General features: G+C 59.7%; 66 protein-coding genes and 2 pseudogenes (2 of these 68 cut by a window edge). 64 read left to right on the forward strand and 4 right to left on the reverse strand.

All coding sequences use genetic code 11. The features are described 5' to 3' along the window. From SB822_RS01290 to SB822_RS01595, 62 genes and pseudogenes are all read left to right on the forward strand, one after another. On the forward strand, positions 1-179 hold the 3' portion of the coding sequence (locus SB822_RS01290) for a hypothetical protein (RefSeq protein ID WP_410853807.1). It extends 424 nt beyond the left edge of the window; the window shows 179 of its 603 coding nt (coding positions 425-603); the start codon falls outside the window, past its left edge; its stop codon occupies positions 177-179. Positions 180-575: 396 nt separating this feature from the next. Next, complete coding sequence (locus tag SB822_RS01295; protein WP_410853808.1) at positions 576-869, forward strand: hypothetical protein; 294 nt, start codon at positions 576-578, stop codon at positions 867-869. Between the two features lie 182 nt (positions 870-1051). Beyond that, complete coding sequence (locus SB822_RS01300; RefSeq protein ID WP_410853809.1) at positions 1052-3343, forward strand: LPD1 domain-containing protein; 2292 nt, start codon at positions 1052-1054, stop codon at positions 3341-3343. Positions 3344-3683: 340 nt separating this feature from the next. Beyond that, positions 3684-4700, forward strand: a complete 1017-nt coding sequence (locus tag SB822_RS01305; RefSeq protein ID WP_410853810.1) for a hypothetical protein — start codon at positions 3684-3686, stop codon at positions 4698-4700. A gap of 162 nt (positions 4701-4862) precedes the next feature. Beyond that, positions 4863-5387 carry a hypothetical protein gene (locus SB822_RS01310; protein WP_410853811.1) on the forward strand — a complete coding sequence of 175 codons (525 nt, stop codon included), beginning with the start codon at positions 4863-4865 and terminating at the stop codon, positions 5385-5387. Positions 5388-5654: 267 nt separating this feature from the next. Next, the gene (locus SB822_RS01315) at positions 5655-6092 is read left to right on the forward strand and encodes a hypothetical protein (protein ID WP_410853812.1); all 438 of its coding nucleotides are present in this window, start codon (positions 5655-5657) and stop codon (positions 6090-6092) included. Positions 6093-6266: 174 nt separating this feature from the next. Continuing rightward, the gene (locus SB822_RS01320; RefSeq protein WP_410853813.1) at positions 6267-6635 is read left to right on the forward strand and encodes a hypothetical protein; all 369 of its coding nucleotides are present in this window, start codon (positions 6267-6269) and stop codon (positions 6633-6635) included. 247 nt (positions 6636-6882) lie between these two features. Beyond that, positions 6883-7425, forward strand: coding sequence for a hypothetical protein (locus SB822_RS01325; RefSeq protein WP_410853814.1), 543 nt, complete (start codon positions 6883-6885; stop codon positions 7423-7425). 410 nt (positions 7426-7835) lie between these two features. Next, positions 7836-8252: a hypothetical protein gene (locus SB822_RS01330; RefSeq protein WP_410853815.1), complete on the forward strand. Its 417-nt coding sequence runs from the start codon at positions 7836-7838 to the stop codon at positions 8250-8252. A gap of 202 nt (positions 8253-8454) precedes the next feature. Next, positions 8455-8757, forward strand: coding sequence for a hypothetical protein (locus tag SB822_RS01335; protein ID WP_410853816.1), 303 nt, complete (start codon positions 8455-8457; stop codon positions 8755-8757). Positions 8758-8770: 13 nt separating this feature from the next. Beyond that, a complete protein-coding gene (locus SB822_RS01340; protein WP_410853817.1) occupies positions 8771-8980 on the forward strand; it encodes a hypothetical protein in 210 nt (69 codons plus the stop codon). Positions 8981-9178: 198 nt separating this feature from the next. Next, positions 9179-9673 carry a hypothetical protein gene (locus SB822_RS01345; RefSeq protein ID WP_410853818.1) on the forward strand — a complete coding sequence of 165 codons (495 nt, stop codon included), beginning with the start codon at positions 9179-9181 and terminating at the stop codon, positions 9671-9673. Then, positions 9670-9978: a hypothetical protein gene (locus tag SB822_RS01350; protein ID WP_410853819.1), complete on the forward strand. Its 309-nt coding sequence runs from the start codon at positions 9670-9672 to the stop codon at positions 9976-9978. Before SB822_RS01345 ends, SB822_RS01350 begins: the two co-directional genes overlap by 4 nt. Positions 9979-10203: 225 nt before the next feature. Then, positions 10204-10887, forward strand: coding sequence for a hypothetical protein (locus tag SB822_RS01355; protein ID WP_410853820.1), 684 nt, complete (start codon positions 10204-10206; stop codon positions 10885-10887). A gap of 205 nt (positions 10888-11092) precedes the next feature. After that, complete coding sequence (locus SB822_RS01360; RefSeq protein ID WP_410853821.1) at positions 11093-11659, forward strand: hypothetical protein; 567 nt, start codon at positions 11093-11095, stop codon at positions 11657-11659. 172 nt (positions 11660-11831) lie between these two features. After that, positions 11832-12659 carry a hypothetical protein gene (locus SB822_RS01365; RefSeq protein ID WP_410853822.1) on the forward strand — a complete coding sequence of 276 codons (828 nt, stop codon included), beginning with the start codon at positions 11832-11834 and terminating at the stop codon, positions 12657-12659. A gap of 403 nt (positions 12660-13062) precedes the next feature. Beyond that, positions 13063-13311: a hypothetical protein gene (locus SB822_RS01370; RefSeq protein ID WP_410853823.1), complete on the forward strand. Its 249-nt coding sequence runs from the start codon at positions 13063-13065 to the stop codon at positions 13309-13311. Positions 13312-13472: 161 nt separating this feature from the next. After that, a complete protein-coding gene (locus SB822_RS01375) occupies positions 13473-14231 on the forward strand; it encodes a hypothetical protein (RefSeq protein WP_410853824.1) in 759 nt (252 codons plus the stop codon). 325 nt (positions 14232-14556) lie between these two features. After that, positions 14557-15162 carry a hypothetical protein gene (locus SB822_RS01380; RefSeq protein ID WP_410853825.1) on the forward strand — a complete coding sequence of 202 codons (606 nt, stop codon included), beginning with the start codon at positions 14557-14559 and terminating at the stop codon, positions 15160-15162. 98 nt (positions 15163-15260) lie between these two features. Beyond that, positions 15261-15788 carry a hypothetical protein gene (locus tag SB822_RS01385; protein WP_410853826.1) on the forward strand — a complete coding sequence of 176 codons (528 nt, stop codon included), beginning with the start codon at positions 15261-15263 and terminating at the stop codon, positions 15786-15788. Between the two features lie 84 nt (positions 15789-15872). Next, positions 15873-16160 carry a GntR family transcriptional regulator gene (locus SB822_RS01390; protein WP_410853827.1) on the forward strand — a complete coding sequence of 96 codons (288 nt, stop codon included), beginning with the start codon at positions 15873-15875 and terminating at the stop codon, positions 16158-16160. Between the two features lie 1234 nt (positions 16161-17394). Continuing rightward, positions 17395-18513: a hypothetical protein gene (locus tag SB822_RS01395; RefSeq protein ID WP_410853828.1), complete on the forward strand. Its 1119-nt coding sequence runs from the start codon at positions 17395-17397 to the stop codon at positions 18511-18513. Positions 18514-18590: 77 nt separating this feature from the next. Continuing rightward, the gene (locus SB822_RS01400; protein ID WP_410853829.1) at positions 18591-20207 is read left to right on the forward strand and encodes a VWA domain-containing protein; all 1617 of its coding nucleotides are present in this window, start codon (positions 18591-18593) and stop codon (positions 20205-20207) included. A 5-nt stretch (positions 20208-20212) separates the two neighbouring features. Further along, entirely contained in the window at positions 20213-20833 is a 621-nt protein-coding gene (locus SB822_RS01405) for a hypothetical protein (protein ID WP_410853830.1), read from the forward strand. A gap of 73 nt (positions 20834-20906) precedes the next feature. Further along, a complete protein-coding gene (locus SB822_RS01410; protein WP_410853831.1) occupies positions 20907-21368 on the forward strand; it encodes a hypothetical protein in 462 nt (153 codons plus the stop codon). Further along, positions 21365-21940: a rhomboid family intramembrane serine protease gene (locus SB822_RS01415; protein WP_410853832.1), complete on the forward strand. Its 576-nt coding sequence runs from the start codon at positions 21365-21367 to the stop codon at positions 21938-21940. The genes SB822_RS01410 and SB822_RS01415 overlap by 4 nt, the downstream gene beginning before the upstream one ends. A gap of 8 nt (positions 21941-21948) precedes the next feature. Beyond that, positions 21949-22548 carry a hypothetical protein gene (locus SB822_RS01420; protein WP_410853833.1) on the forward strand — a complete coding sequence of 200 codons (600 nt, stop codon included), beginning with the start codon at positions 21949-21951 and terminating at the stop codon, positions 22546-22548. A 371-nt stretch (positions 22549-22919) separates the two neighbouring features. After that, positions 22920-23077: pseudogene (locus tag SB822_RS01425) on the forward strand (DUF6726 family protein). 66 nt (positions 23078-23143) lie between these two features. After that, a complete protein-coding gene (locus tag SB822_RS01430) occupies positions 23144-23779 on the forward strand; it encodes a hypothetical protein (protein ID WP_410853834.1) in 636 nt (211 codons plus the stop codon). Between the two features lie 141 nt (positions 23780-23920). Continuing rightward, on the forward strand, positions 23921-24439 hold the full coding sequence (locus tag SB822_RS01435) for a hypothetical protein (RefSeq protein ID WP_410853835.1): 519 nt from the start codon (positions 23921-23923) through the stop codon (positions 24437-24439). A 527-nt stretch (positions 24440-24966) separates the two neighbouring features. Then, positions 24967-25707 carry a TerC family protein gene (locus SB822_RS01440; RefSeq protein WP_410853836.1) on the forward strand — a complete coding sequence of 247 codons (741 nt, stop codon included), beginning with the start codon at positions 24967-24969 and terminating at the stop codon, positions 25705-25707. Position 25708: 1 nt separating this feature from the next. Then, positions 25709-26497: a YjbE family putative metal transport protein gene (locus SB822_RS01445; protein WP_410853837.1), complete on the forward strand. Its 789-nt coding sequence runs from the start codon at positions 25709-25711 to the stop codon at positions 26495-26497. 9 nt (positions 26498-26506) lie between these two features. Next, a complete protein-coding gene (locus SB822_RS01450; RefSeq protein WP_410853838.1) occupies positions 26507-27730 on the forward strand; it encodes a hypothetical protein in 1224 nt (407 codons plus the stop codon). A gap of 11 nt (positions 27731-27741) precedes the next feature. Beyond that, complete coding sequence (locus SB822_RS01455; protein ID WP_410853839.1) at positions 27742-28389, forward strand: TerD family protein; 648 nt, start codon at positions 27742-27744, stop codon at positions 28387-28389. A gap of 24 nt (positions 28390-28413) precedes the next feature. Continuing rightward, on the forward strand, positions 28414-29436 hold the full coding sequence (locus SB822_RS01460) for a hypothetical protein (protein WP_410853840.1): 1023 nt from the start codon (positions 28414-28416) through the stop codon (positions 29434-29436). Next, positions 29433-30176 carry a VWA domain-containing protein gene (locus tag SB822_RS01465; protein WP_410853841.1) on the forward strand — a complete coding sequence of 248 codons (744 nt, stop codon included), beginning with the start codon at positions 29433-29435 and terminating at the stop codon, positions 30174-30176. The genes SB822_RS01460 and SB822_RS01465 overlap by 4 nt, the downstream gene beginning before the upstream one ends. 70 nt (positions 30177-30246) lie before the next feature. Next, entirely contained in the window at positions 30247-30471 is a 225-nt protein-coding gene (locus SB822_RS01470) for a hypothetical protein (RefSeq protein WP_410853842.1), read from the forward strand. Positions 30472-30491: 20 nt separating this feature from the next. Next, positions 30492-31178 (forward strand): hypothetical protein, encoded by a 687-nt coding sequence (locus SB822_RS01475; protein ID WP_410853843.1) that lies wholly within the window; start codon positions 30492-30494, stop codon positions 31176-31178. Positions 31179-31624: 446 nt separating this feature from the next. Further along, positions 31625-32812: an AAA family ATPase gene (locus SB822_RS01480; RefSeq protein WP_410853844.1), complete on the forward strand. Its 1188-nt coding sequence runs from the start codon at positions 31625-31627 to the stop codon at positions 32810-32812. A 220-nt stretch (positions 32813-33032) separates the two neighbouring features. Beyond that, positions 33033-33749 (forward strand): hypothetical protein, encoded by a 717-nt coding sequence (locus SB822_RS01485; RefSeq protein ID WP_410853845.1) that lies wholly within the window; start codon positions 33033-33035, stop codon positions 33747-33749. A gap of 48 nt (positions 33750-33797) precedes the next feature. Beyond that, positions 33798-34082, forward strand: a complete 285-nt coding sequence (locus tag SB822_RS01490; RefSeq protein WP_410853846.1) for a hypothetical protein — start codon at positions 33798-33800, stop codon at positions 34080-34082. Positions 34083-34184: 102 nt separating this feature from the next. Then, on the forward strand, positions 34185-34556 hold the full coding sequence (locus tag SB822_RS01495) for a hypothetical protein (RefSeq protein WP_410853847.1): 372 nt from the start codon (positions 34185-34187) through the stop codon (positions 34554-34556). A 771-nt stretch (positions 34557-35327) separates the two neighbouring features. After that, positions 35328-35777, forward strand: a complete 450-nt coding sequence (locus SB822_RS01500; protein WP_410853848.1) for a hypothetical protein — start codon at positions 35328-35330, stop codon at positions 35775-35777. Between the two features lie 78 nt (positions 35778-35855). Beyond that, positions 35856-36245 carry a hypothetical protein gene (locus tag SB822_RS01505; protein ID WP_410853849.1) on the forward strand — a complete coding sequence of 130 codons (390 nt, stop codon included), beginning with the start codon at positions 35856-35858 and terminating at the stop codon, positions 36243-36245. A 174-nt stretch (positions 36246-36419) separates the two neighbouring features. After that, complete coding sequence (locus tag SB822_RS01510) at positions 36420-36806, forward strand: hypothetical protein (RefSeq protein WP_410853850.1); 387 nt, start codon at positions 36420-36422, stop codon at positions 36804-36806. Positions 36807-36913: 107 nt separating this feature from the next. Beyond that, positions 36914-37372 carry a hypothetical protein gene (locus SB822_RS01515; RefSeq protein WP_410853851.1) on the forward strand — a complete coding sequence of 153 codons (459 nt, stop codon included), beginning with the start codon at positions 36914-36916 and terminating at the stop codon, positions 37370-37372. Between the two features lie 256 nt (positions 37373-37628). Then, the gene (locus tag SB822_RS01520; protein ID WP_410853852.1) at positions 37629-38042 is read left to right on the forward strand and encodes a hypothetical protein; all 414 of its coding nucleotides are present in this window, start codon (positions 37629-37631) and stop codon (positions 38040-38042) included. Positions 38043-38057: 15 nt separating this feature from the next. Continuing rightward, positions 38058-38408, forward strand: coding sequence for a hypothetical protein (locus SB822_RS01525; RefSeq protein WP_410853853.1), 351 nt, complete (start codon positions 38058-38060; stop codon positions 38406-38408). Further along, positions 38401-38844: an H-NS family nucleoid-associated regulatory protein gene (locus SB822_RS01530; RefSeq protein ID WP_410853854.1), complete on the forward strand. Its 444-nt coding sequence runs from the start codon at positions 38401-38403 to the stop codon at positions 38842-38844. The genes SB822_RS01525 and SB822_RS01530 overlap by 8 nt, the downstream gene beginning before the upstream one ends. A gap of 51 nt (positions 38845-38895) precedes the next feature. Continuing rightward, on the forward strand, positions 38896-39120 hold the full coding sequence (locus SB822_RS01535) for a hypothetical protein (RefSeq protein WP_410853855.1): 225 nt from the start codon (positions 38896-38898) through the stop codon (positions 39118-39120). A 111-nt stretch (positions 39121-39231) separates the two neighbouring features. After that, a complete protein-coding gene (locus SB822_RS01540; RefSeq protein WP_410853856.1) occupies positions 39232-39813 on the forward strand; it encodes a hypothetical protein in 582 nt (193 codons plus the stop codon). A gap of 396 nt (positions 39814-40209) precedes the next feature. After that, positions 40210-41457, forward strand: coding sequence for a DNA methyltransferase (locus tag SB822_RS01545; RefSeq protein WP_410853857.1), 1248 nt, complete (start codon positions 40210-40212; stop codon positions 41455-41457). 147 nt (positions 41458-41604) lie between these two features. Further along, positions 41605-41868: pseudogene (locus tag SB822_RS01550) on the forward strand (ATP-binding protein); the annotation flags it as partial. Positions 41869-41925: 57 nt separating this feature from the next. Next, positions 41926-43230, forward strand: a complete 1305-nt coding sequence (locus SB822_RS01555) for a hypothetical protein (protein WP_410854086.1) — start codon at positions 41926-41928, stop codon at positions 43228-43230. A gap of 384 nt (positions 43231-43614) precedes the next feature. Next, on the forward strand, positions 43615-44397 hold the full coding sequence (locus tag SB822_RS01560; protein WP_410853858.1) for a hypothetical protein: 783 nt from the start codon (positions 43615-43617) through the stop codon (positions 44395-44397). A 281-nt stretch (positions 44398-44678) separates the two neighbouring features. Further along, positions 44679-44960 (forward strand): hypothetical protein, encoded by a 282-nt coding sequence (locus tag SB822_RS01565; protein ID WP_410853859.1) that lies wholly within the window; start codon positions 44679-44681, stop codon positions 44958-44960. A 292-nt stretch (positions 44961-45252) separates the two neighbouring features. Continuing rightward, a complete protein-coding gene (locus SB822_RS01570; protein WP_410853860.1) occupies positions 45253-45735 on the forward strand; it encodes a hypothetical protein in 483 nt (160 codons plus the stop codon). A 141-nt stretch (positions 45736-45876) separates the two neighbouring features. Next, on the forward strand, positions 45877-46893 hold the full coding sequence (locus SB822_RS01575) for a hypothetical protein (RefSeq protein ID WP_410853861.1): 1017 nt from the start codon (positions 45877-45879) through the stop codon (positions 46891-46893). Between the two features lie 199 nt (positions 46894-47092). Further along, positions 47093-47848, forward strand: a complete 756-nt coding sequence (locus SB822_RS01580) for a hypothetical protein (protein ID WP_410853862.1) — start codon at positions 47093-47095, stop codon at positions 47846-47848. A gap of 507 nt (positions 47849-48355) precedes the next feature. After that, positions 48356-50173 carry a phosphoadenosine phosphosulfate reductase family protein gene (locus tag SB822_RS01585; protein ID WP_410853863.1) on the forward strand — a complete coding sequence of 606 codons (1818 nt, stop codon included), beginning with the start codon at positions 48356-48358 and terminating at the stop codon, positions 50171-50173. Between the two features lie 187 nt (positions 50174-50360). Beyond that, complete coding sequence (locus SB822_RS01590; protein WP_410853864.1) at positions 50361-51335, forward strand: hypothetical protein; 975 nt, start codon at positions 50361-50363, stop codon at positions 51333-51335. A gap of 330 nt (positions 51336-51665) precedes the next feature. Next, positions 51666-52847 carry a hypothetical protein gene (locus tag SB822_RS01595; protein ID WP_410853865.1) on the forward strand — a complete coding sequence of 394 codons (1182 nt, stop codon included), beginning with the start codon at positions 51666-51668 and terminating at the stop codon, positions 52845-52847. Between the two features lie 78 nt (positions 52848-52925). Here the strand turns inward: SB822_RS01595 and SB822_RS01600 are convergent, their stop codons facing one another. Then, positions 52926-53576, reverse strand: coding sequence for a DsbC family protein (locus tag SB822_RS01600; RefSeq protein ID WP_410853866.1), 651 nt, complete (start codon positions 53574-53576; stop codon positions 52926-52928). 152 nt (positions 53577-53728) lie between these two features. Beyond that, a complete protein-coding gene (locus SB822_RS01605; protein WP_410853867.1) occupies positions 53729-53863 on the reverse strand; it encodes a hypothetical protein in 135 nt (44 codons plus the stop codon). 33 nt (positions 53864-53896) lie between these two features. Between SB822_RS01605 and SB822_RS01610 the strand changes: the two genes are divergently transcribed. Further along, positions 53897-54604, forward strand: a complete 708-nt coding sequence (locus SB822_RS01610) for a hypothetical protein (RefSeq protein WP_410853868.1) — start codon at positions 53897-53899, stop codon at positions 54602-54604. 330 nt (positions 54605-54934) lie between these two features. Beyond that, complete coding sequence (locus SB822_RS01615) at positions 54935-55123, forward strand: hypothetical protein (RefSeq protein ID WP_410853869.1); 189 nt, start codon at positions 54935-54937, stop codon at positions 55121-55123. Between the two features lie 80 nt (positions 55124-55203). Here the strand turns inward: SB822_RS01615 and SB822_RS01620 are convergent, their stop codons facing one another. After that, positions 55204-55569, reverse strand: coding sequence for a hypothetical protein (locus SB822_RS01620; RefSeq protein WP_410853870.1), 366 nt, complete (start codon positions 55567-55569; stop codon positions 55204-55206). A gap of 474 nt (positions 55570-56043) precedes the next feature. Further along, positions 56044-56189 carry the final stretch of a hypothetical protein gene (locus SB822_RS01625; RefSeq protein WP_410853871.1) on the reverse strand. It continues 340 nt past the right edge of the window, so 146 of the gene's 486 nt are visible here — the last part of the coding sequence; the start codon falls outside the window, past its right edge; its stop codon occupies positions 56044-56046.

Raw genomic sequence — 56189 nt, forward strand, 5'->3', positions numbered from 1 at the left:
TGTTCGAGCGGATCGACGCAAATCCGACCTTTTCGCTGGCCGATGAGGTCAAGGGCGCTTGCCGGGCGCGAGGCTCCGACGAGCAGGCGCTTTTCGATATCGCCACTCGCTATCTGGCCGAGCGCAACGCAGAGAACGCGGGTGTGATCGGTGATGAGCCGTTGGGTTTCACGCAATGAGCCGCACCAGACCAGGCGCAGAGAGTTATCGGGAGCGTAAAGCTATCCGGACAGCGTATTTCTGGAGATGGGTGTATGGCTGGAAGCTGCGGTCATGCACAGCGTGTGCGGGATCCGGGCATTACGATCATTGCGGCAGCCCGCCGTGCGGATCGTGCAACGGGACCGCCAGAGAGCGTTATCAGGGGCCGAAAAGCGTCGAACGTCAGAAAGCGCACCCGGTCGAGTAGTCACCGCTGGCCTTCTCAAATCGTAACCCTCCGCCGCGTGTCCATCTCTGATGGACGCCGGCGGAAGTTTTTTCGCGCCTCCTTCAGGAAAGCCCACACGGTTTCCCTGAGCGTTGCACGCTCTCTCCTTTTCAACACGCGCATCTCGCGCACAAAGGAGAAATTCATGAACAGCAATAACGCCACGGAAGCCCATGTCGAGCAATCACCGTCGACGGACGGCACCTCGCCTTCACAAGCAGAGTCTGCCCTCGCCGAACTCGTGGGCGTCCTGCTGCGCGCGGACAAGCAAGGCGGCATCTGGCAGGCGCTCTACAACGAAGGCATCACTGACGCATATGACCAGGCGCTGGACACCGCGTTGCGCGTGCTCGGCCCGGTTGGCGTCGAACGTCTAGCCCAGAACTACGAGCTCGACACCGACGCAGTGATGGAGCGCCTCGCGAACGGGGCTGCATAAACCGCCATCTCTTCGAAATCGACGGCCGCCGCTCCACCCGGGGCGGCGGCTCGCTATCACCTCGCGGTAAGCCGTCGAGGGATGAACAGGTATCGCGTGTGTTTGGCTAAGCCGTCGTTTAGCCAAACCCATCCGGGTTGACCTCTTTGAAAACGCCCCAATCGGGCAACAAGGAGATCCCCATGAACCACGGAAAACTCAGCAGCAAGGCACCTGAGCAGTTCACGCTTCCGCTGTTTGATTTCGACGAAAAGACAGCGTGCCGTTTTGATTCATTGCCCCGCGCCTCGACGTCGGCGGTGGTCACGGTGCGCACAGTAGAGCAACAGCCACGCCCCGTCGTGGAACGCGCAAAGGACGCCCCCACACCGGTTGCTTCGGTTGTTGATACGCAGGACGTCAACGACCCGCGCAGTGCGGTGTATCGGTTTCGTGATACCGGATTTATTGAAGGAAGTCGCAAGGAGGCAGCCGCCTCCATGGTGATTCTGCGCGCCAAAAAAGACGGCTCACGGGTGTTCACTACCTCGATCGACTGGGGTGACCTGGAAAAAAATCCCCGTGAAGCAAGAAATCTAATAACGAAGTCGAACCTGTTCGGGGAAGTGGATTGGGCGGCCTTGCGTGAAGGTGGCATGCAATCTGGCGCAGGCTTTCTCATCGACCGGATCTATGCGGCCATCGGCCAGGAGCCGGCAGTAGATAGCCCGGCCGCGCGCAAGGACTATGCGACGGGCCTGCAGACCTTGCGTGACCGGCTGGAGGCATGCAAGACGCCTGCAGAAATTCTCACGGTGCTCAACGGACTGCAGGAAGAGTTCGATGGTGCAGTGTATCTGCCCGAAGAAACCCGTGAGTTCAAGGCGATCAGTGAGCGCGACGACGTATTGCTCAAAGAGTATCGCGCCCTTGAGGCCTCGACGAGCGCGGCCTACGACAAGGTCACGCACGCAAAATCCGACGTCGATTCGGTAGACTGGGAAATCAAGAAACGCGATCGCAGAGGCTGGGCAACCAAGCCTGAGTTGAGCCAGAAACTCGCGGAAGCAAACGCGATCCATTCTGGGCTTAACGAGGAATGGAGCCGCGCCGTCGCGCAGGCCACGCCGCGCAAGGCTGCCATCCGTAAGGAGCGGACGTCTTTGCACGACAAGGCGTACGACATGCGGCAGGCTGCCAGGCAACGCAACATCCTCGGCAATCCCCTTTGCCGCGCGTGGGCACTGATGGGCGAACGCTTCGTGAACGTTCTTCAGTACCGCAAGCACAAGGGTTCTGATGCGTTTGCAAAGCACGTGACGGCCGCGAAAACGGGGAAGATCGCGGACTGGTCGTGGTTGGGGAAAGAAGTCATGCGCGCACCACGCGTGACCTCCGAGGCCGCGCGCTTTCAGATCCGTGTAGCCGAGACATACGAGCGCGAAGGTGGTCGAGCAGTGGCGCCCCAGTCAACGGCAGAACTGAAGACCATGTTTAACCTTCGCGATCTGCAGTCTGGTAACTGGGTGCTGCGCGACATCGCAAGTGCGCAGTTTCACACTGAGCAATCGGGTGCCTCTTTTGCCGATCTGGCGGACCTTCTCGGCATTGCTGATCAGCAGATCTCGTTTCAGGGCAGGCTCGCACTCGCATTTGGTGCGCGCGGCCAAGGCGCGAAGGGCTGGAAGAGCGGTGCAGCGGCAGCGCACTATGAGACGGTGCACCGTGTGATCAACATCACGAAGATGAAAGGCGGCGGATCGTTGGGGCATGAGTGGTTTCACGCCTTCGACAATCTGATTGCTGAAGTCCTCACGGGCCAGCCAGCCGGCGTAGCTGACTTCGTCAGCGCGAATCCTTCGCTGCTTCCACAGGGGGAGATGCGCGACGCGATCGTGGCTTTGCGCAACGCAATGCTCGACGGGCCGCACCAGTTGTCCGAAACGCTGCATTACTCGGCGGAGGACTTCCGGCGCGCTGGTCTGAACATCAACGAGCACACGGAAAGAGGTATCGGCGCTTTGATCAAGGCTGCTGGAAACGTGCATGCTGCTGTTCAGGCGGTCGACGCGAAGCTTGGACCCAACGCAGGGGAAAAGCTCACGGGACGGTCAAAGCGCAACCACGAGACCTGGCGCGGCATCGCCATCGCGTACTACGGCGGCAATGCTGGGGGCGGCGAGATTGAGGTGCGCAGTGGTCCGACCATGTCGTCGTTCGCTCTTGAGGCTCACAAGCTCGATCAGGGTGGAAAGGTGTACTACCGTGCGACGTATGAAATGGCTGCGCGTGCGTTCCAGAGCTGGATCGAGGATCGCCTGTCTGGCCTCGGTCGAAGGAATGATTACTTAAGCGTTTTTGCGTCAAATGAGCACTATGTCGACGCGTTGCTTGGTATTCAGTGGAAACCATATCCGGAAGGTGACGAACGACAGCGGATCAACGCTGCGTTCGCTCGTCTCGCGGGTGCGATCCGCCACGCCTTGGCCGATTGATGTAGTCGACTGCCCGCACTCTTTCGAGAGTGCGGGTTTTTTTGCGCACCCGCAGCCGAACGATGCCTTGCCCGGTTGCTGCAGCATCGGTAGAATCCGGACACCGCCGTTCGATCGGCAATCAAACACCCGCACACGTCACATCGTTTCTTCGCGATAGGGACGCCAATGAATCTCCACTACGGATTCGCAAACTAGCGTTGGGAGAGTTCTCGCACTTCCATCGTTGTCCAGCACCCCCTACTTTCCGGCAAGAAACAGAACCCTGTTTCCTTGCCCGAGTGTAGCTCGCACCTCCTTTTTCTCAACGCCCTTTCGTGGGCATGACCAAGGAGTGGACATGAACAGCAATGCAATCAGCAACACCGAGCAGACGACTGATGCACAACGGCTCGCAGTCGCGTTTAGCATCGCGCTCGCAATCGGGAAATCGGCCACCGTCGGGCAACTCGAGCGTCTGTGGGGTGCTTCGGTTCTCGACAGGATCGCGCGTCACGACGTGGACAACCCGGCTCATCAGGGCGCATCCGGTTCGGATGAGCGGATTCTCGCTTCCGCGTTGAAGGACATCATCAACAGCGCCGAGAACGGGTCGGCTTACTCGACGCAGGAAATGCTCGGAGAGTGTTTCGGTATGTCGCGCGGTGTGGCGGCTCGCCTTCTGACGGAAAAACTGATGTCCTCAACGTCGCCCTCGGACTGGATGGACATGTTCGGCGGCCCGCTTGCAGCGCTCTTGCGTGAAAGTCTGAAGCGCGATCCGGATGTCGACAAGACACAATCGGGCATCGAAGCAACGCGCCGCCAGATCGCCGAAGAGGTCTACCTGGCGTTCGATTTCGGCGGGGAGGTAGAAACCGCGAACGGATGGGAGACCAGTGGTCCCGCGTATGAAGAATGGTCACGAGCCGTCTTCATCGCTGAAGACAATGACCGTTCGCCGTCGGCCCAGCTGCAACTGACGGTGCGCTTCAATGCGGATGGGACGGTCGTCGACGCCTATGCGCTGGACCGCAAGGGCCAGAAATGGGGAAACCCGGTCGGCCTCTTTCCATCGCCCGCCCATGCCAAAACCGAGGCGGCGCCGGCTGCGGCTGCCGACAGTCCGGAAGGAGATCCGGTGGCGATCGCCGTTACTGCTGGCCGTCCGTTGAAGCAGATCGTTGCGTTGATAACAGTCGACGACCCGACGGACCATATCTTGGGTCTTTCGGAAGCGATCGAATGGATGAACGACAAACTTGGACCGGCGGTCGTCGGAATCTCGGCGTACACCACCGCGGCCCACGCTGCTGAAGCGGAAACGGCCAGGAGCGGTGACTTCGCTCACGATATCGAGCGCTTGCTCGGCCATTAAAAAATCTGTATTGAGTCAGCCCCACCTCTTCGGAGGCGGGGCGCGCCTCCCGTATCAAACGCTCAGCCCTTTCTCCGGTCAGCAGCATCGTGCTTACCCGAGCATGGACTCATGCCTCCTTTTTAAAACCGCCGACTGTTCGGCAACACAAAGGAGCGTCTAATGAATAGCAATCTCGGTATGACTTCGCAAGCCTCGCGTCGGGTGAATGGATTTGGTATGCCCGCTCTCCCCATTGCGCCGCCGCACCCATTCACTCCGATCTGGCAGCTTTCGTTCGAGGACTTCTGCGCCTGCTCGATCGTGATCGATATCCATCGCAATGCCGACGGAATTTTCGTCGTTGGCAAGGCGATGGGCGAAGATATCGAAACGTCATCGCATCAGATGAAGCTGCTTGAGGCTGAGTACGAACGTCGCTCACCCGGAAATGGCGCGGACCTGCTGGTGCGGTTCAAGGCGCGGCTCGCAAACTCGGACTTCGCCGGCGACGTGATTGTTCTATCCGGCAGTGAAATTGGTGCGAAGCACCTGGTGCTCAACACGATGCTCGTGACCCCGCCGAACCTGCTCATTGCAGCCTATGAATCGACCGTCTCGGATGCCATTGCACGCGGCGAGTCGGTGCACGTTCCCGGTACCGACGAAGACCCGCGTGAGCGTCTCTTGAAAGCACGCTTGATGTAGCGTCAACGTTAATCGATCAGAGTCTGTGTGACGGCGCCCTCCCACCAGGAGAGCGCCGTCCAATACAGAAAATGGCGCATTCTTCGGTAAGCTCCCGCGACTTACCCGAGCGTTGCACCGCTCGCTCCTTTCAAACAGCCGTTGATACGGCATTCAAGGAGCAAACCCATGAAAAGCAATCAATCGAAGGCGTCAGCGCGCGGCACGCTTGTGTTCAGCTGCAATCCCAACTTCGGGCATTACGCACTGAACGCAGGCGGACATCTTGTGGCAGCCTTCGATCGCTCGGATGATGCCGGTGCATACGTCCAGCGAGATCAACGACTGCAGGTTGTGACCCGCGCCCAGGTCGCCGAACGTTTCCCGCAGTTGTTCAGCGGAACGATCACGGTCGACGCCGGTTGTCTTGACGTTGCAGCGGACAACGATTCGGAACCTGTTCTGTTGATTGGGTCGTCACAGGACCGGAACACAATCCTCGCAGCACTGCGCTTCTATCAATCGGCTGGCATGGGTGACCCGGTCAACCAGTCCGACGAGATTCACGATCTCGCAACCAATGGCAATGAGGATATCTCGATGGACAGCGATGGCATCGACGATCTCTGCGAGCGCGTGAACACGTCATCGCTGCGTACGTTCGCGGGAATGGAAAGCACCCCGGCGCCCGAGCAGGAAGCGGCGGTTTCGCGGTCGGCAATGTAAGACTCCGTATCCCTGCAAGTAGGGCCCACGTCTTCGGACGTTGGGCCCCCCTCTCTTTTTTAGGGCTGAGAGTTCCGCAAAGCCTCCGTGGTTTGACTTCGTTCTCTCCGCGCGGCTTTGCCGAGCTATCGCTTTCCTCTTTCTAGCGCCGATAACCGGCATCAGGAGGACTTCATGAATGGAAACGCAGCGTCATCTACCACTCACCGAAACGATAAGGCGATAGCTACCGGTTGTGCATCAGGCAGCCGGGAAATCGCAGAGCACGCGGCGGCATTTCTTGTATGGTCGGAAGCCATCAATCCCGCGTTCGCGCTTGGCGATGGAATGGCCGCACACGGCGCGCAGCTCATGGAAGCACTCAGGAAGTCGCTGAATGCGGCCAAGGCTGAAGGCACCGTGGCCCGGGCGGCTCGGGCGGCGTTGGACTGGCGCGATCGCATCAACCCTGCGTTCGCGGTCGGCGACGGGAATGCAGCACACGGCAAGATTCTTCTGGGTTCTCTTCGCAAGGCTCTGGAAGCGCACCCATCGGGGATTTAACCCTTCCCAGCACACGACAGCCCGGGCGCTTTATGCGCCCGGCGCGCCCGCCCCTTGCTGGTATTGGCAGAAGACCACTAAAATCCCATTGGCCACACACTGGCATCAGCACCTTACGTCCCCGCGCCCGCGGCTCCTGCCGAGCGCCCTCCTCTGCGCCCCTCCGGAAAGCCATCTGCTGGCTTCCCCGAGTGTTGCACCGCTCTGCGCTTTCAAACAGCCATTTACTGGCACAAGGAAGCGAATCATGAAAAACGCAAACTATGTAACGGTCGAAGCTGTCCGCATCGTGAAGCCGGGCGCTCAATCGCAGTTTGATTTGCGCAGGCCGTTCGTACTCAAGCATCACATTCCGTACGCCGCGGCTGTCCCAGGCACCGACATGGGTGAACAGATCGGTGGCGACTACTACTGGGGTCTGTCGAGCTGGACTTCGCGGCGGCAGGATGCACAGCGCTACACCGGGGATTCGGCACGGACCGAGCAGGCGCGCCTGGCCGAGCGTGGTACCGTCGGCGTCGAACTGGAAGACGCCAACGTCCTCGAGGCAAGACTACTGGTCATGACCGCAGTGAGTCGTGCGAACGACGAGGTGTTGCCGAGGGATGATTTTTTAGCCCTGCTCCGGAAGGTTGCTGCTATTCCGGACGAGCATTTCGCGAACGCTGTCGCGGATCTCGACTCACGGGGCGATCTGACCGAACCTACGATCCTCGCGATAAGCGGACTCGGCGGACATGTTCAGGCGGGGCCGACGGGTGCAAAACGCTCGCAACTGGAAATGGAGTAGTTCATGGCCGAAGGTGAAGTCGCAAAACTACCGGCCGTGACTGGATGGGCTTGACCGTGAAGCCAAACCGCGACATCGTCAACTCGGCGCTCGACGTGCCCGCTCACGGACAGTGCACTACGCCTCGTGCGGTCGCGAACGTCTGAACTCTCAACCGCAGCGAACCAGCCCATCAATGATGGGCTGGTCTCGCCGCGTGCACATCAAGTGCCTGGCCACCCTTTCGCCATACCGGGGTGCCAAAGCGCCAGCAGCAACGGTATAATTCGTTCAGCCGTTTCGATCGGCATTCAAATCCACTGTCAATAGCTCATGTTCCGCACCCTCAGGAAAGCGCCAGGCTTCCCCGAGTGTCGCGCCTCATCTCCTTATATGCGCCTTCCATCAAGGCAAAACTGGAGAGATCAAACATGAAGCTGCAACACCACGCCCCGCAGCAACAGACGTCGCTAGAGGAAAACGAAAGGCTGCGCAGCGGCTTTGCCGGTGACGAGCGTATTTTCCTTTTCTATAACCTCAAAGACGCACGCTATCGCCTAGCAACCCGTTGGGCGTGGCTGACCTCCTTCGACAATGTCTGGGACGCTTGCGATGCGTTCGAGGCACTCGAGTTGGCGGAGGGCGACGTCCGCGTGCTCGCGCGCTGGTCGAGGAAAGAGATCGCACGTGTGCCTCGCACCCGCTTCGGCCGCGACGCGGGCTCGATGAAACGCATCAACTACCTCGTGAACAGCATTGAACGCCGCGCGGCGGGGTTGCGCCCGCAACCGTGTGGGCGAAAAGGCAGTGTCGAGCGCTGGATTCCTGCTCGACATTCGAGCTGCTGACGCGGCCTGTACGCCACGATCCAATGCCTGGGCAAGGTCCACGTCATCCGACAAGGACCTTGCCCGACGGGCATCCGTCGCGTTTCCCTCGTTCCGAAAAGCTTAAGCACTTTCTGGTGAACCCCCTTGGTTGACCAGAGTGTTGCCTGCTAGCCCCTTCACAAACGCCGAGGTATCGGCATTTTTTTAGGGAACCTTCATCATGAACCAGCAAGCACAACGCAGCCAGATCGTCGCAGCCCAACGGATCGGACTCGCGATCCTGGAAACGATCGACGAGGCGGGCGAACTTGGAGCGCCGGCTGGCCCGCTTTTCGCGGCTCTTCAGGCGCAAGGAGCAAGTCTGTCGCAGTTCGAGTCGCTTATGGCGCCCCTCGTTGCCCGCGGCCTTGTGACACTCGAAAGCCATCTGTACACGATGACGAGCAGCGGCCGCGAGTTCATGGGCAAGCTGCGCGCCGCCGTTGGCGCGGCGACGCCTGCCGGCAGCGCGCTGCAATCGTAAGGAACCGCAGATCATGAACACGATCTTCGGATACGAGTGGGACGACATCCACCGCGCGCAACAAGGCGGCACGTTGCACCGTACGATGATCGACACGTCGAAACCAGCAACGGGGCCGGCGACGGATGCCGACCGCGCGCTGCTCGAAAAACACGGGACGATCGAAGCTATCGAAGCCGCCGGATTCTACGGCACGGCGGATCGTCTTCGTCGAGCCGGGTAAGCGGCGCTATAGCAAAAGCCATCATAGGGCGCGGCGTGTCTCTCAGGGGCACGCCGCGCCTGCCGTACCCGTCGGGGAGGCCCGCGCGCCCCTCCAGTGGATATTTGAGTATTCAGGAAAGCCCCACGGCTTCTCTGAATACTTCACGCCCCCGGTTTCTTATCCGCCTTGTCCAAGGCAAAACCCAGGAGCGTACCCATGAACGAAAACCATCAACTGCAGTCGCCCGAAAACGCTGGCACCGAGGAAGTCGTCATCAGACATGGCCGTACCGTCAACACGATCTGTGGGCCCTACGTTGTCATGCTGATGCGCGGCGGTCGTGTGTCTTCATCAGTCAGCGGCATCAGGACGGCTGAAGCATGCCAGGCGCGTGCAGAAGAGTACGCGCAACTATATAACGCCCGCATCGTGACTCCGCGACTGCCGGAAGAAGTGTCCCCCTCGGACGCTTCGACCGCCGCCACGGAATCCGGATCGCGCGAAGAGCCTGCGGTCGCCTTGAAGGCACTCGGCTACGGTAACAACGTGCCGAGCGAGAAGCTGAAGCAACAGGTTCTTGCGCAGGGATATACGCCGAAAGGCGTGGTGCCTCTCGCAGGTTATCTGTATCTCATCGGCTCTCACGCCCGCCTGGGGCACGGGTGTTCGTTGTCGACGGCACGCTCGACCGGGCGACCTACAAGAAGATGATCGAAGAAGCGCGCCACGCCGGATTGACGGTCGATCGTGTGATTGTTCTGGGCGAATTCGCGACCTATGCCGGAGAAGGCATCAGATTCCAGCGCTTCGAGGATTCGCAGTTCCACGCACTCGACCGGAAGATCAGGCAGGTCCTTTCGTTTGAAGACTGGAGCGCGGCAATCGAGCGTGAGGTGGGCGCCGAAGTGGAAGCGGAAAGCTATCGCCAGTACTACGATCGCGGGCTCAGCCCTGCCGAGGCTGTCCTTCAGGACAGGCTCGACAACGGCGTGATCGAAAAGGCGCCGGCGGCATAGCTCGTATCGCTAAAGACGGGACACCGGCATCAAGCCGGTGTACGAAATCGCGATTACCCCCTTCGGCCGCTTTGCGACGTGGCCGAAGGGCGGATCTCAACCCTTCATTTTTTGAACCCAAGGCCACTTCGCTTGGGAGAACGCTTTCTGAGCGTTGTCCCGAGCGTTGCGCTCTCTCCTTTATCCAACGCCTCGCTACGAGGCACTACGACTAGGAGAGTAAATATGAACGAAGCAGTTGCTGTCTCGCGCAACGTATCCGCCTGTCAGCTTCCCGGCGCCTTTTTTGGATGGGTGATCACATTCGGGAGCGGCATCAAGGGCTCCGAGATCCTGTCCTACGGCTTCAGTCTGGCTGATCACAGGCTCTTTCCTGATTCGCTGGAAGAAATCGAGTCTCGCCTCGGGGCCGACTTTATCGTCGCCGACGAATCTTCACCCGAGACCGTTCCGCTGGAGGGGCTGCCGCCGCGCACAATCCGGATTACCCGCAAGACATCCGTCGGTCTCAAAACGGGCGCAGCAGCTCCGAAGGGAGACTCCGCGGGCGTCGCAACGGCTGACGAGCTACGGTGCCTGGAATACGCGCGATCGACAGTCTTTCGACCCGACGCAAACATCCGCGGGTTCCTGTTGAAAGCCGATATCGGACCGATCTCGTTCGGTCACGTATATGGCGACGACAGTCGTGAATCCGGTGAGTTTTGCCGGTTCACGGCAATTGGAGTCGATAGCCGCGTTGGTTACGAGATCGTACGCGTGGCCGAGGGCGGCGCGTACTGCATCGTGTCGTACGCCGACTACGCGAAAGATCGCGGCCTGCGCTTCCTGCGCGAGCACATTGCGGCCAACCCGGACCACTATGCGGCGCTTGCCGCGAAATGGTCCGAGTCTGCAACTGAAAGCTAACCCTGCAATGACGCCGCCGCTCTCTTCCTGAGACGGCGGCGGCTCGAGACCTGGCCGGCTTGCCGTGGCCGGCTCATTCCACCGCACAGCGATGTCGAAACCGCCTTGCCGTGCTCTCAGGAAAGCCATCAGGAGTGGCTTCCCCGAGCGTCACGCGCTCGTTCCTTTATACACGCCGAGTCTTCGGCATATTCAGGAGCGAACCATGAAAACCCAGCAAAAACATATGTCTACCTATGACCCTACGAGCAAGCCGCTTGCAGCACCCGGCCTGATCAGCTATCGGTGTAAAGGCCCGTTTGGGTGGGTCATGATCGGCGCGACCGATCTGGCTGATGCAGTGAGGGAAGCCGGACGTAGCACCGTCGACGTTCGCCTCGAAAACATGGAAGTATGGGACGGATCGAAGTACGTCTCTGTGCTTGAACAGATGGGCAAGCCGAAATACAAGGTCGGCGACGTGGTGAACTGGGTGAACGACTACGGTGCCGTCTGGGCGGCGCGCCGCATCGTTGCATTGGAAGATCCGGATCAGTGGGGACATCGCTACTATCTGGAGCCGACCGACGCGCCCTGGATGTACACACGTGAGAAAAACCTTAAGCTCGAAACGATGAGTTTCGCTGAGATCGAAGCTGCATTGACCGTCGACGGTTCCCTGCGCCGACGTTGTGAGCAGGACCCGATGTATCTGTTCGAGGTCTCGAAAGCGATAGAGGACCGCCAGCAGCAAGTTGTTTCGCCGGCGCAATCCCTCGGCCTGTCAGACTGACACTCCAGGTCGAAATGACGCGCGCCGCCCCATCGGGGCCGGTGCGCGTGACGTCCTTCTGTTGGACAGCAAATGAACGCGCGTTCCGCTAAGCCAGTTGGCTTACCCGAGCGTCGCCCCGCTCTACCGTCACTTACCGCCTTGGAAAAGGCACAAACCGGAGAGCACTATCATGAATCAGCACATCCCCAACGCATCGGCACTCCCGACTGGCGCGGCAGCAACTACGATCAGCGCGGCTGTCACGGAATTCCTGCAACTCCTCGCGCGCGCGGATTCGGTAGTCGCCGATAGCCCGGCCCTGCGAAGCTGGGACATCACGGATCCCACAGGTGACCCTGCGAACGAGGTGGTTCGCTTTAGCTGGATCGGCGATGAGAGCTCGACTTACGGCTTCGCGTTGACCGAAGGTAGCATCACCGAGGGGACGTGGAACGGCAGCTCGTTCTTCTGCCTGGACAGCGAAGGCGATCAGGTGCAGATTTCGCTCTATCGAGACGATGCGCTGGTACCCGAACGGCTCGCCGCTGGTCTTCAGCACCGTTACAGCATCGGAACTCAGATCGTCGACGCCGGTGGCCAGATTCTTGGCCGACTGTCGGGCGTGAGCAACGAGCAAGGCGCCTTCTGGGGAACGGTCGACGCGTGCTTCAAGGTGAATCTGAGCGGTAGCGCCGAGGTTCTTGACCTGACCGGTCATGACCGCGCGCAGAATCCGGCTCTCGATGCGTCGTACCTGCGTCTGACGGAAGCCGCGTCGCCGAAGTCTGTCGTGTACGTGATCTTCTCGCAAAGCGAAGCAGAAGCATCGACCATTCGGGAAGGCTTCTGGTCGAACGCGAATGGTTGGGGAGATTACGCCGATGCCACGAAGTTCTCGCGTCTCGAGCGTGATTCCCTCAATCTGCCCGAGTCCGCTGGGCGCGACGCGCAGTGGGTGGATTACAACCGCCTGAAGCCGTTCATCGACGCACAGGACCGTCGGGCAAAGCATGCCTGAGTGGATCTGTACTGAGCCGCCCATCGTTGGATCTATGCAGGAACGCACCCAGCGACGATAAAAAGGAAATCAGACGCCCGCCCATCCTTTCCGAAGGATGCGGCGGGCTTTTTTTTGGACTCCAGCCTGGCGCCGTCTCTACGTCGTGCTGGCGTATTTCAACAAAATTTTGTCGTGGGGCTGAACTTCCTGACGAAGCAACCGATAAAGATTTCATTGCGCATATCTGGCAAACGAAAGATATGCAGATTCGCGGCTGATGCCGGCGCGCACTGGTGTCGCCGCCGATGAGATGAGATAAGCCCTGGAGCATCTTGTGCAACTAAAAACGATCCTGCGACGCCTATGGGGGGACTCGCACGCCTTCCGTCGCGTTGACTATCCGCTACTGGCAGACCACGAGTTGCCGAAGACGTTCATCGAGGTCGACATCAGGGCTCGCGCTCGCAAGGCCCGCCCAATCGCAAAGCGTCGACCGTTCGCCCCAGGCCGACCGCTTCCGTTCGATCCGGCCTACCACGAGCTTCTCGCCGACGGAACGTGGCATGCGCGAATCGGCGTGCGCGCACGCAATCGAGCCGCGCTGGACGAAGCCTGCCGCATCGTCGCGTGTGGCGGAACGGTCGCCTATATCGATCCGTACGCTCGTTGACTCCAGCGCGTTTAACGCGGTGCTTGCGAAGCGATCTCGAACAATCTGGTCTTCGCGCAAGGCACCGTTGGTTGGCGACAGTCACCGGGAGGGAGGCATCGATTCGTTGTGCGTTGCCGCCCAAATCATTTCTAACTCAATGTCAACAGGAATTGCGCCATATGTCGTTTTCTGACGAAGCCCCGCGCGTCATAGACGTGTCTGCCCACGGTGCACCGCCAGCGGAAGTTCCAGATGCGGCGACCGCGCGAAACGCAAGAATTCTCGCCGGAGCGCTGCGCTCGCTGCGGAAATTCGGCTTTCACGTCGTGCAGGACTCAGGCTCGGCTGAGCTTCCAACTGCAAAGCAGCAACAGCAGGCCATGGAAGCAGCCTGTCACCTTCTCTACGTGCGATTCACCGACGAAAGCGCGAATCACTCGGCCGTGAGAGATCTCGCAGGCACCCTCCTGGAGATAGGTGCAGACGGTTGGGGTCGTCAGTCGCTGGAGAGACACGGACGTGCGGGTGAGCAGCCCAGCGACAGCGCGTCGCCCGAAAAGCGCGTATACGAACCACCGGTGTCTTTCAGCCCCGGCGCAGACCAGGAATCCGCACGGCCCGACACGGGACACCAGGCCGTCGGACAGACCGCTCTCGCGAGCCTGTTCCGCGGGTCGCGCGTCGAAATCTCCGGCCGCGTTGAAAAAGTCGCGCTTGTTTCATCATCAGACGGTGTGAACTACTTCGCCCTCCGGGTCATGGGGCGCGAGCAGCCCTACAGGGTGTGCACCCGTTACTGGGACGTCTCGGAGAGGATCGCATTGCTGGATGCTGGGCAGTTGGTGCGCATAACAGTCAAAGCGAACGTCGATGCTATCGACACTTCGATCGAGTACTTCAAGATAACCGACATGCCTATTGTCGTGTCCGCAACATGAACAATCCCGGCACAACGGCCTTTACGGCACCTGCGCGCAGTGCTGTGCAATGACGTCAGAGCAGAGATGCGACCAGCCAGGCCGGAGGTTCGGATGGTGAATTGTTCACGATCCCTTGCTTCCTCTGGCCTCGTGCCGAATTTTTTTCGCCCTCCGCCTGAATCCTTCCCCGCGACAACCGATATAGACCGTGTGCCGGCTGCCGCAACCGCTGCGTAGCTCCGGCGACACTGGCCGAGGAATCGGTGGCAGTTCTCCTGGTCCCATCCAGGGCTGCCACAAGGTCTTTCGTCGTTTGCGGCGCGCGGACATATAGGAGTGGGAGTTGAACAACCTGATGATTCTTTCAGGCTTTTTCGCAACTTTGTTGCTGATGGCGGCAATAGGCATCTGTGTCAAATACCTGATTGCCCGCGTGGTCTGCCCGAAGGGCGCGCTCGGCGTGCGGTACTGGAGAGACGAATGGCCGATGATCTACACGACCGTTGTCGGGTTTTTGGTCGGTGGTGCAACTGTGCATCTGATGGTGCAAGCAGCCGAGCTTTACATGGAACGACATGGGCTTGCCGGTCGAGCGAAGGTGTATTTCATAGTCGAGCGGTTGCTTCCGGTGCCGGGCACCATCGCCATGGTTGCGGGCCTGGTTGGCGGCTTCATCGTGTTCCCCCCGAGGTCTATAACCGGCGCCGCGCCGGCGCCTAAACCCGGTCCAGAGGATCAGGCGCGGCGGGCGCAGGAACGCTCGATCCGACTACGGGAGCTCCAGGCCGGCCGCGCCCCACAGATTCGACAAGCCCTGGAGTCGAAATTCCCGGGATTTGAAGCACAACTTCGCGACGATGGCGATTGGGAGATGCTGAACCGGGGCTCGGACGATGCGCCCATGTCGTTTACGTGGCGTGAGGCGTTGCTTAAGCTCGACCTGCTCTGACCTGCCGGCATGGCGCCGGTTTCTGGCCGATCAATTTGGGTAAAACAATGAAGAAGACGTTTGTCACTCTGTCTCTGCTTTGCTTTGTGGGAGCCACAATGGCTGCAGAACCCGTCGTTCTAAAAGACACGCGCAGTGGTCTGGACGTGCCGTGGTCCGGTGAACTTCTAACGCGCCTTGGGGATACCTGCACGCAAGTTACTTACGGCCATAGCGCGGGCGGGCTTCCTCTGCCGGTGGTCGATACTCGCTCATTCGCCTGCGATCCCACGGGCACAAAGATTCAGTCGACCGATGCCAGTCATCAGGCCGTCGATCACGTGTTGATGTTACAGACGGTCCGTGAAGGCGATACCGAAATCCTTCTTCCGACAGTGGCAACTGCGAATGGCGACGTCTGCGTCAGTTACATCGAGAGCGCTTCGCGCGACGATGGCGGGGCATTGATTGTCACGATGCCACGTGTCTGCGACAAACCTGGCCCGGCAAGAGGCCCGGCAGCTTCTTGGGCAAATCTCACGGGCCAACGTGATATGCCGCGTCCGGCAAAGCTCAAGGCGATGCGGGCCGTCTCGAACGGCGGTCTGGTTACCCAGATCCCGGACATAGACTCTCCGCAGCAGTAACGGTACAGCCCCGACATTTTCTGTATCGTCCGGGCGCTGGCCGCCCGCCCCGTCAAAGCGTGAGACATATCCCTGGTTAAACACATGACAAAAGATTCAAAAAGAAGCTGGCGCCCAAATTTCGCCAGCATTCGCGGCAAGATCTATCTGGCCATTGCCGCTCAGATCGAAGATGCAATCCGGTCGGGACTGTTTCAGGCTGGTGACCGACTACCAGCCCAGCGCGATATCGCCGATTCGCTGGGTTTTCACGTCAACACAATCAATAAGGCATTCAAGGAAGCGGCTCGCCGTGGCCTTATAACTGCACGAGCGGGGCGCGGTGGCACCATCGTCCGTGGCCTTGCCAGTACGCCGACCGGAAACACATGACAGGGGCGCGCGGCTTCGTGCGCTTTACCCGGCATTGAACCAGCTGATTTCACTACTCCGCCTTTCCACTGCCATTCTCTAAACCATCCCAGGAAAACACATGGCCATTTTTTTGACGCTCGTCGGCGTGGCCGCGATCATTGCCCTCACTTGGTATATGCGCACCAGATCCCCAACCGAGCTCGCACGACTTGCCGATAAACCCCGTAACCCATCATGAGGTAACCATGCTTGTACGTTTTATGGGAATGCTGCTGTTGGTGGGCACCCTGCTGTCGCTGGGCGGATGCAATACCATTGCCGGAATCGGCGAGGACATCACTGGCGCGTCACGCGCTGTGCAGCGAAGCCTATAGGGGCCGGCGATTACGAGGCGGGCGCCATTGCAGGGTACCGCCCACCGTGAGAGCGTTCTCATATCTCGCGCGCGCTTTACCGACGCCCCTGCGGCCCCGTCGCGGCTCATCACCCGCCTGCCATCTGTCCCTGCAGCATCGACTCGGCCGCCAGTCGCTGCGCCGTCGGCAAAAAAAAGTGATCGCCCCTCTGAATCCCTCGCCGATATAGCCGAAAAAGCAATGTGCTCTGCGGACATCTCGGAGCAGGCTTTTTTTAGGGCGGCTGTCCGGGTGCCTGGTGCCCACTCGGTATTGTTTTCAACCGTCCCTCCTCGGCGTGACGTCATTGGCGTCCCCCAGAACCGATGAACAACGATCAATTCGCGGCCTTACGGTCAATTGCCAAAGCGCCTTGGGTAGCAGGCAGTCCCTTTCTCTGGAAGGACAGGGGGAGGTGGTTTGAGGTCGACCCCGCCGGTCTGGCCCGACCGGCTCGCGGCCATGGCCCGTGGCAACCCAGGCCGCTTTTCGTGATCCGCGCTGAAGCGGCCGTTCTCGAGCTGGCAAACCTTGGGCTGATCGAACAGCAGATACCTGCCCGTTGTCCGGATACAGAGTGTCACGGGGGCGATCGCCTCACGCTGGTGTTGACACCCAAAGGACAGGCGTTGCTGCGTGACGCGAAAGGCCACCCGGATGAAGCGCCGGGCGGCTCGACATCACCCGCAGCCGCGTCGGCACAACCGTGCACAAGGCCGACATAGTGTGCCCGCGTCTTGCCGCGGCTCGGACAAACGTCGGAGCCGTTCAGACACCAGTGACGCGGCGCCCACGCGCTTGCATCTCGTTCCACCGGACCCAGAATCGGTGAAGCACATTCACTCGGGAAAACAGATATGAATCGCAGGATCGGAGCCGCCGCGCTCCTCGTAATTTTCGTGAGCCTGACTGCTGCCGCTATCTTCTCGTCGCATCACGCAAAACAGGCCGATGTAGCAGCGATCGCAGCGAACCGCGTCGACGCGCTCGCCTCGAAGCCGGTCGTCTGCCTGATAGGCTCCGAAAAATCCGATTTCTTCAGCGACCCGCGCGTCGTAAAGATTCTCACTGACAAAGGCCTGCCGCTGACCGTTCAGAAGGAAGGCTCGCGCGAGATGGTCTTCCACACCGATCTGCAGAACTACGACTGCGCGTTTCCGGCGGGCGAGCCGACGGCAATGGCGATCAAGGCAAACCAGAAGGTCAAGGACGTGTATCCCGTCTTTTTCTCGCCTGTCGTCATTGCATCCTGGACGGACCTCCTCAAACCGCTGCAGGCCGAGGGGCTCGTCAGGAAAGTCGGTGCGACCTACTACCTGACGGACATGCACAAGCTGTTCGAAGACATGCAACAGGGCAAGCGCTGGAAAGATCTGCCCGACAACGACAAGTTCGCCGTCGGACGCGCGCTTTACCCGTCTTCGACAGACCCGCTAAAGAGTAACTCCGGCCAGATGTATCTCGCTCTGGCGAGCTACGTGGCCAACAACGACCATGTCGTGTCGACAAGCGCGGAAGTCGACAACGTGTTGCCGCTGATGCGCAAACTCGTCGACGAGCAGGGATATCTGGAAAACTCCTCAGCCGGCCCGTTCGATGACTACGCCACGATGGGCATGGGCAAGGCCCCATTGGTCGTTTCGTACGAGTCGCTGTTCATCGCGGCGGCGATGCATGCGCCGGGATTCACGCAAAGCCGCGTGCTGCTCTACCCCACGCCGACGATCTACACCAAGCACATCCTCGTGCCGCTTTCCGATCGCGGCGCCGCACTCGGCCGACTGCTGACCACAGATCCAGACCTTCGCCAGATCGCGATCGAATATGGATTTCGGACCAATGACAGCGGCCTTTTTGAGAAAACGGTTGTCACAAAGATGCCGTTCATCCCCAAGGAAGTGCTCGACGTCGCGGAACCACCCACGTTCGATGTCCTCGAGACGTTGCTCAAACGGGTCGCATCAAGCCGCCAGTAAAAATGCCGGGACATTGACACCAAAATGGGCGCCGTCAGGTGTTGCGGTGCATCTAGCCTCCAGGAACGGACACAATCATGAAACGAATCTATCGCCTGCTTAGCGCGGCGTTGGTCATCCTGTCGCTTGCAGCGTGCGAACAGCAGGATGCCCCCTCAGCGAATGCCGGTTCGGCACCCGTTGTCGCCAACGACCCTGACGCTCTCACCTGCATTTCCGGATCCGAACTGGCGGACATCGCGCCGCTCCTGCCCCGACTGGAGAAGGAAACCGGCGTCAAGTTGCAGCTTGTCAGTTCCGGCACGCTGGCGAGCGTTGAAACACTGGAAGCCAACCCGGCGCAGTACGACTGCGGCTGGTTCTCGCACAACAAGTACATGATGCTCAGCCCGAAGCTGAAGGGTCTCGTGAAGAGTTCCGACCGCATCATGACCTCGCCGGTGATTCTGGGCGTGAAGGCGGCCAAGGCCAAAGAACTGGGGTGGACTTCGGACGGAACGACGTGGGCGGATATCGCCAAAGCCGCCAGGGAGGGCCGGTTCACGTTCGCGATGACGAGCCCCACGTCTTCCAACACCGGCATGAGCGCCCTCATCGGCGTGACGGCAGCGCTTTCCGGGGCCGACTCTGCGATCACGCGGGATTCGATCCGCAACATCGAGCTCTCTGGCTTCGGGCGCGGGCAGACCTTGTTCTCGGACTCGTCCGGCTGGCTCACCAGCGCGTTTGCGAAGAGCCTGAATGATCCCAAAGGGCCTGACGCGATGGTGAACTACGAGTCAGAACTCATCAAGGTCAACGCCCAGTCCAATGCGCGGCTCACATTGATCTATCCGAAGGAAGGGATCATCACCGCCGACTATCCGTTGATGCTCTTTGACGAAGCCAAACGCGCCAAGTATGACCGGGTGGTCGCGTTTTTCCGCTCGCCGGATATCCAGAAGTGGCTGATGGAAAACACGTACCGGCGGCCGGCCGTTGCGGCCGTATCTCCCGATACCGCGAAGTTCGGCAATCATCTGCTGGTGGAGGTGCCCTTTCCGGCGAGTGCATCCGTGCTCGATGCATTGCTGACGTCGTACCTGGACAGACAGCGCCTGCCTGCTCACGACTACTTTGTGCTCGATACGAGCGGCTCGATGGCGGAGAACGGCGGCATCCAGCAACTGCGAAGCGCCCTGCTTAATCTCGGCGGGCAGGACACGTCCATCACGGGACGGTATGCTCGGTTCCGTCAACGCGAGAAGGTCACAGTCATCGAGTTCGCGAGCGGCATCAAGAGCGAAACCACCTACTCGATGGGTCCGGACGGCCAGACCCTGACCGTGGCGCTTCGCCGGTTCAGCGACTACGCTCAAAACCTCGATGCCGGCGGTGGAACGGCAATCTTCGATGCGACCAGCCGCGCACTGGACCTCGCAGAAAGCAACGCACGTCTTGAGCCGGGTTTTATCCAGAACATCGTGGTTATGACGGACGGCCAGAGCAACGAAGGCATGACGGCGCGTGACTTCGCGAGCGCGTACCGCTCGCGATCGGACGCAGCAAAACGTATCCGCATCTTTGGGGTGCTTTTTGGTAACGACGCCAGCAAGGACCAGATCCAGTCGCTGGCCGATATGTCGGGCGGCGCCGTCTTCGACGGCAGCCAGTCACTGACCGGCGTATTCAAGAAAATCCGGGGTTATCAGTGAGCCAGGTGAAACTCTATCTCTATAGCCCTGGCAATCTCATCGGGATCGCGCTTGCATGCATTGGCCCTGCCCTACTACTCGCAGGAGTCGTCGATCGCGGCTGGTGGATGATCAGCGCGGCCGCGTACGGTGCCGGCTGGGCTGCGGGCGCGCTTTTCTTTCCGAACGCTGTCGTCGAGCAGACGGTCGAAATGTCCTTCGAGGAATTGCCGCGATTTCTGGGTAAGCTCCTGGAGCAACATGGCAGCCGCATCCCGTCCGAGTCGTTCGAGCGCATTCAGTCGATCCACTCGTCTCTGGAGCAGGCGCTGCCGCGATTCCAGGAACTGTTCGAACGCTCAGGCACGCCAGGCCAGCAATGGATGATATTCCGGCAGGTCGTGCTCAGCTATCTGCCCGAAACGCTAAACAACTACCTGCGTCTGCCGGCGCCCTACGCTGCGACTCACAAGGTCGGCGGCACCGGCAAGACACCCCGTGCGCTGCTGGCCGAGCAGCTCGAGGTGATGGACACAGAACTTCAACGGGTCGTGCAAACGCTCTTTGAGAGCGACGCAAACCAGATGCTCCTGAACAGCAGATTTCTTGAGTCCAAATTCGGCAAAGCCATTGATTTCGCAGGTTGAAATTCAGCGTACGTCGTTACCGTTTGTTGTTTTACGCTAACAGCCGCCATTGACGGCCTTGAGGAGAAGTGAAATGCCATCGATTATTGACTTGCTCGACCAGCTGAAGGAAGCGGGTGTTCTCATTAGCGGCGAAGCGCTGCTTGTGCAGAAGGCTGCAGACGCCGAATACTGGCCGGGCGTCGTCTTGACCCAATCACTTGTTGGCCGGAACGCCGGCATCAGATTTGAACGAGTTTCACCGATGGAACCGTCCAACGAGCAACTGCTGGCAATCCTTCGCGGGTATCCCTTCGAGCCACAGGAAGCCAAGACCTTCGTCGACAACGTGATGACAGTCAGCTCTACCATTCTCGTCGCGTCGAGTGGACCTGCGCGCTCAGTTCTTGATCGCTTGACTGCCGACGAGCGTGTCGAACTGGATACCTGGAGCAAGACGGCCGAGCGCTCGTCGACCGGGGCGGTGAACCTGATGGAGTGGCCCGGTTGGGCGCAGGTTCATGAGCGCATCCAGCAGTCGGGCTTCGCAGGATGAAGCAGACTTTCGCCGCGATCAAACAGCGTGCGACGATACTCGCCTGCATCGTGGGTTCGATGTGGGCGGTATGGGCTGTCTCGGCCGCCCTTCCGTTCCTGCATCTCACGCAGTATGGCGTGGTGCCCCGCTCGGCCCGAGGCCTGATCGGGATCTTCCTCGCGCCCTGGCTCCACGTCAGCCTTGCTCACATTCTCGCGAACACAGGCGCCCTGTTGATACTCGGATGGCTTTGCATGTGGCCAACCATCCGCGACTTTTACCGGGCGACCGTCGCTGGCATGCTCGGCGCCGGCGCAGCAGCCTGGCTGCTTGGGGCGCCGCACTCGGTTCACATCGGCGCCAGCGGGCTGGTGTTTGGGTATATCGCGTTTCTCATTGCGCGTGGGTGGTACACACACAGCCCATTGTCGATCGTCGTGGCGCTGCTTGTTGCACTTAGCTATGGCGCGAGCATGCTACTGGGCGTCCTGCCGCTTACGCCCGGCATATCCTGCCAAAGCCACCTCGGCGGCGCAATTGGCGGATTTTTCGCGTCCCGCTTGACCGCTGCGCGCACTCGCTCGACCTGAAGCGCTTCATGGTTCTGCTGGTGCCGCTCCAGATCTCACAGTGCTTGAACATAGAAGGACTTGTAACCACCATGCCAAAATTGCCGCATCTGGCTCTTACGGCCGCTGTCGCCGCCACGCTTTGCGTGCCGAGTCTGCCCGCGCTCGCGGCCGTCGGCGCTGACCAACCTGAGGCCGCACTCGTGGCTGCCATGCGACCGAGTGCGACGAAGCCGATGGAACGCGGGGGCGACTCTGGCGCCGCTATCCGAGCCTACATCGCTGCAGGCTATCTGGGGAAAAAGCCGAACGCTCGAGCTGACTACACCGACTACTGGTGGCTGAACAAAACCGCTCCATTCATGGGCCACGATCTGGTGATGATTGAAGAGGAGTACTTGAGCCGGTGGATCGGTTGCTGTGTGAGTCCCGGTATCGGCGTGACCGTCAGGGTGTCCGGCAACACTGTCAATCTCGAGCGGTTTGCGAAGGCAAACCGGTGCTCGATCGACACGAATGTCAATCTGCGCGAAGTCGCGGGCCTGTCACACGTAGCACTTTCCTCTCTCCCCAAAGGTCGATACGCGACCATGAGTTGTAGGGAGCGCGATATCGAGCAAGGTCAGTGAAACAAGAACGCGGCCAGCACACCATGCCGATGGACCTATCGAAAGTTGACCCGGCTGCATTGGCCGTTCTTCGTTCCAGCGGCGCACTCGACTCGCAGATTGGATCGATGACACCGGAGCAGGCGTTTGCGCTCTATTGCGCTCCCCTCGGAATAGACAGCGCAGCCCTGATACGGACGCTGGATTCACTCCGGAGCGCGGCGGCAACGAAGAAGGTTCGGCGCGTGAAGTCGACTGGTGCGGAAGGGCCGGCGGCGTCGGGCAGGTGGGCACGGCGATGGAGCGATGCCATCCGCAAAATGCGCGATCCAAACTCAGACTGAACCAGACCATCCGGCGCGTTGCCGGACTCATCAACAGAAAATTCTCCAATGTACAAGCTTTTCGCAGCCCTCCCCCTTCTCGCCACGCTCGCCGGCTGCGGTGCCGCTGCCGCACCTTGCAGAATCGTCTCCGCGGGATTGAAGATCCCGTCATAGGCCACGTCGCGGCGGCGCCCACTGACGCCTGTGCTGCAGTCATCGATTGAATACCCGTACACCCGCTTGCGCAGCATCAATGGCCTGCCGCACCCAGCAACGAACTATATATCCCAATGTTCCATAGCATCCAGATTGCCACGCTCTACGGCTCGATCGGCGGTGTCGCCGGATACGCTCTCGCGCGCCTCAGTGTCGGCGCTAAGGCCGAGCGTTACCCATTCGCGCCGATCGCCACCGTTCTTTTTCTCTCGCCCTGGTGGGCGGCGGTGTTTGCCGGGCTTGCCTGCCACGCGGCCTGCGCCATGGTGAGCAGCCTATGGATGCGTCGGCCTATTGCATCCGGAATCCGTGCGCTGTTCATGCTGGCCGCGTTCGGTCTGGCAGGCGGATTCGCGTTTTCAGTGTCACAGCTGACCGACGACCTGATCGCGCTGGATCGACAGAGCAGCACCAGGGCGTGGACCCAGATCATTCAGAGTGGTGATGCAGGATCATTCGTCGCGTCGCACTATCGGAACTGTGTTGCCGCAAGGGTAACGGTACCGTCGCCATACGGGTGGCGCGCGATGCCGCGAGAAGTCCCCGCGACTGACCCTCTGGTGTGCGAACACGCGGCTATTTCGCTCGCACGGCAGCAACGCGGGGAAGAATTCGCCCGGCAGGTTTCTGTCGTTATTGAAGCACTGCCTCAGACGCTCGCGCTTTCACCGGAGGAGGAGAGAAAGCTGGCCACTCTCATCCGTGGCTGAACGTCGAGCGCGAAGCGCAGGCAGCGCGGCACCTTGCGGAGGTGACGTCCCCGAACTTCCGCTCATACCGACCAACCAGTAACACAGGGCGCGACGATCACCGCCTTCCAACAATACCTTCAGGGTTGCCCGATGCGTATCATGAAAATTCTCGGAACCGCTGCGGTCTCCATTGCCATCCTCAGTTCGGTCGACGCCCATGCCTTCGATCCTCTGGAGGCGCCGGCTGCGGCGATCGAACGACTGAAAACAATCGATTGCTCGACGCAGCCAGACGAGTGCCGCTACTTCGCTGCCGTTGAGGCAGCCTCCTTCGTGGACGCGTGTCCAGTTGCCTTCGGACACAAATTCTCGGAGCTGGACCACTCGGCGGACAAGGAACTTGCCTCACTGCTTGACGACTGGACCGCATTGACGCCCGCCACGCTGCGTGCGGCCGTGCTCAGTCCTCAAAACAAGCTCCGACGCTACCTCGCCGGCAAAGCAATCGACTATCTCTCGGACCTTCCCTCCGACGATCTGGGCATCGAATGCAGCCGTCTTGGATTGATCAAGCACGGCGATAGCCCCGAAGACATGAGCGAAATCCTGAAGTTGTCGAAGAACTTCGACGGCTGGCATCACCCGAACTCTAGCGCAGAGACGAAATCGACCCCCTGATTTTTCCTCAGCGCTAAAGCCCCCCTTCCGCTCTGTGAGTGCCGCTATATAGGGTTGCCCGTAGCTCGCCCCCGGTGGCGGGCGCGAGTTGACTTGCATCGGCGAATGTTCCGGCGAAGATCGCGATGCGTCCAGCAGTAAGGCGCAGCCGACTAACCCGAACAGATCGAGGTGCCCAACCGTGCTCGCATTCAACCAAGCAGGCCTGTCGCCCGAACGCGCGCGGCGAGCGCCTCCCGGTAAACGGACGCCGCGACCCCGCGGCGCCGCCGTCACCAGCCCTCGAACCTCGCCCGCCCAGTCGGCTCGCCTTCCCTGACGCGCAAGTTTGCCGCGTTGAAAAAAAACGTTGGCCCGATCTGAACATCTTGGATCAATAGCCGATTAGCTATCTGAAGCCGTACGCAGACCCGCCGTTTTGAAGGGAGCGCGCCGAAGGACGAATAGCCCGTACCGGCCGGCCGCCGGAAAAGGAACCAAATCTTGATCGACTACCGCTTGCATGCACTACCAGCGCGGGTGAAATCGTGGGCATTCTGACCGCGATCGACTGGACGGCGATCGTCAAGATCGCTGTTCTCGACCTGACCTTGAGCGTCAATAACGCTGCCGTGATCGCCCCGCAGAGTGCCGCGCTCCACGGTTCCTCGCGCTGGCGCGCCATCGCTTTCGCCACCGTCGGTGCCGCGCTGGCGCGGGCCACGATGCTGCTCGTCGTGAACATTGCGTTGGGCTTGCCGTTGCTGCGCGTCTTGACGGGCGCTTACCTGCTCTGGGCGGGATACCGTCTGTTAGCTGCGAATCGGGCACTCGTTGGTCGTGTTACGCGGCGCCCGTCTGTGCCGGGCGCTGCGTTCGGCATCGTGCTCTCGGACCTCACGCTGAGTATCGACAACGTTATTGCAGTTGCCGCCGCGGCTCACCAGTTGCCGGTCCACGGGACGGTTTACGCAATCGTCGGCGTCTGCGTAAGTATCCCGCTGGTCATGTTCGGCGCCGGATTGCTCGCCGCGTTTATTACCCCCTTCCCATTCGTCATGTGGCTGGGTGCCGGTTTGCTCGGATGGGTTGGCGTTGAGATCGCGCTCTCCGATCCGCTGCTTTCATCGCTCGGCAACATGACTGGCGGCGCGATACCGGGCATCGCCTTGCCCATCCCCGAGATCCTCGGATTTCTGCTTGTCGTTGCCTCAGCGATGGCCTCTCGCAAAAGGCCCGCGTCAAGCCGTCCTACCGGATTGTCCGGCGACTCCCCCTCCTCCGACTGATTTGCATAGCCAAGTCTCCCACTTACCATTTTTTTGTCTACCTGAGAGAACCCTTATGAATTTGCTACTTGAAATCGATTGGAGTGCGCTGGCCAAGATCGTGATGCTCGACCTGATGTTGGGTGTCGACAACGCGGTCGTGATCGCCCTTGCATGCGCTGCCTTACCACCTGCGATGCGCATGCGCGCCGTGGTTCTTGGCACCGCCGGCGCGGTGCTCCTGCGTGCCCTACTACTTGCGGTGGCAAATTTTCTGTTGGGCCTGCCTGTTCTCAAGATAGTCGCTGGCCTGTACCTCCTGTACATCGGCTACAAGCTGCTCGCGGACAGCGGCGACGACGAGCAACACGTCAAGCAGCATGACAAGGTGCTCGCCGCCGTCGGGACCATCGTTGTTGCTGATCTGATGATGAGCCTCGACAACGTGATGGCCGTCGCTGCAGCCGCGCACAGTTCGACCGCCCATAGCACCATCTATGCGGTCGCCGGCGTCTGCTTTAGCGTGCCGGTCATCGTGTTCGGCGCGAGCGTGCTCACGAAACTGATGGATCGCTTCCCGATCATCATGTGGCTCGGCGGTGGTCTGCTCGGGTGGGTTGGCGTCGAAATGGCGATCTCTGATCCGCTCGCAGCGCCCGTTGCAGCCGCGATCGCAGCGTTCCTTCACGAACACACCATCGAACTGCTTCAACTCGCGGGCTTCGTCATCGTCATCGGTGCGGCGCTGATCTCGCGCCGTCGCGCCGACGACAAGCCGGCAACTGCCGAGACCAACGCAACCTCTGCTTAAAGGATCTTCATGCAACCCACCAGTCTTGGCGGCCTTCAGCCGTCCGCCGTTTCCTCGGGCCTGACGCAGTTCGCGACGGATGCGGGGTCCGTTACGCCCGTAGCCTTTGCGCTACCGAACAATTTCCCGGTCACGTTGGAAGAGGCCCAAATCGCGCAAGTCCAGCAAAAGCTTGCTGCGTTTAATTTCGCCTCGATGAAGCAGCAGGCGATTGTCACGCTCGAAGCTGAACCGACGCTGGCGTTGAATCGTGTCCTCGATGCGTATCTGGCGCGGATCAACAAGGCAGAAAACCCCCAGATCTTCAAGCTGTTCGACTCGCTCGATGATGCGATCGCCAGGGAAAATCTTGGTCAGCTGGCCGACAACATCCTCAACGCAAAGCCCGGGTTCAAGGACCGCCTCATTGGCCTCTTTAGCAAGAAGGCGCTCAGGACGGCGATGGACCGCGTGTACGAGGACCTGAGCCGTATGGCGAAGCTCAAGTCCCGCGACCTGTCGGAAGTCGTGAACTCAATGGAACGGCAGATCCGCAGCGAGATGACCAAGCTGAACGCTGAAATGCTGCAGATGGACGGGCTCAAGGCCGAGTACCGGAAGAGCTTCGTCGATTTCGCCGTGGGCACCGCGTTTCTGCACAACGCGCTTCTGAAGGCTCAGTCGGAAGCACCGGCCCTTCTGGCGGCCGCAGGGCAGGACGTCACCCGTCAGCAGGAAATCCAGGACAAGCTGCAATCGCTCGAATCGGTGGCGCTCGCCCGCGAAACGATGATGACGCGCCTGCCGGCCGAGCAGCTTGTGATCCGCCAGCTCCAGAGCGCGGGCGTCTCTACTCTGCAGGAAATCGATACGACGCTCGGTGATCGGCTCGCAAGCATTCGCATGACGCTGATCACAATCCACGGCTCGCAGCTCGTACAGAACGTGCAGCGCCTTAGCCAGTCCGGCGCAAACCTCGACAACAACCTCCAGGCAGTCCGCGCGAAAGTCATGCAGGGGGTTGTGACGACAGCTGCAACGGCCCCCGGCACCAACCGCGCAGATCAGGCCAGGAATCTTCGCCAGGTCGTAACCGACACCCAGACCCTGCTCGATATCGTCAAGCAGGCGCGAGAGAAGAACCAGGCGAATTTCGAAGAAGCTCGTACCACCCTCGCCAGCGTCCGCGCGGACCTCCTGACGCTGGGCCAGGAAATTAACCCTGCGGCGACTGTCGCACAACAGACTTACTGAACGGAGAAGTAATGACTGATCTCGTATTGAACCTCACGAAGCCGGGCGATGCACCAAAGAAGCTCGTTCTCAACCTCAAGAAGGCTGAGGCCTTCAAGGTCCGCCTGTCGTGGGACGGCGGCAACGATCTGGACCTGCACGCACTTTTCGCAGTGAATATGGGTAACGGAGCGAAGGTAAAGACGTTCGACGACGTGCTGTCGACCTACAACGTCGAGCGCGAAATCGAGGACGAAAACGGCAAGATGATCCGCGTCGGCACCCTTCCCCTCGCCGCTGATCGCACGTTTGTCGTTCACAACGGCGCACTGAAACACAGCCCGGATGCACTCGACGGGAGTGCCGAAGGCGACGACGAATGGATGCTTGTCCACCCGAGCCTTATCAAGGTCCCGGAGGGTGGTCAGATCGAAATCCCACTGTTGGCTATGATCCACCCGCAGGGTGAAGTCACGTTCAAGAACGTCAAGAATGCTCGCTTCATCGTCGAAAAGACGTCCGGCGAGGTTCTGCTCACGGTGAACCTGTCGGATCAGTTCGCGAATTTCTCTGGCGTGCAGGGTGGTTCGATCGTGCTCGAAGAAAGCGGTTCGTCGTTCAAGGCGGTTGGTGTCGGCTTCAATACCGACTTTAACGGTGTCGTCGGCGCCTTCACCTAATCAGATCGCGGGACGCACGCCATCATGACTTTCAAGGTGACGCAAATTGGGGGAGATGCGCCAAAAGATCCTCCCGATGATGCCGACCGCGAACGTAACAGAGTGTCACGCTTTCCCGTGACGGCGCTGCCTTCTTCCGTAAGTGCACTGCCCAGCCCGGTCCAAAGCATCGCCCCGACTGTCGTCCCGCAGACACTCCCCAAGGTATCTGCTGCCTCGGACGACGTCACTACCAACGCTGCGCGGACACCGATGCAGAACCGTCATATACCTCCGTCTGTTGTTCCGGGGGTCAAGAAACACCTTTACTCCGTGTCCATCGCCGAGTTGCAACAAAAAACTCCCGGTGCGACGGTGGATTTGCTCACCAGGGTCAAGGGGGTTCTGACCGGCTTGTCTCCAGAAGACACGCCCGCAGTGACGTGGCTTCGGTTTGGCGTCCCGGAACAGGAAAGCGCAAATGCCATTCTGCGCAAAAGCCTCGACGCTGCTGAAGATCCAGTTCCCGCGGAGGCGATCGCTCTAGTTCGCCGCCTCCACACTATCCTCAGTGAGGTAGCCGCGGCTATCGAGGGCGGTTTCCTCCGACGTCCCGCGAGTGTGGTGTGGGCAAACCACGAGCCGGAGATCTGGCAGATCGAGGCTAGGCTCACCACGAACCTGCCTGCGCTCACCGAAATCGCCTTGCAGCCCGCAACGCTGAAGCATCGGTTTGAAGCAGCGTACGTTGAACTGGAAGTGAGTTTTCTCGCCGGCGAATTCGTCATCGAGAAGCTCGATAGCGAATCGGCTTCGGTGCTGCAGTCGCGCCTGACCGCGCTCACCGCTTCACAAGCGATGATCCAGGAAAACATTCTTGCGTTGACGCAACATACAGCGAGACTGAAGGAACTGGTGCTTCTGGTCCAGGACGGCGTTCTTGTGAAGCTGCCGGCGATGTACGGGCTCTTTGCTTCGCTGGCTGAGAAGCCGAACGAAACCGAACGGTTCCTCGCGCTTCAGAAGCTCAGCGATCTCACTCAAATAATCGAAAGGAAAAAACTATGAGTCTCGTATTCAACCTAGAAAAGGCAACACAAAGCCTGAAGTTCAACCTACAGAAAGCAGGTGTTACCAAACCGTCAGAAATGGAAGTAGGTTTCGCAATGGACGTGTCTGAATCGTTCGAAGACGAACACGTCGACGGCACCACAAATGCTCTTTTGACGCGGCTGATCCCGTGGGGGCTGGTTTTTGATCCCGACAAGAAGGTCGACTGCTTCACCTTCTCGGACGGTCCAAACCACGTCCATAACGTAGGTCCGATTACGCCTGAGAATTGTCAGAATTTCGTAGCTGACAAGATCATCGGGAAGGTCGACGGCTGGAACGGAGCCACCGACTACTCGTACGTACTTGAAGCGCTGCTTGCTAACTTTGGTTGGATGAAAGTCATCCAGAAGGCGGGCATTATTGGCCGTTTCTTCGGTCAGCGGGACAAGGAAATCCAGAACGGTCCGAAGCGTCGCAGCCTCGTGATCATGATCACGGATGGGGCGAACGATGACAAGCCGCGTACGAGCGAAGTGCTGCGTGCCTCGCAAGAGAGGAAGGACGAGGTCTACTTCATCTTTATCGGCGTCTCGAACCAGGGTAAGCGGTTTCCCTTCCTCGAGCAACTGGGCAATCAATTCTCGAACACGGGATTTTTTGCAATCGACGACCTGCAGAAATTCGTCAACCTGTCGGATGATGAACTGAATTCGCGTCTCATCACGAAGGAATTGATCACCTGGCTGAAGTCGTAATGAACCGAGGCCGTCGCGCCTCTACTGGTGACGACGGCCCCGAATCATCCGGATCAAATTCAAGATTCTCATGACCGCCCTAGCCAACATACAGCCGCCCGCAAGCGAGCAGGAACTTGCTGCCGCGAGCGCCATTATCGCGGAACACGGTGTTTGCATCGCCCATATCCAGCGGCGGATGCGAATTGGCTGGAATCGTGCGGCCGGTCTCGCAGAGGCAATCGTGGGTTTCGATGCGCTGCCCGAGGTGGCGAAGATTCGGCGGCCCAGTGTAGACCGCTCGCCTTCTGTTTGAGATTTGCGCGACCCGCCATCATGACCAAAACGATTGAGCACAAAGCCCTCGTAGAACTTGGCGCGCGCCACGTAAAACAGCTTGGCTTTCCTGTGATCGCCACGGAACTCCGGGCGTGGGGAACGAACGAAGAGGCCGACGTTATCGGTTTCCGCGCAAGCTCTTCGATCCTGATCGAGGCAAAGTGCAGTCGCTCGGACTTTCTTGCCGACGCGCGCAAGCCAGTTCGCTCCGCAGGTGGCTTGGGCGTCTATCGGTTTTATCTCTGCCCCGCCAACCTCATTCAGGCCGAAGAAGTCCCTGACCGTTGGGGGCTTCTCTGGGTCCAGGGAAAGAAAGTGGTGTCCGTTAAAGCGCCGCGCGGAAACCTCTGGCCACCCTACGATCCCTCTCCCGACTCTGGGGACTGGTCGCATTTCATGCACGAACCCAGTCTCAAGGCGGAGCGCGCTGTGCTCTTTTCGATCGCACGGCGGCGCTCCCTATCCAGAACAGAGGAAAAGTACGAGGCTGCGGTGCATCGCGCAAATCTCACCGCCGATCGGCTGGCGCGAGCAAATGATTCGCTTGCAAACGAAAACAGAGATTTAGCACTGAAGCTGTCACTGGCGACATTAGGCGCCAATTCCGAACCGAATGCCGTGGCCCGCCCGTCTCGCGCCATCCCTCGACGTCGCATTCGACGCGCCGATGACCTCACCGGGTGACCTGCCCAGGACCTATGCAATACACACCTGTCTCATACGCTGTCGGCATCATGTCCCTCGCGGCGCTAGTGGCTTTCGTCTGGCTGCAATTTTCTGCGATTGACATGCGAATCCTGTTGTCGCGGGCGATGTCTAGATTGCGTGCCGCCTGTCTCAATCGACGCTATCCCCCGACAGTGACAACAGACGTCTGCGCGTCCTGCGGCTCGGTCTTTCACAATCGGGATAGTGTGCTGCGGCTCGACGGTGAGCTCGTCCACGCCACTGTTGCCTGTTCGTGGGCGCGATCACAACGATCAGGCAGGGTTTATCGCAACGTGGACGCCACGCCTTATCTGGTTGCAACGAAGCATGTCAGGCCGTCGGACCGTCCGCCTCGCTAACTCGCGAGTCGCCGCCCCGACCGAGCCGCAGAAGTCACCTCAAGAATCAACCAAGGACCAGGCATGAGTTCACCTTCAATCGCAGCGGAATCAGCGCAGCCCACCCTCCCCAACCCCGACGTGCGTGCAGCGCGCAAGCTTGCTGCAACATCGGCCCTCTCGATGCTCCCGGACTTCGTCGACCGCCATCGCTGGGGCAACAGGACAGGCGTCGACGAAGTGCTGGAGAAGATGGCGTTAGCGCTCGCCGATTCGCATCCAGCGATCGCCGCAAAGCTGACGCGTCATCGGTCACTCAAGCCCGTTCAGGTGTCGATGCCAACAGATATCCTCTCGTTCGAGGAGCCACCGACACGCTTTCGCGATGTCATTCTCCCTCAACAGATTGAGGAACAGCTTCCGGCAATCCTTGAGGAGCATGCTCGAGCTGATGATCTCTCGAAATTCGGTCTGACGCCACGCCACAAGATTCTTCTCGATGGTCCGCCAGGCAACGGTAAAACGCTTCTGGCTCAGGCTTTTGCAGGGGAACTCGGCGTACCGCTCCTGCGAGTGAATTACAGCGGTCTGATTGGTGGCACGCTCGGGGCAACGGGAGGAAATCTCGCAAAAGTATTTGCGTACGCCGAGTGCGGGCCAGCGGTTCTGTTTCTCGATGAATTCGATTCCGTCGCGACAGCGCGGGAGACCAGCGATCTTGGGGAACTTCGCCGGATTACAAACCAGTTGCTGATCCTGATGGATCGCCTCCCCTCCCACTGCGTGCTCATTTGCGCGACGAACCTGCGATCACTCATCGACAGCGCGGTTCTACGCCGCTTCGACTTCCAGATAACCATCCCCGAGCCAAGCGAGGAAACCCGCCTGCTGTGCGCGAACGTCGAGCTCGCGGAGAAGCTGACGCCGGGGATCAACCTCTCGCATCTTGCGCCGCTTGTAGCAGCTCCTGCTAGCCGGAGTCTCTCCGACATCGTAGCGCTTTGCCGGGAAATACGAAGAGATGTCGTTCTGAACGATGGACGGAACGTAGAGAGCCTCGCACGGCAACCCGCTGCCGCCGAAGCCGGCGACCTCGCAACGCTAATCGACGGTTGGTATTGGATTAAGAAGAAAGATTGGGGCGACGGGTACACCGACTGGCTGCCGGCACTATGGAGGGCCGAGTTCCGATCATGGGCCTCCGTATCGTTTAGCGGGATCCCGGCAGATGAAGTCATCATCGGTCGTCGGCTCGTCTACACGGCAACCTGACGCACATCCAACACAAACGACACTCGCCCGAGTTCGCGGCCGCCTCTTCGCCCGCAACCGCGTCTACCCCTCCCGCGTGGGCACATATTTGGGCCTCTTCCCCTGAAAAATTCGCGGCCGCCCTGAACAGCGGCCGGATTTTGCCGATCAGCATATTAACGGTCGCCGACAAGTCATTGGCCGCCGGACACCTGAATACCTTTCTTACCCACGGGCATCGATGCTTAAGTACACCGCCGGGAATCATTTTGCCGCCGCTCCCGGTACTCCCCTGCTCTCTGTGACGACCGAATCCGCGTATGTCACCCGCACCGCTCTCGAACGAGCGCCGCAAAAACTTTGGAGGATGATGATGGGTCTTACGTCATGCGCCGCGAGGCGCCTTATCAACATAGCAGCGTGCGCGGGCGCGCTTCTCATTTCGTCCCACGCGCTTGCAACGCAGAAAATTGACGGTGCTGGTCCGATCGATGCCGTATTTGCCGGGAATTCGGTCGGTTGGCGGATCAACGTCGCACAAGACCGTCGATCGGCGTCCGTCACCCCATTGGCGCCCTATGCAAGACCGTCAGACGTGATTTTCTTGACGGGTGAGGGACTGGAGGCCTTCGACCTTGCGCGCGACGGCAAGGTCACGAGAAACGACGATCGGCGCGTTATCGCCAGCGGCGACACACTTGAATTCGCGCCCGCGCGCGCGGTAGTGCTGGAATTTCCCGCAGAGATCACCCACGTTTCTTGGACGCGGGCGACGGCGCTGCAGACACTCGTCGAAGTGCAAGGCCGCTTTCTTGCGGCCAAGTACGCCGGTTCTCCGGATCTCCGCTTGACCGGACCCAGAGTACTCACTGTCAACACTGCGAACGGCGTCTACACCTTCCAAGTGACCACGGGGCCAGGCGGGGCACCAATCTATCGCGTCGTTCAGAACCACTAACGCGCCGGATCAAAAAGCCGCGCCGATTTACCATCAACGGGTGAACCCATGCAGAAAAAGCAAGTCGAAGAACTTTTTGCGATCCGGCGCGCGCTCATCAAAATCCGTTCGCTTTCGCTGCGGCCGTCCAGCGCGGATGCTGCAGCGACACTTCGCGAAATTTACACCCTCGCGGATGCGTTCCACGAAGTACCAGGCATCCTGGGGCGGGGCGAAGACGTCGACCCGAAGATTTTCCGCCACATGGCTGCGCTCGCACAGGTTTCCGTCAGCCCTGATTATCCCTTTACAGAAAACGTAGAGCTCGCACAGCCTCAAGATTCGTCCGTGTAGTTTAAAAACAAAGGTCGTGCAAGCGCTAAACTTTCCGGCTATCCTGCCGATAACCCGCATAACCACGTATACCGAATAGCTGGCTTTCCACAGGCAATCATCATGAAGCGATTTCTTCTCGCTACAACCTTGGCTGCAACCACTTTCGCGGCGCAGGCCAGCGTGGCGGTGACGCCCGGCGGCTCGCTCATGCAGCAAACGCAGTCGATCGCGTCCGGCGCGGGTTACCGTTTGATCTGGCGCCTGTCAAATGACGCGCCGGCAGGAATCGCGGCGCGAGGCTATGAAAACTGGATCGACGCGCTTTACGGCGTGTCGCAACAGATGTCGCTTGCTGCGGGCGGAGCGCAAGAGGCCGTCGCCCCTGTTGTGTGCGACGGAAGCAAGACGCTGGTGATTACCACGCTGAGTGATGCGAACAGCATCGTTCGCGAAGGGCAGGCGTACGGCTGCATGGTGCCGCGCTCGCAATGACTGTTTCCCTCTGACGCGCCATCGAGCGCGTCAGAATGCGAAGTGCCCTTCCCTTCCTTCTATCGCATTTACGAACGCACCCCAAAGCAATACCCTCAAGTTTCGCGCCCCTAACCGCGAATCTCACGCGCATCAGCCAGCGCGAGCAGCGCTGACCAATCCAGCAATTCGACCCGCGATCTCGCTTCTCAACTCCTGGGCGAATCTGACTCGCGCGGCACCGTGATAACGGCTTGCCCCGCTTGCGACCTTTTCGCGCGTCCGGGCTTGCGCGGAAAGCGCGGGATACTCTGACCAAGCCCGGACGGCGGCGCTCTTTACCGACGCCGTTTCCGGTCTGGCCGCGGCGACCGCCAGCACGGGTAGGTGGAGCGATCTAGCGCGGCGCGGCCGACTGTGGCACCCCCTTGCCCCGCGCCGCCTGATCTCGTTATAATCGCGCTGCCACTCCTGTGGCATTACTTCCTCATGCCGGTGCCTTCGCCCGGGCAATAAAGCGGCTGCCTTCCTGGCTCCCGCCTGATCCGAATTCCCTCTTTTCTGTGACGGTCGCGCCGAGGCCACCTGTGTGACGAGTGTCGTCTCCGCGATACACGTGCGCGCAACTAGCAAACGTACTGCGTCCCTCCCCAGCCGCCTCGCACAGTCTCCTCGTAATTCAAAACCTGTCTGTTTGGCTAAATCTCGCGGTTTACCCAAGCCCGACCGGCTCTCCTGACGGGTCTTCTCCTTTTCAACCGCCTCGAACGAGGCACTCAACAGGAGAACGCTATGAACAAGGAAACGCTTGCTCTCGAGCAGGTCAATCAGGAGCGCAACTGGTCGGCCCTGATGTCGCTCTATCGCGAGCGCGTCAGGTTTCGCGGCTATACCTGCCGCCCATCGGTGAGCAGTGCGGTAAGCGATCGGGACGGGGCAGGCATCCTGCGAAATGTCATGCCCGGGCTTACCACGACGGAACACGACGCCCTGGCGCGCTTGCACGAAGACATGGCGGCGCGCTGCAAGGAATCGTGGTCGACCATCGTGGATCAGGCCGCACGCGAAACCTTCGGTCGGGGCTATGTCTTTTCCGACTACAAGATTTCGGGTATTGCGCGTAGCGAATTCACCGAAGAACGCAAAGAGCAGCTGCGGACGCTGGCGCATGCCGAAACGCACCATCACAAAGCAGCCGCTGCACACGCGTATCTCGCAAAAGGTCGCATGCGTCTGCATTAATCGGTGCGCCCTCATCCGCAACTGTTGCAGGGTCGCGTCTTCCTAAGCACGCAACCCGTGAATCGAAAGGAGTAGACCATGTCGTTTTTGAAAGAGGCCGCTGAAATGTCGGTGCGTTCGGAACTGATCGGCACGGTGACCGCGTTGGTCACGGGCATCCTCGGTTTCGTGCTGCGCTACCACAAGACCGTCGTGAGGAAGCTCAAGGCGAAGTTCGAGGTCGCCACCGGCGATATTGCCTTCCTGCTTGCACTGGAAGAGGAATATGGTGCGGTGTTGAAGGAGCACGGGATCAAGCTGCACAAGGTGGCAATGCGCGATCGTGTGCGCAGCCGCGACCTCGAATGGTCCGGTCGCTTCACTCCGGGCCGGGTAGCTGCTGCCAACGCAGGACGTGGTATCAAGTCCGCGTGGTATCGATTTCGCGCGAATGTCGAGTCGATGCCGGAACGTTCGGAGTCAGCTTGATAGCGTGACATCGCGCTGATGCCGCAACTTGCCGCCACTCATTTGCCTCTGGCATGAGTGGCGGTTTTTTTTTGCCTGCAAATCCTGCTTTTGACCCGGTTGCAGACTTGCGTTCGCGCAACCTCGTGCTCATATTGGCCTGCAACCAATCCTCATTTGGAACGAGTCAAACTTATGGCAATGAACACTGCAAAATTCCTGCGCAAGTACAGCGTGATCCCTGTCATCGCCATCGCCTCAGGTGTGATCGCGACGGTTCTCACGAACGTCGAGGCGGCGTCGAGCGCGTCGGCCGCCGTGACTGAAAGTTGGCCACAGCCACAGCTCGAGGCAGCTGCATCTGCCGCCCTTGCCTTCCGGCGCGACGAAGGTCGTCTGCCCGCGACGCTGGACGAGTTGCGCGCCGCTAAAACGCCTTACCTGCCGAATGGCTTCGAACTGAAGGGGGTGATGTACTTTCGGGACGAGTACGACCGTCCGCGGCTGAGCTGGCGCGACGACGACAGTGGCGTTGCTGCGTATTGCCCGCTTGACGCCGCCGTGCACCACCACTGCATCTGATTCGGCTCACGCGTTCGCCGGTGCCCGATTTTCCGGGTTGCGACGCTCAAGTTTTTTTGATCTCTGGTCGTAATCCAGAACAAAAGTCAACTACCCCAGATTCTCCAATGACAAAAAAGCGAGCGCAGGTCGCCCGACGGTCGAAAACAGAACTCCTCCCAATCCCGCATAACCTGCGAGATAGCTGGTCGCTGCAGTATCACCTGGCGCTTTCTACCATCCGGGCAGGTCATGGCAACGCATTTTTCCTCGGCCAGATCGCACGCGTCCTGATGATCTCGAATTTCCTTCTCGGCGCCGGCTACGAAAAGGATTCGCTTCAGGTGCTAGCTGATGCACAGGACGCGATCGGACAGATTCAGCAGGCCGGGGAATCTACCGGAAACTGGTCCACGCGCGAGCCGGCTCTGTGGCGGCCAATCGCTGCATTACTGGTCCTTTACGACCGCCAGCTGTCGCGCGCGCCGACTTTCGAGGTGATCCAGGCAATGCAGCAGCAGGAACGCGCGGCGGAAGCGGCAGATAACGTGAGAGCCGCTGAGCTCGCCCTTCCCCTCGCGGCATGATCAATTCGTGGGCACCGCGGCCGCGTCCTAGCATCGAGGACGCGGTTCTCGTTGCGCGCCGCCCTTTTCGCCACGCATCGCCTGGCGACCGGAACAGGTCTGCCGCTGCCGCCGTCACACATATCTCGCCAAAACGCCCCGCTGTTCGGCGAATTGCGTGGGCGATGCTCCGGGATAGAATCACCTACGGTACGGGCCGATATATCCAACATTCCTGGCGGGTGCGCATTCCCTGCCACTTTTCACGCGAAAAATCATGAAGAAGATCCTTATTAGTGCGCTTGTGGCCGTTCTCCTCGCTGCGTGTAGTGACAAGCAGGCGTCCGTCTCCACTACCGCCGAGCCGGATACGCTTGCAGGCACCTATATCGCCAACATGGGCGGCATTACAACTCCGGTTATAAAAATCACCGGCAGCGGCGCGCAGACGGAGATTTTCACGCTCGTTGACAATCAATGGGTTAAATCTCCTGGCCCGGTCCAAAATGTTTCGAAGGACGAGTTCGAAAAGGCGGGAAACGTGAAGGTCGACGGAACATTTATCGCCGTGCGCTCTGGGATGACTTTCGTCGCGGAGGTTCCGAAAGGCTGGAGCGACGGTAAGTTCACGACGAAGACCGGTTTCTTCACGGTGTATCCCGCCGGCCCGCTCGAACTGACCCGTCAGTAATCCCGCGGCAACCCTATGACCGGCGAGACCGATAAGGCCTATCCCCTGGAGCCCGGTGACTGGGAAGGTGCAGCTCAGGATGCCGCATTTGACGGCCGTTGTTTTGCACGCCTCGTTGACGGGCAGATGATTAACGCCCAGGCGCTGGACAAGCGCTGCGTGCATTCCAGTCCGTTTGCGGGGCAGCTGACGCGTGGGTCGCCGCGTGACACGCTGACGGCAGCGGCGCTCGAACGCCTCTCGCGCATTCCTCCCCCCGGTGCCCAGTCTCCCGGGCTTGTATCGGGAGTGCCATCCGTTGTGTCCCCCGCATCGGCACAGCAGCCGATCGCGCTGAACGACGGACCAATGGACGCGGTTGCGTGACTACGGCTACCCCAAATCTTTCGTTTTTCCCATCGCGCGGCACGAGCTTGACGCACGCAGTGCTCGCGGTTATCCAGCCATCATTCAAATGACCACACAGCGTTTTGACGCCGAGGCGCGTGAACGTCTCATTATCTGGATCCGGCGCCGTATGGCCGAATTTAATATCAGTTTCGACGATCTCGCGGCGGCTATACACGAGCCCGTCTATCGGGATGCCCACGGAAACGAATGGAACGGACATGGAGAGATGCCTGCCTGGCTCAAGGCGGCAACCCATGCGGGCGCCAGCCTGGACTTTTTCCGGACTGCCGAGCCGTTGACCCAGAGCGAAGAGGATCAGCTTCTCGCCTCCGAATTTTTCCGCCGTGATGTTGCATCGTCGACCTCGGACCCTAGACTGGGTTCCGTAGCGCCGAAGAACAGCAACAAGTAGAGCCAGCGCATCCGCGCCGCGCTTATCTTTCACGAACGGGAACACACTCAAATGAAAACGACTTTCCTTGCCGCACTGATCGCAGCGGTCGCACTTTCGGGCGTCGCCACGCAGGCCCAGGCAGCCGGTTGTCTCAAGGGCGCCGTGGTGGGCGGCGTCGCGGGTCATGCGCTTGGCCACCATGCCGTTCTCGGCGCCGTCGCAGGCTGCGCAATCGGCCGGCACATGGCCAAAGAAAAGGCGAGACAACAGGCGCACGCCAATCACGCGTATTAACGCGATCTCCCCGGGCGCCGACCCACATCGTCAGCGCCCAACTATCTCCGCGTCATCCTTCCGTCGGCCCGGGTATTTGCCACCCCGACAAGCGCCCAGCATTTTGTCCCAATGACCGAACAAGCCAAATCACACCGTCGCGCGCCTGCTGTGAGGGTTCGGCCCGTTCCCGCAATCGACGGCGAACGGGCTGAATGGCGCATCACGGCCAACCTAACCGACCGAGACGGCAATATTCGCCGGCGCGCGTTCATCAAACGCGGCGGAAATCCCCTGCTGCTCGATCCCGCGGCCTATGAACGGCTGGGCGAGCAGATGTACAGCGATCTCACGTGCATCGCAGTCAAGGATGGGCAATTTGGCATCCTCTTCCAGCCCGAGATGTTTTCACGCGAGAGCTACCCTCCGCGACCTGGCGTGATTGAGCCCGTCGACGGCGTGCGCGGTCACGTCGGAGAGGACTTACCGACCGCAGCCGTCATTGTTGAGAAGCTCGTGGACGCGCTTCTCCCGATCGCCGCAGCGTTTCCTGCCGTCCAGTTCGCCATTCCGGACGAGGCCGAATTTCGTGATGGGCGTCCGGTGGTATGGGCATTCGTTCGTGACGGCGCCCTTGAAGAACGCGACCGCGAGGAACTCGCGTCAAGGCTGGAATCGATGTGCGATGACGCCTCCCAACCAGATTTCGGGTAAGAACCGCGAACGCGCCAGCGCCGCAAGACGCGAGTCTTACGCATCGTACCGCGCCACTGGAGGCCCTCGATCGGGCGCGACAGTGTCGCGCCCACCTCTTTGGCCGACCGTGCACCGCAAGTCGTGTGCACCGCGCTTGTTGAAAGCCAACGGCCGATATAAAATCAGTCCCTGCCGTTCGATCGGCATCCAAATACCGCTCCATCAGCGGGATGCGCGCATGGCCAGCATCGCCCGCTTTTTCCTGGGGCCCTCGTATCGGGGCGTTCTCGCCCACCCGGCAATTCCAGCGGATCATCAATAGCAGTTCCTGTGTGCTTCGCCAAGCCACGCGCTTGCCCAAGCTCACGAGGGCTTGACTCTTCTAATCGCCCCATTCGGGCACGGAGTCAAACCATGAACACCGCAAACAAACGCAAGCCCACCCAGCAGCAATTTGTTCTGCCGCTGCTCGACGCCCTCGAGAACGAAGGCGGTAAAGTCTGCACGCGTGATCTTTATGATCAGGTTGCCCTGAAACTCGGAGTGAGTGAAGAGCAGCGTAACGAGTCGGTGGTTATCGGAGGCAAGCGTTTCAACGCCTTCGAGCGCACCGTTCGCTGGGGACAACAACGGGCCAAGGCGATGGGGCTGGCCGCGCCCGTAGGCAAGAGCACGTGGGTGCTGACCGGCAAAGGTTCGGACGCACTTCACGCAGCGGCACCAGGCATTGTCATCACGATCTTCACGACTGACGATGGCATTGCATTATTTGGCCGCGCGGAGGAGGCGATCGGACACATCCAGGACGAAAGCGTGCAGTTGCTCTTCACCTCTCCGCCGTACCCTATCCTAAGGCCCAAGCAATACGGGGGGACAACCTCGGCTGCCATTTGGGTCGAATGGTTTTGTCGCATAGCCGAGACCTGGCCTAAGAAGATGACTGCAAACTCATCCATCGTGCTTAACACGGGCGATGCATACGAACCCGGCGAGCCGTCGATGTCGCTGTATCAGGAGCGGCTTCTGATTCGCCTTGCCGACGATCTCGGATGGAAGCTCTGCCAGCGCTATGCCTGGAACAATGCTTCGCGTTTACCGTCTCCGGCGCAGTGGGTAACGGTAACACGCCAACGGGTGAAGACGAGTCTTGAGCAGATTTATTGGCTCGCTCCTAAGGAAATGCCCTACGCCGACAACAGGGGCGTTCTCGTGCCGTATTCCGACGCAATGCGATCACGTCTCGATGCTGGCGGTGAAAAAGGCAAGAAGCGGCCGAGTGGACATCATCTCGCTGCCGGCGCCTTCAGCGTCGACAATGGCGGTGCAATCCCCGGCAACCTGCTTAGTTTTGCCAACAGTAGCTCCAACGACAGCTACCAGAAGCTGTGTCGCGAACAGGGTCTCCCTGTCCACCCAGCGCGTTTTCCGGCTGGCATTGCGGAACACTTCGTGAAGCTGACCACGAAGCCCGGTGACCTGGTTTTCGACCCCTTCTCGGGGTCCTTCACCACAGGTGCGGTGGCTGAGTCGCTCGGGCGCAAATGGATCGGGTCTGAGCTTATGCTGGATTATGCACTTGGGGGAGCGAACCGCTTTCCGCAAGCCACGATCCATCAACCCGGCCTGCTCAACCGCAATCCGGTCGGGGACTTGCTGACCTGAAGCATCATCAACTCCACAACCAGCCCCGGCGTCAACGACGTCCGGGGTTTTTCCTCCCCGCATGCTTCGATGAGCACGCTTCATCCAAGCCTGTTGGCATCTCCTTTTTCAACGTCGCGCCAAGCGGCATTACAAAGGAGTCTGATCATGAACGCAGCAGTCCGCCTTACCACCAACGAAGGCAATCTGATTCGCAATCTCGGTTTCGCGTTTTCCAACAGCACGACGTTCCTCGCGGAACTCGCGCAGAACGCCCGCCGGGCAGATGCGACGTACGTCAATTTCGAGTTGAAGGGACGTGATCTCGTCGTTACTGATGATGGCAGCGGTATCGTCGACTTTCAGGATCTGTTCACCGTCGCGCAAAGCGGCTGGAACGAAGACATCTGCGCGCGCGAGCGGCCGTTTGGCATGGGCTTCATCAGCACGTTTTTTGCGTGCGAAACCATCCAGATCGAGTCGAACGGCATGAAGATGCGTGCGGCCACTTCGGGCGTGCTTAAACAGCAACTCTTCACCGTCGAAAAAGGTCTCATCGACTCGGGCACCCGTCTGACGCTGGAAGGCCTCACGTTCGATCCCGAAGATGTGCCGAAGGCGTTGGCGCAGATCGCTCGGGGGTTTGAGATTCCGGTCCGGTTCAACTCGGAATCGTTGCCTCAGGTTTTCGCACTCGACGTCAACGTCGCCGTTCAGACTCCGATAGGCTGGGTCGAATTTCGTGGCCTCCGCCGTCCGGACTTCAGGGTGGGGTCTTACCTGGCGTTTTTGCAGGGCGTCTCCGTGTCAGCGGGCAAGTCTTACAGAGCTGGGGACTACGATGTGGTAATCCACCTCGATAGCACGAAGTTCCGCGCAAAGTTGCCGGATCGTCATCTGCTGATCGACGCGCAGTCGAGCATCGAGCATGTCGACGCGGTTGTCCGCGCTGCTGTTGCGGACGAGCTTCGCAAGATTCAGGATACGCGTGACGGCGAAACGTTTGTCCAACGCTACTGGCACCAGTGTGTCAATTACGCGCCTGAACTGCTCAGAAAGGTCGACGTGGCACCGGCAGGTCTCTTCAAGAAACCATACGATGTGCTCTGCACGGCTGACTGGCACGATGTCGCTTCGCTGCTCCCCGATTCTTTCGGCAGCGTGATTTCGCGGGAACGAATCGAAACGGGCGACATCCGGGCGCTCGCTGGCGATTGCAACGTGGAACTCAATGCCGACGGTATGTCGGCGCTCAAGCTCACGTACCTGATCGCCCACGGCGGCATCCTCATGGACCAGTCTACGCCTGCGCATTTCTGGGCAACGACACTTCCGTCGCTGGATGATCTGGAACTAACGTTTGAGGTTGTCGAGCCGGGCGACGACATCCGCGTCGCAGATCTGTGCGAGGTCGATTTCATCGTGCCCTGCAAAGCGGTACTGATCAAGGGTCCGTGGGGCGACGTCACCATAGAGAAATCAGAGATCGTGATCTCCGACGACTCCGGCGTGAAGCGTCTCTATTCACCCGAGGCAGTCGTCGACAAGGCTGAAGGTGTTCGCCAGGTCGAGAGCTTTTCGAGTGATGACGAGCTGGACGAAGAAAGCCGTCGTTGGACAGAAAGCCAGCTGTATGCGCGACTGAAGGAAGCCCGCGGCGCGAGCCCGGTTGAACTTCTGCAGAGCGCGTTGGACGGCCTCTCAGTGGATCCGCGGTCGGTTCGTAACAAGCGCTATCTCGTTGAGGTATCTGATAACGGTAGCGTTACAGTGAAGCAGCAGATCGAGGACTGATCGACAGGTACGGCGGGCAGATGGTCTGCCCGTCGCTTGTCCGGGCCCAGCATTAACTAGCAGTCCAGCCCCGAGCGCTCAACGAGCGCCGGGGCTTTTTTTATACGCAGTCCGCCAATTCTCTTGGGCTGTCGACTTGCATGGCTCAAACCGCGGAAAACAATGTCCTGCATCCCAACCACACCTATAGGACAACCCGTGTCGGAACATCCAAAGAATTCTTCAATACCCTCTTCGGTCGCCTGGTCCCGTCATCGCCAGCGACTCGCTTGCCTCGCAGGTACTGCTCTCGTTCTGGTTGTCGCTTGCGTTCTCTTCGCACCAGAGTCGGGGCCGCTGTCGGCGATAGTCACCAGCCTGGTTGCCAGCTTCCAACGCTTCTGCGTGGCTACGTATGCTGTCATTGCCGAGTGCCTCGGCTGGATGGGCCGCCGGGACTTCACCGGGCTGTTTCTGACGCTCGGAGGTGTCACCACCTATTTGGGGTGCCGTTACGCGCACAGCGGAACGTCTCCACGCCGATATCTCGTCTCCATCTCGCTGCTGGCCGTTGTTTGGATCCTCTACTTGCTGTCGTACGACCCTTCGGGGGACTACGCTGCGCTAATTCGCAATGCGCTGGTTGCTGCTTTCGGCCTGTCGGTGGCGTTCGCGCGCGGCTTCACTCGACAGAAGCGAGATCAGTCGGATCAGGAATTCGCGGTTATGTGCACGGTCGCACTCGGTGTGGTCGCCGGTATCTGCGGTCTCGTGCACTTTTTGAAGGCATACGACACGGACGCCGCCTTTACGGCGTCGGTCCACGAGCGCTACGGCGCCGAACTCGCTCACATGAAATTTGAGGACATCAACGTTGGCCACATGGATGGCGCGTGCGGCGACATTTCCATCGAGTTCTCCGACGGAAGTCGACCCGCCAACGTTTCTGGTTTGCTGCCTGACAATTTTCCCCGACTCGATAGATGTATCTCCATGCGCATGCGTTCAGGCAAGCTCACCATGCGCCTGCCTGATCGACCGAGCGACATGCCCCGTGAAGCGTGGCGTGAATCGCTACTTCGGGTCGTCGATATCGAAGTCGACCTCCTCCGTCAGAAATATGCCCTCATTGAAGCGGACCGGGCACCAGACGTGCTAACCCTCGGCAGCCGTTCTGCGCGACAGTGAGCGGCGGAAAACAGAGGCTGGAGGCCGTCGGTCGTAGTATCAGTATCCACCAACCATGGGTACTCCCGGTACGTCGATCGTTGCGCCGACAACCGGGCGGAAACCGGGCTGCAACGCCAGCAGCGGGCAGGAAGCATACAATAGGCTAAAAAGTATTCCGCGTGATACTGACGCGGAAGGGGTTTTTTCAGGATGCCGCGCCTGGATTCTACGGTGTGGTCGGTGTCGCGGCAGATCGTGCTACACGGACCGTTTGTTTAAAAAATGCTGGAGGAAAAGTCATGAAGAACGCAATCCACGGCAATACCCAGTCGGGCAATACGCCCCGCCGCGCCGGCATGGCGCTCGCCGTTTCAGGCTCGGCGCTCGCCGGCGCTTCGCTCGCATTTGACGGCGTGGGCGGCTGTGCCCGACTCGCTCAGGTCTACCTGGGCAACCACAATCTTGCTCTCGCGATGCTCCTCGTCGGCGCAACCGCGACCGGCTACGGCGTGTATCTGCAGATCAAGCATCGCGTACGCGCTTCGAGCAGGGTCGCGGTCGGCGATTTCGCTCGCTCCTGATCGGCTCCGAACCCGGCGCGCGCGCATTCCGAACGCTCGCGCGGCCGGGCCAGCGAACATCCAGGCGCGTGTCCGGCGGACACAAGTGTGGTCGACGAGCGGGCGCCGCCCGCTTGTGCAGAATGACCACTCTGGTTAGAATCCACCCAGGCCGCTCCTGCGGCATCCACCCCCATCTGTCGTCGACCCACGGTTGACGCTCAAGCGCATTTCGCCAAGCTTTTAGCTTCGCTGAGCGCGTTTCGCTCCTGCGGTTTCCAAACCGGCCCTTCGAGGCATCAAGGAGCAACCCATGAAACAGCACAATCAGAGCCGTTGCTCGCCGCAACGCGACGCGATTGCGAACATCACGCATCTAAGCCCCTCCCGCTTTCTCACGGTCGCCGGCGCAACAGCAGATGTGGCGCATACCCTGCCACGACAACTGGTGGTGAGGCATGCCTCCGGCAGCCTCGTTATCTTCGAACCAGATCCGCTGGGCCGCACCGGGTGCGGTGGTCCCACGATCGTCTGGCTCAAGGGTGACTATGACGACATCACGAAGCATGCAGAGGCAATCGCATTGGCTCGCAGCGGCGACGCCGATGAGATCCTCGCGAAATGGGAAGGCGTCGTCAAGGCTCTCGAAGAACTGACGCCGGGTGGCGAAAGCGCCGCTCGCAATGCGATCGACGCGTTCGCCACGCTGATCACCACGGTCGGTCAGCCCGTCGATGGTGCGGAGAGGCTTCTGTCGACCGCTCGCGCGATCGCGGACACGCTGCCCCGTCACTGAAAAACGAGTGAGGCATCCCGCCGCGGCGGGATGCCTTCTCCAGCGCATTGCTCTTTGGTGAATGTCAGCATTGACCCGAGACCAATTCGCGGTCCCTCCTCATTTCAATCGCCCTTCTTGGGCATGAGGAGCCTGTCAAACATGAACATCTTCGAAAAATTTCTTGGCCCTGTTGGTGTCATGCCTAGCAATCAGGTCAACGCGAGTATTCCTGACGATCTGATGATGCGTGTCGGGATCCCGCACAAGGGTGGTCAGCTCGCAATTCACGCTGATCGACAGCAATACCCTGCGATGGTGTCGGCGAGTGCTTTCTGGGATGCCCGAGCTGGTGAATTCAAGATTCCCAGTGCAACCCCACTCCAAGCGGGCGTGGATTGGGCGCTAGACTCGGCCGGCTACACGGCAATGCTGAACTGGCAACAAAAGGGCCCACAAGCGGGGATGGCGTCGATCTTCCCATGGACTTATTCGCAGTACATTGCACTGGCAGCCGAACTGATGCCGACATGGTGGTCGGCGCCCGATACCTGTTGCGAGCCAGCGGTGGCCGCCAATCAGGAAGAAATCGACTGGCGAATCCGTGTCACGGGAACATTGCTCCACGGAACGCTCCAGACGATCTACGAGTGGCAGGAGGAGCTTTCGAAAGACACCAGCGAGAGCACTGTCGCCAGTATGTTGCGGCCATGCGTCGGGATATTACAGGGCTGGCGAATTTCAGATTATCTGAGAAGCCTCGACATGCTGATGGACGTGTGGGATTACTGGAGCGCGTGCTCTCCAGTCGGCGCGGACGGGAAACGCTGGTTGGCACCTCCCGCGCTGATTGGTCTTGGATCGGTCTGCCGGCGTGAACCCAACCATCCGGAGCACGGTCTTTTCGCTATCCTCGACCAGCTCGCCGGGAGATTGCCGAAAGGTTGCATGCTTCATTTATTCGGCGTCAAAGGGACGGCGCTCGAGCGTGTGCGGATGTACGACTTCGTCGCATCGGTCGATAGCATGGCCTTCGACGTCACAGCGCGCGTCAAAGCGCGTCAAAGCAATATCTCTAACAGCATGGCTCACCGGAAGACCGAAATGACCAGATGGATGGACGTTGCGGCCGAGCGGATGAAACCTAAAGCTGGCGATCAGTTCCGGCTCAGTTTTTGAGTTGGGCCTCCGCAATTTCTGGTGTACCGCTGTCGCACCGTTGGTTCCCCGCACGGGGGCCGACGGAGTGACGCCCCTCGTTGCGGCTCCCATCTACGCGCGTTGCAACTCGAGACTCCTCAGATAAGACGGAAGTCTTACCCGAGCGGCCTGCGCTCCCTCCTTTTCAAACGCTCTGTATCGAGCATAAGGAGAGAACATGAATCACGCAGATCACGGTGTGCCTCACGGGACCCCCCAGTTAGCCGCGCTGCAACGCCTCGCGATCCGGTTCGGGAAACGCTGGAAGCACAGCGTACGAAGCGCCTGGGAAACGGGTCTGGCGGAAATCGAGGCTGATGCAGACCACATCGCACAATTGAAGTCGATGTTCGGTACTGCCTGGCTCGAAACCTTTGAACTGCCGCCCTTTGATCTCGATGCCCTGCCCGCGGCGGCGAGAAATATCGGTCCGGCGCGCCCGATCCGTCGTACCGCCTATCACGGGACGAATGTACGTTTCGATCGCTTCATACCTTCGAAGTCCGGTGCACAGGGGCCGGGGATATATCTGGCAGATCGGCCCTCTTCCGCTGCCGAATACGGATCCTTGATCGTGCAGGTGTCAGTCGATCTCGCGAACCCGTACTACTTCTATCCTAGCGACGAATCGCTGAACGCGGAAATCAACCCGGAACTGATCGAGCGCACGTTGACGCCCAGGCAGGCCATGCTCGTCGCCGACCGGCTGGCCGATGAGGGCTACGACGGGTACGGGTTCGAGGTGCAAAACGCCCTGCGTTCGTATGGCTATGACTCAATCGTTATGGTCTATCCGTGCGGCACGACCCCAGTAATTCCAGGCCTCAGCGGCGAATGCGTCATCGTCGTCTTCGACAACACACAGGTGGCCATGAAAGACGTTCAGCGTAGCGACTGGAGCGGTTGGACCTCTGTGGCCGCCACCGACGAGTAACGCTTGGACGAGCTACCGGGAGATCCCAAGCCCGGTTCATCGCCGGCATTGGTGATCCAAGCACTGCAGGCACGCCGTGCCCTTGAGGGGCGACGCCTCAGGTAGCAATTCGTAGCAACGACGACGCCGGGCGGCCCCAAAAGGTCACCGCCCGGCCGTCGCGACCCGACACGGCGTATTGTCGGCTACATTCAGTAGCGTTAGAATCGCACCAGCGCCGCTTCGATCGGCATTATTGCAATCCACCTCGCGAGCCTCGCCTGTCGGGCCGTCGCTCGCTGTCTCGAACATTTTCCAGTTCAAAGCACGTTCTGCTGAGATCTTCTATCTCACCTGAGCGTCATTCACTCACGCTTTGTTCAACCGCCCAAACTGGGCATCTGGAAGTTACTCCATCAACTTGAGAAACGTCTGTGGCACTCGCCGCGGACCGGTTTTTTCATTTCACCCACACGGGAGCCGCATCCCGTCTGGGGATGTCGCGCCTGTGTCATTCAGGAGCGGATCATGTTCGATGAAATCACTCAAATGCTGGAAGAGGGGATCGCCATTCTGGTCGACCTCATCAAGCAACGTCACACTCTTTCGTGCGCGGTTTCCGGCGGCAAAGATAGTACGGTCGTGCTGGTCATGGCGCTTGAGGCCATCCGCCGTGTCGCAGCGTCTGGCATGGAGCAGCCTCCGCACCACGTGACCACGGCTTCGACGACGGTCGAGAACCCTTCGATGTTGGGCCACCTAGAGCTCATGCTCACGGAGATCGAAGAGTATGCAGCGACGGCTGGTTTGCCGATAAGCGTTCACATCGCCGAGCCGACTCTCGCCTCGCAATTCGTCGTCTCCACGATCGGCCGGGGGACCCTCGCGCGGACACTGGAGAACTCCAACCATAATGGCAAAGCAAAGCGACCATGTTCACAGTCCTGGAAGGTCGACCCACAGAACCGGTTGCGTGCTCAACTTGAGAAGTCCGCTGGTTTCGGCAACGCACGGGAGACAATCACTCTTCTCGGCACGCGGTTCGAAGAAAGCCCGTCGCGAAAGGCCAACATGCGATCGCGTGGTGAAAGCGCAATCAAGCCTGTACGAAGCGCTGCGGGCAACCTCACCCTGTCACCAATAGCCGACTGGTCGGTGACGGACGTGTGGGAAGTGGTTGCGATGTTCACCAATGCCGCCACGCCCTTTCCTTCTCCCGTCTCCGCGCGAACGATGGAACGTATGGCCGATCTGTATCGCGCAGGCAACGAAGGAACGTGCGGTGTAGTGCTGGGAGACGGCGGAAACAAGGCCGCGTGTGGGAGTCGTTTTGGATGCGCAGTATGTCTTATCAGCGGCGACAAAGATCGAAGTATGGAATCTATGGTGCAGGAGCCTGAGCACGCGTATATGGCAGGCCTGAACAAGTTCCGGAATTATCTTCTCGCAACCCAATGGGACATGAGCAGGCGTGAACTTGTCGGTCGCAAGCTGAGCAAAGCCGGGTACATCAGGGTGCAGGCCGATACGCTGAGCTTCAACTCACGCATCGAGCTTCTGAAGTACCTCTGCACACTCGACGCACTTGAGATCGAGCGTGCCGAACAGATGGACGAGGATCTGGCAAGCGGGCGGGTACCTGATACACCGGCGAACCGTGAACTGTGTAGCGTACGCTTTGAGATGGTCACGCCACGCCAACTCGTCGCCATCGACTTCATGCTGTCGATGCACCACTATGCACCTCACGCCTTTCCGGCGCTGTCAGTCTGGTATGACGTTCACAAGCTTGGCCGTCGATATCACATTCCTGACGTGAAAAAATCGCCTAAGGTTCCGATCGAACTGCATGGCTGGTACCACGTCGGGCAATACGATGCCGAGGTGCCGGTCGACGGTTTGCGAGACTACAAGGCAGAGATGTGGAGCCCGTACCTCCACCCGGACCGTCTGAGCGCGCATGCTCAGACGACGAGCGGAGAACGCGTGGTCTACTTCGAGGAAACCGACCTGCTCGAGGTCGATGCCGAAGCTGCCTGTGCTTTTGTGACCTGCACTTTCGACACGCAATTCATGCTTCGGTCACAGCAGTTCCCGGGCATGGACTCCGCACGTTTCTGGCTAAACCAGCGGATACTCACCCTCCCGGCCGACCAATCGCAACGCTACCAGGAGATGGCAAAGCGCGGGCAGTACTTTGCGCACCTTGCCGAGAAACTCAACTGCACCCCGCGCGAACTCGACGAGCACCTGATCAGAAATGCCATTTCTGACAAGGAGCACGCCTCGAAACTGGAAACGCCCTACGTCGAGATCCAGTTCGATCTCTTCGCCGAGGCTGCGTAACCGGGCATCACATCAACTCCCTGCATTAGCCGGCACGCCTCGACATCTTCGGATGTCGGGGCGGCGCCTTACTAACCCTCACTGCCAGAACAAGACGAAAGCACGTTGTGGTCAGCCACGCTGACCAGAGCCGCGTTTTTGCACCTCCTTTTTAACGCTCCCCGCGAGCATGGATCAGGAGAACCCTATGAATGCGCAGATTGGTTTCGATTTTGGGGAAACTCGCTTCGACGCGATCGAGTCCCCGGAAGGTACGTGGAAGTTCGAAGGCAATTTTTTCGAGCATCCTTCGCTCGTTGTCTGGCTGGACGGCGCCCGCAAACTATTGTTGCGAGCGCCGGAGGCACTCCATGCCCTCTTCCTTTCCGGCTTCGACGCAGCGTCCACCTCCGCGCAGAAAGCGGCAGATGCGGATGCGAACGGAAAATACTGCTTTGACTCGCTTGATCGCTTTGACGTCGAAGCGGACGTTGCGACCGTCGAGACATTCGCTGCCCTCTGCCGGACAGGTGTTCGATGTGGCCAGACGACTGACGTAGTCTGGAAAATCAGAGAGAACTTCGCCCAGGCGACGTTTGCAGTGCACGTCGATGGAATCGGCTCCCTCTTTGCCGAGCGGTGGGTCGGCCGCGATGAATGGCGAATGCGATACCAGCCTGGTTCGCGAGACAAGTTTTTCCGCGAAAGCTATCTGGATGGCATGAACAGCGTCGAACTCCCGTATGCGATCTGGGGGCCCGCATATGCCGCCGACAAGATCGCGTGCTCCGGCAAGGGCGTCGCCAGCGTCTCGCCGTTTGTCGTTGACGGAAGGCAGTACATTCTCTCGGATTCGATGAGTGGACTTAAAGGGCAAGCCGGATTGATATTCGGGACGGCCTGGCGCCTCGGACTTCCTGAACAGTGGAACAGCGAGACGTACAGCTACCATTCGCAGGGTGTCGCGGCTGATTGCGGCAGGCTGCAGCGTGGTGACCGACGCGGTTTAGTCGTCGCAGTCCGCGGAACGAAGTATGTCCTCGAGGCTGCCATGATTGTGTTCGACCCGCAGGGCCGCGACGTCAGACTCGATCGCAATGACCAGTCGGAGACATCTGATTCTGACGATGACCACGAGATCGCCGAGTACGAAGAATTCAGCCCCGAAGAAGAGTTTGCGTGACAGGGTGGCAGTCTACGGCGAGCCAATTATCTGAAAATATGCAGTAAAAGCCCGCGCCCCCTCATGGAGTGCGGGCTTCTCTCCCCGAGGCAGCGCTGGCTGCACAGTTTCTTCTCCCCCCCTCTACCCCTTCTGCTTTTCATCCCGTCTCACCGCTCCGCGATTCCGCCCAATCGATTCTCTATCCCGCTGGCACCCAAATCACGAGAGTTTTGGCGCTCTTTTCCACCCGAATGACTCGCATCGCCCATGTAGCCTCGATTGAGGCTCAACCGAGCATACACAGCCGGGCTTCCGGCACGATACATCCCTTCTTCCGCGATCCTTTAAATGATTGACACTCAGTCGAAGGCACGAAAAAGCCGAATCGCAGGGGCTACTGTCGCCAGCGCTCTGTACTATCCGCCTGAACATCGACTCGAACGCAAGGTGCAGGAGATCGACGTATTCTTCGCGATGCCCCGGCCGACGTACCATAAGAGTGGTCGCCGGCACACGCCCCCTTTCCCGTCCGCGGCAAGAGGCGCGCAAACGGAGACATTGCCTGGATCGGTGGCATTCCCGCCGATTCCTCCAGCAGCCCCGACATCGGTACGCCCTGCCGAGTCCGCACTTCCGACCGCCGCCGCTCCCAGAAAGACTATCAGTCTGCGTAGCAAAAGCGGCGACGGCGGCGCAGAATTGGCTGGTTGGCGAGCACCGGGCGCTTCTTCCACGTCGACTGTCTCAACGGGCGACCCGGATCATGATGACAGCGAACCCGACGATCTCAACGGACGATTTCGGCCCTCCCAGGCATTCTATGATCGTGTGCCCGGTGCCCCGGTTGAGCAGTACATTTCTTACGCAGACGAAATCGACAGCTTCTTCCGGTGGTACACATCGTTGCCCCAAGACTTCGTCGAATCGATGGATCCCGAATCGCGCCGCCGCCTCGGGAACCTGTTCGGCGCTCAGTATGCGCGCACCAAGTCCAATCCGCTCAAGATGAAAGGCGCTGATATCTCTCTTCGAATCGTTGCGGCACAGGGCAAATCCGTTCAACGCGTCAAGATCTATTCCCGGCAAATGCGACGTTGGTTCACCCGGAATTTCTACTACACGCAAGTGGCGATTGCCAAGCGCCGTGCGCAAAAGGATGGAAACAGGATTAGCCAGGATTATCTGACAGAAGCTCGCGCTCGCGTGCGCGAGCTGCGCGACAAACTTGACTGCGATGTGAAGTCCGGGCTGGAGAACCGCGCGTACTTCGAGGCCGAGGTCGCCGTTACGGGCGATCTGCCATCTCAAGTGATTGAGGTAGTTCTTGAGTTCGACGCCTTTCTCGCGCTGGCGAAACCGGTCGACCGACGGGAAACTGACTATTGGACCAGTTATATCTTCGAGGTGTTGAACTGGTTGAAAGCCGCGCCCGAAACCAAAGCATGGCCGAGATATGCCCCACTCACGTCCTCTCCTTTTATACCGAACACGGGCAAGCGCGTGCCGCAACTCGCCGAAGAAGATGCGTGAAACACGCAGCTGTTTGCTGGCGCTACCGCTTTTTTATTGGCCGCACGCCGCAACGATGTGCAGCGGCGGCCCGGCCCGCTAGCGTGCCGACTGCAAATGCGCCTCGATAGCCTGAACGGGGCCCGCACCCGACATGCGGGAGCCGTCGGCAAAAACCATCGTCGGCGTAGCCCGCACGCTGAACTTCTCCGCGAGTGCCGCGATCGCGGCAACCGGCGTGCCACATGACCCGTCGTCATCGGGCAACTTTCCTTCGTGCATCCACTGATCCCACGCCTTCGCGCGATCCGGCGCGCACCAGATCAGACCTGCCTTTCGTGGGGCGTCGTGATGCAGTTGCGCGACCGGCAGCAGCAACGTGTAGATCGTGACGTTGTCGACCTTGGGAAGCACAAGATTTTCAAGGTCGTGGCAGTACGGGCAATCCGGATCGCTGAAAACAACCATCTTGCGCGAACCGTCTCCTTTGACGGTCTTGATCGCATCCTGCAGCGGTAACGCCGCCCAGTCGATACTGGGCAGGCTGGCCTGCAGCTCCGCCTGCGTCAGGTTGGCATGCGTGTCCAGGTCGAAAACCTGGCCCTGGATGAGCCGCGTGCCTGATTCGTCGACGTACACAATCCCCTCGGGCACTGCGACGGTGTAGAGGCCCTTGATCGGCCCCGGCTCGATCTTGCGCACTTCAACTCCCTGCTGGCGAAGCTTCGTCTGTAGCTCGTCGACGGTCATCGAAAAAGCAGTGCTCGTCACACACAGGCCGAGCAGCGCTGCAATAAGTCGGTTCATAAGGGTCGCATCCTTCTCTGTTGAGGCCAGCGCCCCTCGCGGAAGACTGGCCGGTTTGGACCACGCATATGCTGAATTCCCCCAACGTGGATGAATCAATCGTAGTCGCCGGCCTGGGAAGACCCGCGGCGAAAGCCCAGTGTCGATGCGTTCTTTTCTGGACAGTGCAACGCGCTTTGCCGCGCGCGATTTGCGTTGGCGACTTCATGGGTCACGATGAAGTCCTTCATCTCGTTATTCATAACCACCCAGGAGTAAATCAAATGACCATGCAACACGCAAACCAGAATCATCTCGCCGCACAACTCTCTGCCTGCGGCCGCGACGTCATGATGGGCGTACTCGCCAGCGAACGCGCGCGCGCCGTCACGGACATCCCGGTGAGCCGCGTACGCGAGCTCGTGGCCAGCCGCGCGGCGGTGGTGTTGCCTTATCGGAAGTCGAACCGTTCGTACCATCTGCTCTTCGACAAAACCGCACAGGAATTCCTTGTCTCTGTTGTTGCGATCGACCGCGCAGACGTGGGCAGTTTTGCCCGCATGGTCACCGTGCTCACGCGTGAGCAGTTCGAAATTGATGCCGGCCCCATCAGCGCGCGCTTCCTGCGCACCGCGGCAGGCCGCGCGCTCGACCCCGTCGCGTTCCGTCAGTGGGAAGATCGGGAATTCGGCGCGAACAAAGTCCGCCCGACTTACCGCGTCATCGTGTACTTCGCGAAGGAGGACGGCAGCCGGGCTAACGTGGTGTTCCGCAACCCGCCGCTGTGCTCAGCTTTCGTTGACGAGCACTCGCTGAGCGCTGCTGCGGGGCACCCAGGTTTCTGGGAATGGTTCGCGCGACGCGTCAAAGCGGCCGCCCTCCCGATTGACGCAGTGCTGTCCATCCAGATAGCCGACACGGACAAGAAGCGCCTCGACGTCAATGCACCGACGCGCACGTGCCCCTGCTGCGCCGGCCGGTCGACCCATTGAGTGCAACGCCGTCCGTTTGCGATTTGACGACGATCGCCATCGCGCCCCACCACAAGGATTCAAAGATGTTTCGAGCGACAGACTGGGTAGACAGATGTGCCGAGCGGTTCGTTGCGCTCAACAGTTGTAGCCTGCCAGATGCGAGAGATCTGGCGAGATCGTGTTTTCACACTCGCATCTCCCCTGACGATCGGCCGGAAGACGCTGCGGAATTCGACTTCGCCCGCTGGATTCCCGGACGTTGGCCGGTCATTAGCAACGCTGGAGTATCAAACGATGAGCAACTGGATATTTGAGAGCGATCGGAAGCCCACGCGAGCCGACGGCCCCATGGCCAACGCAACGAAGGTGCAGGTGGAAGTCCTGACGCCATCGGATACCGTCGAGCGTCGCAACTTCTATGTTGCATCCGAGCCTGGTGGATTCGACGACTTCGACCTGCTCCCGGTCAAGGCCTGGCGCCCTCTCCCCGAAAGCGCGGCCACCGAACCGTATCGCCCCCGTATCCGACGTCTTTGACGAGCCCCAAAAAAAAAGCGCCCCGGTTCCTCTGTGAGAGGAAACCGGGGCGCTTCTGATTGCAGGGCCTATCGGACGCGTTAATGCCACAGCCCGTCGAACTCATGCGAAGGCATCGTCTGCCCTTCGTTCGTGAGCGAGCCTGCGGATATCGTCTCGGCCTTCATCTCTTCCGCGTGCTGGCGCCCGGCAAGCCATTCGACCGCCAGGCGGGTACCTTTAAATACTTCGGGCACGTCGTCATCGACGCGAGCCCCCATCCCGAGCACATACGCCTCGATTGCCCAATCGTTCTGGCCATCGACGTCGACGCGGCAGAACGCCTCTTCCGCGTGATTTCCGAGCATGGAAGCGAGTGCGAAACCGCAGTGGATACTGAGCGCGGTGTTTTCACCGACGGTCAGACCGGTCTCGAATGCAGCAAAGTTCTCGATTGCAACGTTCATCTCTATTCTCCCTTCATGCTCGATGTGAGCGACTAAAAAGGAGCGAGTTGATGGACTCGGGTATGCCTGGCCATACCGAAGCGCACCAGTGACATGTCATGCCGAGCGAACGGCCGACGTGAGTATAGGGTATCCCGTCAATTCGTTGTATGCCATCGGGGTCATTGATATCCACGGAGGTACGTCGGCACGAAATTCGTTTTGTTCAGAGGAGCGAATCGGAGGAATATCGTGGCGATCACCCCGTTTATCCTCCGATTACCGGGGGATCGCAGGTGGCAGAATCCTGTCTTGACGTGACTCTCACACGTTGAGGTGTTTGAATCCACAACCCTCGGACGACGAACACCGCAGTTTTAAGCCGGCCTTCATGGTCGGCTTCTTTTTTCGAACTTCGAATATCGACAGATGAGAGTGAAGACCTGCTGTACTAGCCAGGTCTTCAGCAGATCACAGATTGATACCCGGACGTGTCTATGCGGCTTCCGGAATCGCCTCCATTTCTTCGATCATCTGCGGGAAGGTGATAAGCCCTTCCTGGCATCGCTGCCGGATCGCCGAGCGCTTCATTCCTACCGCCCACCGGGGGGTCGACGCGGTGCGGTCCAATGCGCCCGGGT

Origin of the sequence: Paraburkholderia sp. SIMBA_054 (genome assembly GCF_046534875.1) — a bacterium.
GTDB lineage: Bacteria > Pseudomonadota > Gammaproteobacteria > Burkholderiales > Burkholderiaceae > Paraburkholderia > Paraburkholderia hospita.

Excerpts from the sequence above, each read along its gene's own strand:
- SB822_RS01520 (WP_410853852.1), top strand. The coding sequence starts at position 37,629 with ATGAAGAAGATCCTTATTAGTGCGCTTGTGGCCGTTCTCCTCGCTGCG.
- SB822_RS01620 (WP_410853870.1), bottom strand. The coding sequence starts at position 55,569 with ATGAACGTTGCAATCGAGAACTTTGCTGCATTCGAGACCGGTCTGACC.
- SB822_RS01555 (WP_410854086.1), top strand. The coding sequence starts at position 41,926 with ATGAAGATGCGTGCGGCCACTTCGGGCGTGCTTAAACAGCAACTCTTC.
- SB822_RS01365 (WP_410853822.1), top strand. The coding sequence starts at position 11,832 with ATGAATCAGCACATCCCCAACGCATCGGCACTCCCGACTGGCGCGGCA.
- SB822_RS01515 (WP_410853851.1), top strand. The coding sequence starts at position 36,914 with ATGACAAAAAAGCGAGCGCAGGTCGCCCGACGGTCGAAAACAGAACTC.
- SB822_RS01465 (WP_410853841.1), top strand. The coding sequence starts at position 29,433 with ATGAGTCTCGTATTCAACCTAGAAAAGGCAACACAAAGCCTGAAGTTC.
- SB822_RS01605 (WP_410853867.1), bottom strand. The coding sequence starts at position 53,863 with ATGAAGGACTTCATCGTGACCCATGAAGTCGCCAACGCAAATCGCGCG.
- SB822_RS01455 (WP_410853839.1), top strand. The coding sequence starts at position 27,742 with ATGACTGATCTCGTATTGAACCTCACGAAGCCGGGCGATGCACCAAAG.
- SB822_RS01410 (WP_410853831.1), top strand. The coding sequence starts at position 20,907 with ATGCCATCGATTATTGACTTGCTCGACCAGCTGAAGGAAGCGGGTGTT.
- SB822_RS01615 (WP_410853869.1), top strand. The coding sequence starts at position 54,935 with ATGGCCAACGCAACGAAGGTGCAGGTGGAAGTCCTGACGCCATCGGAT.
- SB822_RS01585 (WP_410853863.1), top strand. The coding sequence starts at position 48,356 with ATGTTCGATGAAATCACTCAAATGCTGGAAGAGGGGATCGCCATTCTG.
- SB822_RS01415 (WP_410853832.1), top strand. The coding sequence starts at position 21,365 with ATGAAGCAGACTTTCGCCGCGATCAAACAGCGTGCGACGATACTCGCC.
- SB822_RS01335 (WP_410853816.1), top strand. The coding sequence starts at position 8,455 with ATGAACCAGCAAGCACAACGCAGCCAGATCGTCGCAGCCCAACGGATC.
- SB822_RS01490 (WP_410853846.1), top strand. The coding sequence starts at position 33,798 with ATGCAGAAAAAGCAAGTCGAAGAACTTTTTGCGATCCGGCGCGCGCTC.
- SB822_RS01385 (WP_410853826.1), top strand. The coding sequence starts at position 15,261 with ATGGCTGCAGAACCCGTCGTTCTAAAAGACACGCGCAGTGGTCTGGAC.
- SB822_RS01470 (WP_410853842.1), top strand. The coding sequence starts at position 30,247 with ATGACCGCCCTAGCCAACATACAGCCGCCCGCAAGCGAGCAGGAACTT.
- SB822_RS01590 (WP_410853864.1), top strand. The coding sequence starts at position 50,361 with ATGAATGCGCAGATTGGTTTCGATTTTGGGGAAACTCGCTTCGACGCG.
- SB822_RS01325 (WP_410853814.1), top strand. The coding sequence starts at position 6,883 with ATGAAAAACGCAAACTATGTAACGGTCGAAGCTGTCCGCATCGTGAAG.
- SB822_RS01565 (WP_410853859.1), top strand. The coding sequence starts at position 44,679 with ATGAAGAACGCAATCCACGGCAATACCCAGTCGGGCAATACGCCCCGC.
- SB822_RS01485 (WP_410853845.1), top strand. The coding sequence starts at position 33,033 with ATGCTTAAGTACACCGCCGGGAATCATTTTGCCGCCGCTCCCGGTACT.
- SB822_RS01500 (WP_410853848.1), top strand. The coding sequence starts at position 35,328 with ATGAACAAGGAAACGCTTGCTCTCGAGCAGGTCAATCAGGAGCGCAAC.
- SB822_RS01600 (WP_410853866.1), bottom strand. The coding sequence starts at position 53,576 with ATGACCGTCGACGAGCTACAGACGAAGCTTCGCCAGCAGGGAGTTGAA.
- SB822_RS01480 (WP_410853844.1), top strand. The coding sequence starts at position 31,625 with ATGAGTTCACCTTCAATCGCAGCGGAATCAGCGCAGCCCACCCTCCCC.
- SB822_RS01475 (WP_410853843.1), top strand. The coding sequence starts at position 30,492 with ATGACCAAAACGATTGAGCACAAAGCCCTCGTAGAACTTGGCGCGCGC.
- SB822_RS01450 (WP_410853838.1), top strand. The coding sequence starts at position 26,507 with ATGCAACCCACCAGTCTTGGCGGCCTTCAGCCGTCCGCCGTTTCCTCG.
- SB822_RS01355 (WP_410853820.1), top strand. The coding sequence starts at position 10,204 with ATGAACGAAGCAGTTGCTGTCTCGCGCAACGTATCCGCCTGTCAGCTT.
- SB822_RS01400 (WP_410853829.1), top strand. The coding sequence starts at position 18,591 with ATGAAACGAATCTATCGCCTGCTTAGCGCGGCGTTGGTCATCCTGTCG.
- SB822_RS01540 (WP_410853856.1), top strand. The coding sequence starts at position 39,232 with ATGACCGAACAAGCCAAATCACACCGTCGCGCGCCTGCTGTGAGGGTT.
- SB822_RS01525 (WP_410853853.1), top strand. The coding sequence starts at position 38,058 with ATGACCGGCGAGACCGATAAGGCCTATCCCCTGGAGCCCGGTGACTGG.
- SB822_RS01375 (WP_410853824.1), top strand. The coding sequence starts at position 13,473 with ATGTCGTTTTCTGACGAAGCCCCGCGCGTCATAGACGTGTCTGCCCAC.
- SB822_RS01575 (WP_410853861.1), top strand. The coding sequence starts at position 45,877 with ATGAACATCTTCGAAAAATTTCTTGGCCCTGTTGGTGTCATGCCTAGC.
- SB822_RS01580 (WP_410853862.1), top strand. The coding sequence starts at position 47,093 with ATGAATCACGCAGATCACGGTGTGCCTCACGGGACCCCCCAGTTAGCC.
- SB822_RS01340 (WP_410853817.1), top strand. The coding sequence starts at position 8,771 with ATGAACACGATCTTCGGATACGAGTGGGACGACATCCACCGCGCGCAA.
- SB822_RS01360 (WP_410853821.1), top strand. The coding sequence starts at position 11,093 with ATGAAAACCCAGCAAAAACATATGTCTACCTATGACCCTACGAGCAAG.
- SB822_RS01310 (WP_410853811.1), top strand. The coding sequence starts at position 4,863 with ATGAATAGCAATCTCGGTATGACTTCGCAAGCCTCGCGTCGGGTGAAT.
- SB822_RS01305 (WP_410853810.1), top strand. The coding sequence starts at position 3,684 with ATGAACAGCAATGCAATCAGCAACACCGAGCAGACGACTGATGCACAA.
- SB822_RS01330 (WP_410853815.1), top strand. The coding sequence starts at position 7,836 with ATGAAGCTGCAACACCACGCCCCGCAGCAACAGACGTCGCTAGAGGAA.
- SB822_RS01435 (WP_410853835.1), top strand. The coding sequence starts at position 23,921 with ATGAAAATTCTCGGAACCGCTGCGGTCTCCATTGCCATCCTCAGTTCG.
- SB822_RS01345 (WP_410853818.1), top strand. The coding sequence starts at position 9,179 with ATGAACGAAAACCATCAACTGCAGTCGCCCGAAAACGCTGGCACCGAG.
- SB822_RS01300 (WP_410853809.1), top strand. The coding sequence starts at position 1,052 with ATGAACCACGGAAAACTCAGCAGCAAGGCACCTGAGCAGTTCACGCTT.
- SB822_RS01570 (WP_410853860.1), top strand. The coding sequence starts at position 45,253 with ATGAAACAGCACAATCAGAGCCGTTGCTCGCCGCAACGCGACGCGATT.
- SB822_RS01395 (WP_410853828.1), top strand. The coding sequence starts at position 17,395 with ATGAATCGCAGGATCGGAGCCGCCGCGCTCCTCGTAATTTTCGTGAGC.
- SB822_RS01505 (WP_410853849.1), top strand. The coding sequence starts at position 35,856 with ATGTCGTTTTTGAAAGAGGCCGCTGAAATGTCGGTGCGTTCGGAACTG.
- SB822_RS01420 (WP_410853833.1), top strand. The coding sequence starts at position 21,949 with ATGGTTCTGCTGGTGCCGCTCCAGATCTCACAGTGCTTGAACATAGAA.
- SB822_RS01610 (WP_410853868.1), top strand. The coding sequence starts at position 53,897 with ATGACCATGCAACACGCAAACCAGAATCATCTCGCCGCACAACTCTCT.
- SB822_RS01545 (WP_410853857.1), top strand. The coding sequence starts at position 40,210 with ATGAACACCGCAAACAAACGCAAGCCCACCCAGCAGCAATTTGTTCTG.
- SB822_RS01495 (WP_410853847.1), top strand. The coding sequence starts at position 34,185 with ATGAAGCGATTTCTTCTCGCTACAACCTTGGCTGCAACCACTTTCGCG.
- SB822_RS01460 (WP_410853840.1), top strand. The coding sequence starts at position 28,414 with ATGACTTTCAAGGTGACGCAAATTGGGGGAGATGCGCCAAAAGATCCT.
- SB822_RS01430 (WP_410853834.1), top strand. The coding sequence starts at position 23,144 with ATGTTCCATAGCATCCAGATTGCCACGCTCTACGGCTCGATCGGCGGT.
- SB822_RS01350 (WP_410853819.1), top strand. The coding sequence starts at position 9,670 with ATGATCGAAGAAGCGCGCCACGCCGGATTGACGGTCGATCGTGTGATT.
- SB822_RS01320 (WP_410853813.1), top strand. The coding sequence starts at position 6,267 with ATGAATGGAAACGCAGCGTCATCTACCACTCACCGAAACGATAAGGCG.
- SB822_RS01390 (WP_410853827.1), top strand. The coding sequence starts at position 15,873 with ATGACAAAAGATTCAAAAAGAAGCTGGCGCCCAAATTTCGCCAGCATT.
- SB822_RS01535 (WP_410853855.1), top strand. The coding sequence starts at position 38,896 with ATGAAAACGACTTTCCTTGCCGCACTGATCGCAGCGGTCGCACTTTCG.
- SB822_RS01510 (WP_410853850.1), top strand. The coding sequence starts at position 36,420 with ATGGCAATGAACACTGCAAAATTCCTGCGCAAGTACAGCGTGATCCCT.
- SB822_RS01595 (WP_410853865.1), top strand. The coding sequence starts at position 51,666 with ATGATTGACACTCAGTCGAAGGCACGAAAAAGCCGAATCGCAGGGGCT.
- SB822_RS01295 (WP_410853808.1), top strand. The coding sequence starts at position 576 with ATGAACAGCAATAACGCCACGGAAGCCCATGTCGAGCAATCACCGTCG.